Consider the following 57,033-nt stretch of genomic DNA (forward strand, 5'->3'; position numbering starts at 1 on the left):
CGGGCCGGTTTCCGGCGCATCGCCCTGTGTCTTTCGGCTCTGGTCGAACAGGACGATGGCTGGCTGCAGGACCTTGCGCAGGATTTGCTCGGTCCCGGTCAGGACGAGCAGGTCAATCTTACCGTTCTCGAGACCTTCGGGTAAAGCCGGGCAGATTACGGTTTTTGAATCAGGGCTCGACCTGTCTCTGAGGACAGGTCGTATTATCAGCAGGGGGAGCTATGAAGGAGATCAGGGTAGGACTTCTGGGGTTCGGCACCATCGGTGTCGGCGTCGTCAAGGTATTTCAGCAGAATTCGGAACTGATGGCCCAAAGGCTTGGAGCCCGATTGACTCTGGCTCGGATCGCCGACCTGGACATTACCACCGACCGCGGCATCAAGGTTTCCCCCGAACTGCTGACTACCGACGCCAACCAGGTGCTGACCGATCCGGAGATCGACATTGTGATCGAACTGATCGGCGGATATGAACCGGCCCGCTCCTTTGTGCTCAAGGCCATCGCCCAGGGCAAGCATGTCGTCACCGCCAACAAGGCTCTGCTGGCCAAACATGGCAACGAGATCTTCGCCGCCGCGGCCGAAAAAGGGGTCGAGGTGATGTTCGAAGCATCCGTGGGCGGGGGGATTCCGGTCCTCTCGGCGATCAAGGAAAATCTGTGTGTCAACCGTTTCCGGTCGATTTTCGGCATCCTCAACGGCACCTGCAATTACATCCTGACCCGGATGACCGAAGAGGGGGCCGATTTTGCCGCCGTTCTCAAGGATGCCCAGGCCAAAGGATATGCGGAGGCCAACCCCACCTTTGATATCGAGGGGGTGGATACGGCGCACAAGCTGGCCATTCTCATCTCTCTGTGCTGCGGCACCTCGATCAACTTCGACGAAATTCATATCGAGGGGATTTCGCAGGTCACCCCCCTCGACATCGAATTCGCCCGTGAATTCGGCTACAAGATCAAGCTTTTGGCCATCGGCCGGCAGGTCAACGGTCAGGTCGAGGCCCGTGTTCACCCAACCATGGTCCCCGCCGGCAATCCCTTGGCCCAGGTCAGCGGTGTGTTCAATGCCGTGCGCCTGGTGGGAGATTTCGTCGGCCCGGTCATGTTTTATGGCCAGGGCGCCGGTATGGATGCCACCGCCAGCGCCGTCATGGGCGATGTCATGGCTATCAGCCGGGATGTTTTGACCGGTGCCGTCAATCGTACTCCCGCTCTGGGGTGCAAACCGGAATTCATGACCGAACTGGGCGTGCGGAAGATGGAGGATATCGTTACCCAATACTATCTGCGCTTCACGGTCCTCGATCAGCCGGGGGTTCTGACCCGACTCTCGGGGGTGCTGGGGGAATACAAGATCAGCATCGCTTCGATGATCCAGCCGGAGCGTCAGGAAGGGGAGAAGGTGCCGATCGTCATTATGACCCACGAGGCCAGGGAGGCCGATATTCGGGCTGCTCTCGAGACAATCGACCAGTTCGACGTGATCCAGGAAAAGAGCCGCTACATCCGGATCGAAAACCGGATCGAATAGCGGAACCATTCTTGATCAACAAAAAAGGCGCCTGCAGGGGCGCCTTTTTTGTATGTCGACTTCCATCTGCGGCGGTTAAGTCAACCGCCCGGTTTGCCGTAAGGCTTCATAAAGAACGATACCGGCGGCCGTGGAGAGATTGAGGCTTCGAACCCGCTCGTTGAAGATCGGGATGCGAAGGGCCTGTTCCGGATGAGCGGCGAGAAGAGCCTCGGGAAGCCCCTGGGTCTCCTTGCCGAAGACGAGAAAATCCCCTGGTTGAAAGTCAGCTTCAATGTGGCTTTTGGCGGCTTTTTTTGAAGTGAACCAGCAGCGTGCACCCGGATTCTGCCGCAACATTTCCTCAAGAGAATCCCACCGCTGCAACACGATCTCATCCCAGTAGTCGAGCCCGGCCCGCTTGAGATAACGGTCATCCAGAGAAAAACCGAGTTTGCCGACCAGATGCAGAACCGTCCCGGTGGCCCCGCAAAGGCGGGCGATGTTGCCGGTGTTCGGCGGAATCTCCGGTTCGACGAGGACGATGTGGAAAGACGGAAAAACGGCTCCCGGCTCCTGGCTCTTGGAGTTTGGCAACATCAGAATAAAAAAACCTCAAAAGAATTGGCCACCGAATTATGCTTTGCCCACAAGCCACAAGCCACAAGCCACAAGCCACAAGCCACAAGCCACAAGCCACAAGCCACAAGCCACAAGCCACGAGCTACGAGCTACGAGCTACGAGCTACGAGCCAACGGCCGCTGCCTTCAACGCCTGATCGAAATCAGCGATAATGTCCTCGATGTCCTCGATGCCGACGGAGACCCGGATAAAATCAGGACTGACTCCGGTGGCTTTTTGCTGCTCCGGCGACAATTGCTGATGAGTGGTCGAGGCCGGATGAATGACCAGGGTTTTGGCATCGCCGATGTTGGCCAGATGACTGGCCAGCTTCACCGCATCGATAAAGCGGGTACCGGCTTCCTTGCCCCCCTTGATGCCGAAGCCGAGGATACCGCCCTGGCCCTTGGGCAGGTAACGGAGGGCCCGCTGATGGTCGGGGTGGCTGGGCAGGCCGGGATAATTCACCCAGGACACCTGAGGATGTCCTTCGAGGAACCGCGCCAGTTCCAGGGCATTGCTGCAGTGCCGGGGCATGCGCACGGGCAGGGTTTCCAGCCCCTGAAGAAGCAGAAAGCTGTTGAAGGGTGAGATGCAGGGGCCGAGGTCGCGCAGCAGGGTGACCCGCATCTTGGCGATGTAGGCCATGCTGCCCAGGGCCTCGTGATAGATCAGCCCGTGGTAACTCGGGTCCGGGGTGGTGAATTCGGGAAAACGGCCGCTCGACCAGTCGAAATGGCCGCTGTCCACAACCGCCCCTCCCAGTGAGGTTCCGTGGCCGCCGATAAACTTGGTCAGAGAGTAGCAGACGATATCGGCGCCATGGTCGATGGGGCGAAACAGCACAGGAGTCGCCACCGTGTTGTCGACGATAAAGGGAATGCGATGTTCCCGGGCGATGGCGGCCAGGGCCTCAAAGTCATCGACATTGTTTTTCGGGTTGCCGATGGTCTCGGAAAAGATCGCCTTGGTGCCGTCGTCGATGGCCGCGGCCACATTGGCGGGGTCGGAGCTGTCGACAAAGGTGACCTTGATCCCCATGCGGGGCAGGGTGTGGTTGAAAAGATTGTAGGTGCCCCCGTAAAGGAAACTGGTCGAGACGATATTGTCACCCGCCCGGGCCAGATTCAGGATGGCCAGAAGAATGGCCGATGTTCCGGAAGCCACGGCCAGAGCCCCAACGCCGCCGTCCATGGCGGCAAGTCGTTTCTCCAGCACATCCGTCGTCGGATTCATGATCCGGGTATAGATGTTGCCCGGCTCCTCCAGAGCGAAAAGCCGTGCGGCATGAGCGGAGGAGTCGAAGACATACGATGAGGTCTGATAGATGGGGACAGCGCGTGATTTGGTCGCCGGATCCGGGTCCTGGCCGCCGTGCAGGGCTTCGGTACCGATCCGGTAGGATGTTTTTTCAGACATAATGCCTCCTTGGACTCTCGGCAGAAAAGGATTAAGTTAAGCCAGGTGCCGTGAAGGTGCAATCATACCAGATCGGTCAGGGATAGGGCGATTTATTTTTCTCCGCGGCCGGCGCAAGTTTTTTCGAAGGAAGGACGTTTTCATGGACAGCCTGGATATCGAAGCGATCCTCGATGAGGTGGGCGAACTTCTCGCCGGTGCTGCAATCAGCAAAATATATCAGCCTTCGTCGGACACTCTGATCTTCAAGCTCTGGACCGGCCGCGAGTCCCACCGTCTTCTGATTTCGGTCGCTCCCGGTCGAGCGCGTATTCATCTCACCAACCAGCCGTATCCCAACCCGCCGGCACCGGCGCGTTTCTGTCAACTTCTGCGGGCGAGACTGACCAGGCTGATAAGGATGGAACAGGAGCCGGGAGGAAGGATCGTCCGCCTGGTGTTCAGCGGAGCGGCCAGAGGGACCGAAGGGCCCGCCGTATACACCCTTGTGGCAGAACTGTTCGATTCTCATGGAAATCTGGTGCTGCTGGACCAGCAGGGGCGCATTGTAGATGTCTTGAAAAGGATACGGGGAGACGGACGCAGAGAACTTCTCCCCGGCCGGGAGTATCACCAACCCCCCTCTCCACAGAATAGGATGCAAAGCGAAAGAAAATTGTCTTCCGTACCCTTAGAGGCTTCACCCTCCCAAGCGGCCGATGATGACTACATGCGGCGGGAAGGGCAGAGCGATGGCCTGGACGAAAGGCGGGTCCTGCAGACCCTCGTCCGGCGTCAATTGAAACGCCTGGCCACACGAAAGGCCCGGATTCTTATCGAGCGTGGGGCCGCGGAGGGTGCGGAGGATCTGCGGGAGAAGGGGGAATTGCTTTTGGCCAATCTGCACCGCCTGCGGCCCGGAATGGCGGCCGTCGACCTGGAAAACTATTACAGAGATCCGCCGGAACCGGTCTCCATCCCTTTGGAGGCGCGCCTGAACCCGAGGGAGAATGCGGAGAAGTATTTTAACCGTTACAAAAAATTGAAGCGAAGCCGCGACCATATCGCCCGTCGCCTGAAAGTAACGGAAGACGAGTACAACTGGCTGGACCATGTGGCGCTGGCTCTGGAAGAGGCGGAAACCGCAGATGATCTTGGCACGATCCGGCGGGAACTGACAGAGGCCCGTCTGCTGCCGCCGTTGCCCCGTCCCCCCGCTTCACAGCGCAGCGCCGATCCCGCCCGCGGGGTGAAGCAAGCCCTGTCTCCGAACGGCTATCGCCTCTACTGGGGGACCAGCAACCGGGTCAACGACCATGTCAGCCGGCATCTGGTCAAGGGGGAAGACCTGTGGTTCCACGCCCTGAACATCCCCGGCTCTCACCTGGTTCTGAAAAAAGACCGGGAAGGCCCGGTTCCGCTCGAGGATCAGCTCTACGCCGCATCCCTGGCTGCCGGATATTCCCGGGGGAAAGGGGAGGGAAAAGTAGACGTGATGGTCGCAGAGGGCAAGTGGGTGAAAAAGTCCAAGGGGGCACGGCCCGGGCTGGTCGTGGTGAAACAGTACCGGACCTTGACGGTGGCTCCGAGGAGAGGATGAAGACAGCCCATGGGCCATGGCTCATTAAGCTTACGGTTTTTCCAAATCGAAATCGCTATCGAAATCGAAATCGGGGGTTAGGCTTTTTAAACAAAAATCCAGAGCCAAAGGACGATTTCGATCCCGATTTCGATTTCGATTTGGATAAAAACTTTGAAAAACCCTTTTTGCCACGAGCCACGAGCACTGATTTATTCCCTCAAATGCCTCAGCAGAAACCACAGATTCGCGGGGCGCTCGGCGAGGCGGCGCATGAAGTAGCCGTACCAGTCCTTGCCGTAGGGCAGGTAGATACGCACACGATGTCCTTTGCTGAGCAATTCGGCCTGCAGAGTGCGGCGAATGCCGTAGAGCATCTGGAATTCAAAATCGGATTCGTCCAGCCCGAATATGAAAGCCATATCGGAGGCAAATTCGATCAATTTTTCGTCATGGGTGGCGATGGCCGGCTGCTGCCCCTCTTTGAGAAGGGTTTCCGCCAGGCGCATGAAGGACAGGAGAGTATCCTCCCTGTTCTGGAAGGCGACATTGGCGTTTTCCAGGTACGCCCCTTTGACCAGGCGAACGGGTATCCCCTCCCGGACTAGGTGGTCCAGATCTTCGCCCGAGGAACGTAGGTGGGATTGTATGACGGTTCCGATGTTTTTATACTGGGCATGCGCCCGGTGAACCAGATCCAGGGTTATTTCGGTAAGATCGGAACCTTCCATGTCCACCCGGACGAAACGGTCATATTCCCTGGCCGTATTGAGGACCTGCAGAAGGTTTTCGAAGGCGAGATCCGGGTCGACCCGAACACCCAGATGGGATAGCTTGACCGAGAGCCCGGCATCGAGATTTTCCCGGGCGAGATCACGGACAAGAGCTGTATATTCCTCAACGGCTGCGGCCGCATCCTGCGCAGCCGATACTTCCTCCCCCAGATAATCGAGAGTGACCTTGAAGCCTTCCCGGTTGAGGCGATAGGTGGTGTTCAGAGCTTCCAGGCGGGTTTCTCCAGCGACAAACCGCTTTTTGGCCCGGCTTCCAAAATGGTTTTTGCGAAAAAACTCTTCGAGGAACCGTTGTCGGGAAAGAAAAAGGAGCATTCGGCGCAAAAGCATCGTGGGGGCCCTTCGCTATAATTTCCAGAGGCGCCTTATGGAATGGATATGAGGTCTGGTGGACGGCAGCGTGACCTGAGGTGTGTCAATTTGCTGAAGAAAGGCAAGGGAAGCGGGGGGGCAATTCAGTACGCAAGATGCCCCCGTTACCCGGTTCCGAAAAGCAGACGGACAAACTGGCCCAGTCTTCCAGGGGTCAATTGTTGATTCTGTCCCTAAGCGCTTTGCCGACCTTGAAAAAAGGGAGTTTTTTGGGTTTAACCTGGATGACTTCCCCCGTTTTCGGATTCCGGCCGGTGTATGCCTTGTAATCCTTGACCACGATGCTTCCGAAACCGCGAATTTCTATACGGCCTCCATCCGCCAAAGTCTGTGTCATTGACTGCAACAGGATATTGACGATCTCTTCGGCCTTCTTGTAGGTCAAACCTTTTTCCCGGGCCAAAGCTTCTACAAGTTCAGATTTGTTCATGCATGCCTCCGGCGAGATTTGATGGCATCCGTCGGTCCGATGGGGACGGGACCGAAAAGATTGGGGTCTTGTGTCCGCAATCAGCCAGCCTCCTGAAAACAGATCGCATCTTCAAACCGGGCAATCAGTTCAACGGCCCGAGCATGGCATGGGTGGTAGCGAGTTAAACGCCTAAATTGTCTTTGTATTTAACGATATCCGGGTGTGCCCGCGCTGTCAACCGGCTACAATTTTTTCCTGGGAAGATCCGGGAATTGTCAACCGTCTTTATGTGGCTTGTTGACAATCCCCTGTCTTGCCTATATTTTGACCCGACAAGTCGACGAAAAGGGGAAGCAAATGAGACACCAGATCAATCAGTGGACGGATAAGGTCTTGAGCGGCGGGAATTTATCTGCTGAGGACGGCCTGAAAATGCTTCATCTGGAGGGGGCCGATCTGGCATACCTTTTTGCCGGAGCCCAGCTCTTGAGGGAACACTTTTTCGGCCGCAAGATCGCTCTCTGTTCCATCATCAATGCAAAATCCGGCTTGTGCCGGGAAGACTGCGCCTTCTGCGCCCAGTCCGCCCATCATCAGGCAGAGGCTCCGATCTATCCTCTGAAAGATGTCGAAGAAATTCTGGCAGGGGCTCGATTGGCAGAACAGAGGGGATGTCGCTGTTACGGCATCGTCACCAGCGGCAACCGTCTGCAACCTGGCGAGGAGATGGACCGGATTCTGACCGCCATCCGGGAGATCCGCCGAACCACCTCTATTCGGCCATCGGCATCTCTTGGGTTTCTGGATTCCGCAACTGGAGCCGCCCTGGCGGCTGCCGGGTGCATCACCTACCATCACAATCTGGAAACGGCCCGTTCTTTTTTTCATCGTATCTGCACCACTCACGACTATGAGGAGGCCGTGGAAACCGTTCGGGTGGCCAAGGCCGCCGGAATGGCAGTCTGCAGCGGGGGAATTTTCGGGCTTGGAGAAGATCTGCGGCAGCGGGTGGAGTTGGCCACCACCCTTCGCGATCTGAAGGTCGATTCGATCCCGCTGAATTTTCTGGCTCCGGTGCCCGGCACCCCCCTCGGCAACCGGCGGGAGTTGACCCCCATGGACTGCCTGAGGATCATCGCCCTGTTCCGGTATCTGCTGCCGGACAGACGGATCAGCGTCTGCGGCGGACGGGAGCTGAACCTCAGGGAATTTCAGTCCTGGATCTTTCTGGCCGGTGCCAGCGGGGTCATGGTGGGAAACTATCTGACCCGTCGCGGGCGTGAATTGTCGGACGATCTCCAACTGATCGAGGATGCGGGGTTGCAGTATGACGGTTGCCCCTGATCCGGGAACGCGGGGAATTTTCGTCACCGGAACCGATACCTCCGTCGGCAAGACAATCGTAGCAGCGGGACTGGCCCGTTTGCTGGCTGACAGCGGCATCGATGTCGGCGTCTTGAAACCGGTGGAAAGCGGCGTGCCCGACCCCGATGGGCCGGGAGAAGACGCAGCCTTGCTTGCATGTGCATCGGGCTGTCGGGAACCGATCGATCTGATCAGCCCCTATCGGCTTCGCGAACCGCTGGCTCCATCCCTTGCCGCCAGGCGGGCGGGAATCGATATCCGGCTTTCCGTCATCCTGGACGCGGCCAAATCGATGTCCTGCCGCCACGAGTTTACGCTTGCAGAGGGGGCCGGAGGATTCCTCGTACCCTTAGCTGGGAAGCTTCTGGTTGCCGATATCGCTTCCCATCTCGCATGGCCCCTGCTCATTGTCTGCCGGCCTGGCCTCGGGACCATCAACCATACCTTGCTGACGGTGGAAGCCGCTTGCCGAAGAAATCTGCCCCTGGCCGGATTGATCGTCAACGGCATGCCCTCCGAGCCCGACCCTGCCGAGGCGCATGCCCCGGAGATGCTGGCCGAACTGACCGGCCTGCCGGTGTGGGGAAGCCTGCCCAGGGTGGAGGAGGGCGATCCGCAACGGAAAGTGAAAATAATAGCGGGCTGTCTTCGTCGATTTGCGGACTGTGATCGGTTTGTAAAAGAAATAAAAAATTATCGAAAAAACAAATAGATATATCCTTAATCTGAGAATCAGAATTAGGTATGAGGGGGGTGATCACTTTACCCCCAAGAGCTTTTCATCATAGAGGGTACCACAGAGGAATTCATGACCAAGGAACAAATTCTCGAATTCGACCGCCGCCACGTCTGGCATCCCTGCACCCAGGAGAAGGACCACGAAACCTTTCCGCCCATTCCCGTTTCCCACGGGGAGGGGGTCTATCTGGTGGACATGGACGGCAAACGCTACATTGACGGGGTGTCCTCCTGGTGGGTCAATCTTTTCGGCCATAATCATCCCCGTCTCAATCGAGCCCTGGCCGAGCAGGCCGGACGGGTCGCCCATCATATTTTTGCCGGTTTTACCCATGAATCTGCCGTGGAACTGGCCCGTAGACTTTGCGAAATGACCCCCGGCCATTTGACTAAAGTTTTTTTCGCCGACAACGGATCATCCGCGGTGGAAGTGGCTCTGAAAATGAGTTTTCAGTACTGGCAGCAGACGGGTCATATCCGGAAGACCCGGTTCGTTTCTCTGAGCGAAGGCTACCACGGAGAAACCATCGGCGCTCTTTCGGTCAGCGGCTGCGATCTCTATCGGCAGGTCTATCAGCCACTGCTGCTGGATACCTGGCGGGTCCAGGGACCCGATTGCTATCGCTGCCCCTATGGACAGGAGCGAAACAGTTGTGCTGCCCAGTGCTTCGAACACCTTGAAAAACTTGTCGTCTCCCGCAGAGATGAAATTGCTGCCGTAATCGTCGAACCCCTGATCCAGGGTGCGGCGGGCATGCGCATCTACCCTCCTGTCTATCTGAAAAAACTGCGGCGCCTGTGCGACGACTGCCAGGTTCACTACATTGCCGACGAGATCGCCGTGGGTTTCGGCAGAACCGGCAGAATGTTCGCCAACGAGCATGCGGGGGTGGCGCCCGATCTGCTCTGCCTGTCCAAGGGGATTACCGGGGGGTATATGCCCCTCTCGGTGACCCTGGCCATTGAAGACATTTACCGGGCCTTTTACGACGAGTATCCGACCCTCAAGGCCTTTCTCCATTCCCACTCCTACAGCGGCAATCCTCTGGCCTGTGCCCTCGCCGTCGAAGTGCTGAAAATCTTCGAGGAGGAACGGATTCTCGAGAGCCTGATCGGAAAGATGGCGATACTCGACAAGGCGGTGGAGCGTTTCGAGAGTTTGCCCCACGTCGGTGAATTCCGTCGCTGCGGTATGGTGGCAGCGCTGGAACTGGTCCTGGACAAGACGGGCAAGGTTCCTTTTCCGTGGCAGGAAAGGCGAGGCTATCGGGTTTTTCAGGAATCATTGAAAAGAGGCGCGTTGCTGCGGCCCCTGGGAAACGTCGTTTACTTCATGCCGCCGTTGACCATATCTTCCGCCGAACTGGAGACTCTGCTCGATATCGCGTATGATTCGGTTATAACTACAGTAGCTGGTGGCTAGTTGCTGGTGGCTGGCCGCCGCCGCAGGCCTAGCCTGAGTTAAGCCGAGAAGGCGCAACGCAAACAGCGGCCAAAAGGGCCGGAATTTGAAGGCAGGATAAACCGCACGGGACACTAGCAACTAGCCACTGAATTGAAAGGAAGTGCGCCCATGCTTCAGCCCGCAAAGATGCTGCAGGAAGGTGATGGACTGCTGGTCGTGGACGTGCAGAACGATTTCTGCCCCGGTGGAACTCTGGCCATCGAGGGGGGCGACGAGGTCGTTCCTGTTCTCAATTCCTGGATCCAGGCCGCACGAGAACGAGGATTGCCGGTTTATCTGTCCCGTGATTGGCATCCAAAAGGGCATCCCAGCTTCTCGCCCCAACAGGGACCCTGGCCGGTGCATTGCCTGCAGGATACCGAAGGGGCCGCTTTCCACCCGGATCTGATGGTTCCCGAAGGCTCCGTGGTGGTGACCAAGGGTGTTCGTTTCGACCAGGATCAGCTGTCCGTTTTTGACGAAACGGGATTTTCCGCCAAGCTGCGGCGCGACGGTGTCAGACGCCTCTGGATCGGAGGACTGGCGCTCGACGTTTGTGTCATGGAGTCGGCAATGGACGCCCGTCGTGAGGGGTTCGAAGTCTGCCTGCTGTTGCCGGCCTGCCGGCCGGTCACCAGAGAGGGAGGCGAAAAGGCTCTGGACCGGTTGCGCCGGATGGGTGCGGAAGTGATTAACTGAAAAAGCATGCAAGCAAACGGCGCAAACCGCCGGGCAATGTGGTCTGATTTCCTCATAAAAATATTTGCAAAATCCTGATATTAAAACGACATTTCCAGCCATTTTAATCCTTTTTTTCAAAGAAAAAAATACCTTCACCCCATTAAAATCCTTGTAATTGCTTTTCAGATTCGCTAAAAATATTGTGTCATTCCGGGTTCTTATCGGTTGATTGGCAATCATCCTCTGTTTTGCCCCGCCGCTGGATCGATCAGACAGAATCCCTTTCGGTTTTTTCGGAAAATCCCCTGTTCCATTTCCTTGAAACGAAGGTTGGTCCATGGCTCCTGCCACCGCCGTCATAGACGCTTCTCTCGACTTTAATGGCGATCCTCGGGTCCTGCTGCGAAAGTTTACCTGGGTGGGACTTCTTTGCCTTGTCGCCATTCTGGTGACGGCGACTTACGGCATCTTCCGCGTTTTTTCCTGGCAGTTGAAAAAGAGGATCGAAGAAAATGCCCCCGGGATCTGCCAGGTTGTCATGATAAAGGACAAGAAGAGCCTGATCTCGGTCGACGCCGCAGGACGAACCACGCTGAAACTCCCCGCGGCGGATCGACCCTTGTTTGATAAGCGGCTGCGAAACTATCTCGAATCCTTTGCTGCCGATTCAATGCGGGTTTATGATCTGGATTATCGAATCATCTACGAAACCTTCAACCAAAAAGCGGGGGAGTCGGGCCAACGGATTCCGGAATTGGCGGCCGCACTTTCCGGAACAACGGCCCATCGGCTTGAAAAGAACGTCCTTGCACCCGACCTCGAGGGAAACCTTCAGGGGCCCGCCGACCAGGTGGTCAGTTACATCCCCATCTGGGGCCGCAATCGTAGGGTTCTAGGCGCTTTCGAGATTCGCAAAAGCCTTGGGCCTTACCGTCACGAGATTGCCCGCCAGGTGGCTTTTTCGGCCCTGGTGCTGGGAGGGGTGCTCATTGCTCTTTTCGGCTGTATCTATATCATGGTTAAAAAGGGAACCGAGCGACTGGCCCGGGCTCAGGAGATTCTTCATTTTCTGGCAACCACCGATCCCCTGACCGGCGTTTTCAACCGCCGGGAGGTATTGGTAAAGGCCGACGCGAGTTTTTCCCGACGGGGAAGGGACTCCAACAACAGATCCAACCATGTCTTCGGTTGCCTGATGCTCGATTTCGACGATTTCAAAAACATCAACGATCGACATGGTCATCATGTCGGTGATCGGGTTCTGCAGGAACTGGCGACCCGGCTCAAATCGACCTTGCGGCCTTATGACATCGTCGGCCGCTTCGGCGGCGAAGAGTTCCTGGTGGTGATGCCCGAGACTACCTCGGAACAGTGCCGGGACATTGCCGAGAGATTGGGCCGGGCGGTCAGGGAAAAACCTTTTGTGGTCGACAACCTGGAAATCGAGTGTTCGATCAGTATCGGCGGGGCGACCGCCCATCCTTTCGATAAGGATGTCGCGAGTATTATTCAGAGGGCTGACGAAGGGCTCTATCAGGCAAAAAGACTGGGCAAGGATTGCGCTGCCTGGTGTTGATTATTCTGACGTATTTTTTGACTCACCTCCGGTAATTTCTGTAGGTCACTACCCAAAACCTGCATTCTGGTTTTGTTCCGCATCCAAATCTATCTTTGTTTTTCCCGGCGATTTCCTGAAAACCGATGAATCCTGAATCTCATCGGGTTCGACTCCCGACGAGCCTATCGAAACTGCCTTCTTGTCGTGCCCGCAAAGCCCTGAACTGAAGGAAGACTTGCCTGCTACCGTTTTAGATAAGCTGGGAGACTCCGGCTTTGTTGGCAGGAACTTTGCTAAGGCTGGAAAGGAGGAATTGTCAGTGCAAAGTCATGAAAGATTATGACTGAAGGCCTTCAGGTTTTGCAGGAGGAAAGGATGATCGGCGGTTGGACCAAAAGATGCCATAGCAATGCTCTGATTCTGCTCGTCCTGGGGTTTTGCCTGTTTTCGGTTCCGGCGAGAGCGGATATCAAGGTTTTGCATCTGCGACACATATCGTCCAATAGGGCACTACCAATGGTAAAGGATCTCATCGGCAGCAGCGGCAAAGTGACCGAATGGGAAAATAAACTGATCGTCAACGCCTCCCCGGAGGAGATAGCTTCTGTTGAGGAGGTTTTGAGTCAGATCGATGTGCCCCCTGTCATGCTGAAAATTTCAGTCAGACGAGAAAACCGCAGTGTTCTCGCCGGCCACGATAACCTGGGCCTTCCTCCCGTGGACCGTCCCCCTGGCAACAAGTCGTCAAATTTAAATCTCGGCAATTCGCTGGAAGAGACGGAATATTTTCTGCGGGTGCAGGAAGGGCTGCAGGGGTTTCTTCTGGTCGGTCAATCGGTGCCTTTCATCCGGGAAATGGCGGTTCTTGCCCATCGCCATGCCGGATATCGTCAAAATCTTGACTTTCAGCTTATCAATTCCGGGTTCTGGGTCCGCCCGGTTCTGGTAGGAGAAATGGCCCATCTGGACATCCGTCCCCATCTGGAAGGGTTTCAAAAAAATTCCGCCGGCCTGACCGGGATGCCAAGTCCTATCGACCTGCAGAACCTTGAAACATCAGTGCGGGTACCTCTTGGCCGATGGGTTGATATAGCGGGGGTGCTCAGGGAGGCCGATGAAATCTCCCGCGCTATCGTCACCTGGAAAACAGGCAACTCCCGGAAAGAAACTACCCTGTGGCTGAAGATCGACCGCCAACAGGACGATTTTCACGACTGATTTTAAATTGCCATTAATTTTCTTTTCTGCTATAAACACACGCTCCCTTTCGGGTTGTCGCCGAAACAGGCCGGAAAGGAAGCAGCGGCGGCTTGCTGCCTTGAAAAATAAGGATAGACTATCCGCTTGATAACTGAATTGATTCAGGCTTCAAAGGATTGAAATGATTGACTGGCACTGTCATATGCTGCCCGGAATCGACGACGGTCCGGAAACCATGGTCGAGTCCCTGGCTATGGGGAGAATGCTGGCCGCCGCCGGTTTTCGAGTCGTGCATTGCACACCTCACTGTATGTCCGGGCGCTATGATACAGGTCCCGATCAGGTCAGGGAACTGACCGAGCGGATGCAGCGCAACCTGCTTGCGGCCGGAATCCCTTTGCTAGTAAAACCGGGGATGGAGTATTATCTCGACGAAAATTTTCCCGAGAAATTGATAGATCCCCTCGCTTTGGGTGAAAGCCGTTTGCTGCTTGTCGAAATTCCCGGCAAGGCCGGAGTGGAAGTCATTCTGGAAAACGTATACCTTATTCTGCAAAGGGGACTTAAACCACTTTTCGCTCACCCCGAACGGTCCCCCCTGCTGAACGAGTCCCTTCCCGCAAAAAACAACGGGGTGCTGAGAAGCCGGATCGGAAAACTGTTCGGCAGGCGACTGCCTGCAACTCGAGGGGAACAGATGTCCTGTCATGATCTTCGCCTGACTCTGCAGGAGGCGGGGTGTCTGTTCCAGGGCAACCTCGGAAGTTTTGCCGGATGGTACGGTGCTGCGGTCCGACAGGCGGCTCAGCGCTTTCTTGAAAACGATCTGTATAGCCGTCTGGGCAGCGACGGGCACGGGTGTCGCTTTCTGGAAGGAAACCTGCTACCCGGACTGTCTCTGGTACGGGAACACCCAAGGGGTAACATTCTTCTCGACAGCCCGCTGCCCAGCGGTGTCACCCTGCAGACCCAGGAACCCGTCAACTGGTGAGTGTCACGATGAATCTGAAATGCTTCAAGGCTTACGATATTCGGGGAAGGATTCCCGAAGAGCTCAATGAAAATCTCGCGTTTCGCATAGGCCGGGCCTATGCCTTGTGGCTGGGACCGGAAAGGGTCGTGGTCGGACGGGATGTGCGGACTTCGAGCAAAGCGCTGTGCGATGCCCTGGCCGATGGACTTGTGGCCGGGGGCGTGGAGGTCGACGACCTGGGACTTTGCGGGACCGAAGAAGTGTATTTCGCGACCTTTTCGGAAAAGTTGTCGGGCGGCATCATGGTCACTGCCAGTCACAACCCTCCCGAATACAACGGCATGAAACTGGTCCGGGAAGGTGCCAGGCCGATCAGTGGCGACAGCGGCCTCCATCGACTGGGCGAGCTCGTTTCGCAAGGGGTTTTCCCGACAGTGAAAAAGAGTGGCGGCGTTCGCTCCTTGTGCACCCGCTCCGCCTATATAGATCATCTGCTCGGATATGTAGACCCTGAACGGCTTCAGCCCTTCAAAGTCGTGGTCAACGCCGGCAACGGATGTGCAGGACCGGTTGTGGATGCGCTGGAAAAACGTCTGCCTTTCACTTTCGTCAAAGTTCATCATGAACCGGACGGTACCTTTCCCCACGGCATACCCAACCCTCTGCTGCCGGAGAACCGTGCCGCAACCGCGGAGGCTGTCATCCGGTCCGGGGCCCAGGTCGGGATTGCCTGGGATGGCGATTTCGATCGCTGTTTCCTGTTCGATGAAGCCGGACGGTTTATTGAAGGCTATTACGTTGTCGGTCTGCTGGCGGAGGCCATGCTGCAGCAAACTCCCGGGTCCCGGATCATCCATGACCCGCGGCTGACCTGGAACACTCTCGATATCGTTCGCTCGGCAGGCGGAGTTCCGATCCAGAGCAAGACAGGGCACGCCTTCATCAAGGAACGAATGCGCGGTGAAGATGCCGTCTATGGCGGAGAGATGAGCGCTCATCACTATTTTCGCGACTTCGCCTACTGCGACAGCGGCATGATCCCCTGGCTGCTGGTTCTGCAACTCATGAGCAGTACCGGACGGACCCTGTCCGATCTCGTCGACGAAAGAATCGCCCTGTTTCCAGCCAGCGGCGAGATCAACCGTCGTCTGAAAAATCCGGAAGCCGCAATCGCCAAGGTCATGTCCCGCTTCTCTTCAGAGGGTCCGAGACTGGATCATACCGATGGCCTTTCCATGGAATTCCGGGACTGGCGATTCAACCTCCGCTGTTCCAATACCGAGCCGGTGTTGCGGCTCAATGTCGAATCCCGCGGCAACCGCACTCTGATGGAGGAGCGAACGGCGGAAATTCTTGGTATTCTGGACGGGGTATAAATTATTCACCAGGCTGTTGAAGAAAACTTGTTTTTGGTTGCTGTCAGCAGGAGAAATTTCATTTATCGGGCCGTTCTTACCACCAGGCAACGGCCTTTTTCCATCAGGAGTGTCCCATGAATCTGACCGTCATCGGAACCGGATACGTTGGACTGGTAACTGGCACCTGTTTTGCGGAGATGGGCAATACCGTCACCTGTGTCGACACCTCTGAAGAAAAGATCGCCGTGCTCAAGGACGGGCGGGTTCCCATCTACGAACCGGGTCTGGAACCTTTGCTGCACAATAACATTCGGGAAGGGAGGCTGCATTTCACGACCTCTTTGCCCAAGGCCATGGAAGATTGCCGCATCTTTTTCATTGCCGTCGGCACACCCGGCAACCATGACGGCAGCCCGGACCTGCGCCATGTGCTCGACGTTGCCCGGGAAATTGGCCGCTTCATGACCGAATATTGTGTGATTGTGGACAAGTCGACCGTCCCCGTCGGTACCGCCGACCAGGTCCGTGCGGTCATCCGCCATGAACTCCAGGTGCGCGGGGTGGAGATAGATTACGACGTCGTCAGCAACCCTGAGTTTCTGAAGGAAGGTGCGGCGATCGACGATTTCATGCGCCCTGACCGGATCATCATCGGCACCGAGAGCGAACGGGCCCGGGAGAAAATGCGTCAGCTCTATGCACCATTCAACATGAGTCGCGACCGCACCATCTACATGGGGGTGCGGGACGCCGAAATGACCAAATACGCCGCCAATGCCATGCTGGCAACCAAGATATCCTTCATCAACGAGATTGCCAACCTTTGCGACGAACTGGGCGTGGACGTGGAAAACGTGCGCCGCGGTATCGGCAGCGATTCCCGCATCGGATACTCTTTCATCTACCCGGGCTGTGGTTTCGGCGGTTCCTGTTTCCCCAAGGACGTCAGCGCCCTGATTCACATGGCGGAAAGTTGCGATTTCGACCCCAAGGTCCTGCGTTCGGTGATGGAACGCAACCAGGGGCAGCAGCGTGTGCTGTTCGACAAGATCAGCAGGCGGTTCGGCAGCGATCTCAGCGGCGTGACCGTCGGGGTCTGGGGGCTGGCCTTCAAGCCGGGAACCGACGACTTGCGCGAGGCTCCTTCGCTGGTGCTGCTTCACAAACTGATCGAGGCCGGCGCCCGAGTCAAGGCCTATGATCCCGTGGCCATGGATGCGGCCCGCAAAGTTCTTCCCCGCGCCTGGTTGGATAACTGCGACCTGGTGCTGACCGACCATCAGTACGACGCCCTCAGAGGGGCCGATGCCCTGGCCCTGGTCACCGAATGGAAGCCGTTCCGTACCCCCGATTTTCGCGCCATGAAAAAAATCATGCTGCAACCGATCATTTTCGATGGGCGAAATCAGTACGACCCGGAACAGATGCGGGAAGAAGGTTTCGAATATATAGGCATCGGACGGCGGGCTGAATTGGCGGAACAAGGGCTCGTTGGAGTCCAGTCCAGGAGGTGATCTGTGGCAAAAATTCTGGTGACCGGCCATGCCGGTTTCATAGGCTTTCATTTGACCCGCCGGCTGCTCGAACGGGGCGACGAGGTGGTCGGGCTCGACAATGTCAACGACTACTACGATCCCAGCCTGAAACAGGCCAGGCTCGATCTGCTCGCCGGCACGGATAATTACCGTTTCGTGCGGATGGACCTGGGTGACCGCAATGGCATGGCAAAGCTTTTCGCCGAAGAGGGGTTCGACCGGGTGGTAAATCTTGCGGCCCAGGCCGGCGTGCGTTACTCTCTGGTCAATCCTCACGCTTATGTCGACAGCAACCTGGTTGGTTTCATGAACATCCTCGAGGGGTGCCGGCACGGCGGAGTCAAACATCTCGTCTATGCCTCCTCGTCCTCGGTCTATGGTGCCAATACCAGCATGCCTTTTTCGGTCCATGACAACGTCGACCATCCCGTATCCCTGTATGCCGCGTCCAAAAAGGCCAACGAGCTGATGGCCCACACCTACGCCCACCTCTACAATCTGCCGGTCACCGGGCTGAGGTTCTTTACCGTTTACGGCCCCTGGGGGCGGCCGGACATGGCCCTGTTCCTGTTCACCAGGGCGATCCTGGCCGGGGAACCGATCGACGTGTTCAACTTCGGTAAAATGAGGCGTGACTTCACCTACATCGACGACATCGTCGAAGGTGTGGTGCGCACCCTGGATAAGACGGCGGAACCGAATCCTGCCTGGAACGGCGCCGACCCCGATCCCGGCACCAGCAGCGCCCCCAGCCGTCTTTACAACATCGGCAACAATTCCCCGGTGGAACTGATGTACCTCATCGAAACCCTGGAAAAGGCTCTGGGCAAAAAGGCCGAGAAAAACATGCTGCCCATCCAGCCCGGAGACGTCCCCGAAACCTACGCCGACGTCGACGACCTGTCCCGGGATGTGGGATTCAAACCGGCCACGCCGATTGAAGTGGGCGTTCAGAGGTTCGTGGAGTGGTATCGGGGGTATTTTGAGTTGTGAAGCGTGAAGAGTGCAGGAGGCAAAAGGCCCGAGGCCCGAGGTAGGGCTTGTTGCTGGTTTTTCGGTCCTGCCGTCCTTAAGGTCCTTACTGTCGCAGGCCTTTGGCCTTTTCAATGAAATGAATGGAGAAAAAGTATGATCATCGCCTCGGACATCATTTCCCGCAAAGCAAAAATCGCCGTAGTCGGCCTCGGTTACGTCGGTCTGCCTCTGGCCGCGGCTTTCAGCCGCAAGGCCGACGTGATTGGTTTTGATATCAGTCATGAGAAAATTCGGGAACTGCGCTCAGGTGAGGATGCTACCGGCGAATTGTCGGCGGAGGAGCTGGCCGCCAGTCCCATCGACTTCACCACGGATCCTGCCCGGCTGGGGGAGGCGTCTTTTCTCATCGTCACCGTGCCCACTCCCATCGACGATTACAAGAAGCCGGATCTGACCCCTCTGCAGTCCGCTTCAAGGACTATCGGTCGTCATATCCGTCCCGGCTCCATAATTGTCTTCGAATCCACCGTCTATCCCGGCGTTACCGAGGAGGTTTGCCTGCCGATCATAGAAGCTGAATCCGGCCTGGTCTGCGGGCGGGATTTCAAGCTCGGCTATTCCCCGGAAAGGATCAACCCTGGGGACAAGGTTCATACGGTCGACAAGATCGTCAAGGTGGTTGCCGGCCAGGATGCCGAAACCCTGGAAACGGTGGCTGCGATCTACGAGATGATTGTCATGGCGGGGGTGCATCGCGCTTCCTCCATCAAGGTGGCCGAGGCCGCCAAGGTCATCGAGAATACCCAGAGGGACCTGAACATCGCCCTGATGAATGAACTGGCCATTATCTTCGGCAAGATGGGGATTAATACCCGGGAAGTGCTGGAGGCGGCCGGAACCAAGTGGAATTTCCTCAAGTTCACCCCGGGTCTGGTCGGTGGCCACTGCATCGGCGTCGACCCTTATTACCTGACCTTCAAGGCTGAGGCGATCGGCTACAATCCGCAGGTGATCCTGGCTGGCCGCCGCATCAACGACGGCATGGGCAAGCATGTGGCCGAGAACACGGTCAAAAAGCTCATCGATGCCGATAAGGCAGTGAAAGGCAGTCGGGTGCTGGTGCTCGGGCTGACCTTCAAGGAAAACGTGCCCGACATCCGCAACAGCAAGGTGATCGATATCGTCCGGGAACTGCGGGAATACGGCGTCGAGGTCCTGATCCACGATCCTATTGCCGATGCCGAGGAAGTGCGCATGGAATACGGCGAGGAACTGGTCGATCCGGCTGCCGCCGGTCCCCTGGACGGCGTGGTCTGGGCCGTGGCGCACGACGTCTTCCGGCAGGAATTCACCCCGGCGAAGCTGAAGCAGCTGTGCAATTCCGGCAACGGTTGCGGGGTGGTGGCGGATGTGAAGGCCCTGCTGGACGGGGATGAAGTGCTTCGGTACAATCTGCGGTATTGGTGTCTGTAAAAGGCGGTCAAAAACGGTCCCGAGTCCCGAGTCCCGGGTCCCTGGTCCAAGGTCAAAGGCAAAAAGCCGATTTCGATCCCGATTTCGATTTCGATTTGGATTGCCAACCCCCAAAAACCCAACCCGAACTTTCAGAACAAATCGGGGGTTAACGGCTCGCTGAATCCTAGGATTATGGGTTTTTTCGAAAACGAAATCGAAATCGAAATCGCTATCGAAATCGGGCGTTGGCCTTTTTGGCTTTTCCTGCCTGGTCCCCTGCCCCTAGCCCCTGATCCCTAGGCCCTGCCCTCCAGCCCCTAATCCAAAAACCCCAACCATCCAACATTCACCGTGACCACTCCGAACTCCTCCTCGACCCTGCCTTTGACCAGGTAGGGGCGGGGATGGGCCAGTTTGCGGCAGAAGCGTTCGTAGACGGCGGGAAACAGGGTGGCGTCGAACAGGGCGCTCTGGTCCTCAAAGGTGACGAATTCCATCGGGCGGCCCTCGCCGGTGCGGATCGGCTTGCCGGTGACCCACCAGCCGAGCAGGGTGACGGGTCGGCCGACGTGGCGATGCAGGTCGGCCGCCCGGATGGCGCCGTGGCGGGCGGCGACCTCTTCCAGACCGTCGAGGGGATGGCGGGAGATGGGCAGTCCGAGGGTTTCCAGCTCCTGGATCCGACGGTCCGCCGGGTCGATGGGCGGCAGTTCCGGCGGCGGTGCGGCCGGAGCGGCAAACAGCGATCCTCCCGCGTTCGGTTGCCGGTGCCGGTCGAGCAGCTGCCAGATCAGGGTCGGCCGCCTTCCGGCTCCTTCCAGTTCATCGAAACAGCCCGCCTTGATCAGCTGCCGGACCTGTTCCACGGCCAGCTGCGGCAGGCGCTCCAGAAAATCACCAAAACCGGCAAAAGGTCCGTTGCGTTCCCGTTCCGCCAGCAGGTCGTCGACTGTTTTCCCGGTGAGGCAGGCGATCTGCATCAGGCCGACCCGCAGTCCGCGATCCCGCCCCTGCCAGGGCCGGTCGCTGGCGTTGATGTCGGGGGGCTGGATCGCCAGACCCATCCGCCTCGCCTCGGAGAGATAGCCGAGGGTGGAATAGTAGCCGCCGCCGTTACTGATCACTGCGGCCAGGAATTCCGCCGGATGGTTGGCCTTGAGCCAGGCCGATTTGCAGCTGACCAGGGCATAGGACGCCGAGTGCGGTTTGCAGAAGGAGTAGCCGGCGAAAGACAGCACCTGCTCCCAGACCTGCCCCAGCACCCTGTCGGGCACGTCCCGCCGCCGACCGCCGGCGATGAATCGCTGCCGGTAATCCTCCAGTTTTCTCCCCTTGTCCTTTTTGCTGATGATCTTGCGCAGACGATCCCCCTCGGCCGCCGAGAATCCGGCCAGGGCCATGGCGATCTGCGTGATCTGTTCCTGGTAAACGGCCAGACCGTAGGTTTCGCCGAGGATCGGCGCCAGGGCAGGATGCAGATGCCGCCAGGGTTTGCCGCGCATGCGGGCGACAAATTCGCGGATGAAGCGGTTGGCCGCCGGGCGGATGATCGACGAGGCCATGACCAGGTGCTCGAACAGGGTCTCCTCGTCGGGCAGCGCCGCACCGCCCCACATCTTGCACAGCAGCTGCCGGGTGGCCGGCGATTCGATGTAGAAGCAGCCCATGGTTTCGCCGCGGCAGAGCAAAGTGCGGGTCCTGCGGTCGGCGAGGGGCTGCCAGCGGCGATAGTCGATCTCCCGGCCGGTGTTCTTTCGGACGGCGGCCAGGGCATCGCGGATCACCGCCAGGGAGCGGTTGCCGAGGATGTCGATCTTCACCAGACCGGCCGCCTCGGTCTGGTCCTTCTCCCACTGGATCAGGGGGCGGCCGGAGGCGGACATCTCCACCGGAACGTAGCGGCGGATCTCCTCCGGCACCACCACCAGGCCGCCGCAGTGCTGGGCCAGGTGCCGGAGCTGGCCGTCCAGCCTTCCGGCGATGGCGATGATCCTCTGCCAGTCCTCGCTCAGCTGTTCGCCGCGGAACAGGGGATGTTCGGCCAGGGCCTGCACCCCTTTGGACGGAGACCAGTAGCCGGACAGACGGGCGGTAAGATCCTTGATTTCGTCGGCGGGCAGGCCGAAGACCTTGGCCACCTCGCGCAGGGCGCCGCGGCTTTTGAAGCCGACCTGATTGGCGACCATGGCGGCGCGATCCTTTCCATAGCGGGCGAAGGCGAAATCGAGCACATCGTCCCGCTCGTCCCAGGGGAAATCGATGTCGATGTCGGGTGGATCGGTGCGCCCTTCGTTGAGAAAACGCTCGAAGAAAAGGTTGTAGCGCAGGGGATCGACGTGGGTGATGCCGAGGCAGTAGGCCACCAGGGAGGCGGCGGCGCTGCCCCGGCCGCAGGTGCGGGGCGATTGGGCGGCCAGCTCCTCCACCACCAGGAAGTAGTGGGCGAAGCCCTTGTCGCGGATCAGACTCAGCTCCTTCTGCATGCGCTCCTCGATCCGTTCGTTCAGGCGGCCATAACGCCACAGGGCGCCTTTGCGGGCGCGCCGTTCCAGCTCCATGGCGGCCTGGCGGTCTTCCAGTCCCCGGAAGCGGGGGAAGATGGTGGCGGAGAAATCCCAGTCGGTGCAGCAGGCGTCGGCGATGGCGACGGTGTTGGCCAGGCCCTCGGGGCAGTGGGGGAAGCGATCGGCCAGTTCCCGCTCCGGCAGCAGCCGGTCGCTCGGCCGGGCGCAGTCCGCTTCACACAGCCGGTCGAGGGTGGTGTTGCCGGCGATGGCGCGCAGGGTGCGGTGCAGCAGGTAGTCGCCGGGATGCAGCAGCAGGGCGCGACTGGTGGCCACGGGTGGCAGCCCCAGGCGGCGAGCCAGTTTCAGGGCGGTTTCCGGACCGTGCCCGGGAGAAAGTTCGACATGGAGCCCGTCGCGGTCCCGTTGCACCAGTTGCTCCAGCAGCACGGCGTCGTCGCTGATGACGAAAAGACCCTTCCGCCGGGCCGCCAATGCCTGGCACAGATCGAAGGGATCGTCGGTATGCAGAGCCGACAGCAGCCGGCAGAGATTGGCATAACCCTCTCGATTGCGAGCCAGCAGCAGCGCCCGCCGCCCGCCGCTGACCGCCTCGGCGCCGACCAGCGGCGCGATGCCGGCTTCACGGGCCGCCTCGACAAAGCGCGGGATGGCGTACAGCCCGTTGCGGTCGGTCAGGGCCAGCCGCTCCATGCCCATTGCCCGCGCGGCGGCGCACAGCACCTCCGGCGAGTGCAGGCCCCAGTTGGGGGAGAGGGCGGAGTGAAGGTGAAGGTGGGTGAAGGGCATGGCTACAGGCTTCGGGTTACAGGCTACAGGTTAAAATCGCAATCTTGGCGGCTGGCAGACCGATCGGTCGGATCGGAACGATCGGTCTGATCAGCCGGATTATCGCCAGCCGCCTCACTCCTCACTCCACCACCACACCGTCCCCAAACCACCGCCTTCGCGCCGAACCGGGCGCGCAGGGTGTCGAGGGCCGTCTGCAGGGCGTCGTGGTGCAGCTCCTGTTGCGGTTCGGCAAACAGGTCCAGCTGACGGATCAGCGGCACCAGCCGCTCGCAGGCGAGGCGCAGAGAACGCAGGCGCACCCGGCGGCGCCAGGCGTGGTGCAGCAGACCGTCGGCGGCATCCATCAGGTCCAGGTCGTAAAACAGGGGGACGGGGCCGCTGCGGGTCCGTTCGTCGGTGAGGCCGTCGACGTAGCGCAGGGTCAGGCGCAGCCGGGTGGTGCTCCGGGCCAGATGGCGCAGGCGCAGGCCGCAGGCTTCGGCCAGACGGCCGAGGGCGGCGCGGACCGCCGGTTCGTCGTTGGCGGCGCGTTCCAGCAGGGCCTCCTCCGCCAGCGCGGAGCTGCGTTGGGGCGGGCGCACCGGGCTGGGGTCGATGCCGAGGGCCCGCTGGTGGAACAGGGCGGCGAAAGAGCCGCAGACCGGTTCCAGCTGGGAGACGGACAGGGCGGCGATCTGTTCCACCCGGCGCAGGTTGAGATCGGCAAGCAGCCTCTCGGCGCGCAGGCTGCCGATGCCCGGCAGCACCGAAGCGGGCAGGGGGCCGATGAAGCGGCTTTCGCTGCCGCGCAGCACGTCGCAGATGCCGGGCCGGTCGAGATAGCCGGCAGCGATGCGGGCGATCAGCTTGTTGCCGGCCACGCCACAGGTCAGCGGCAGCTGCAGGCGGTCGGCGACGTCCCGTTCCAGACGGCCTGCCACATCGAGGGGCGAGCCGAGCAGGCGCCGGCTGCCGGTCAGATCGAGAAACAGCCGGCCGTCCGCGGCCGGTTCCCACAGGGGACTGCAGGATGAGGCCAGTTCGGCGAAGTTCCGCAGGGCCCTGCAAGCCAGTTCCGGCTGGGGCGGCAGCAGTTGCAGGGCCGGACAGCATCTACGGGCCAGCCAGGCATTCATGCCGGGCCGCACGCCGTCGCCCCGGGCTTCGGCGGAAACGCAGCGCAACAAAGCGCGGTCGCCACTGCCGGCCGCCACGGCCAGCGGCCGGCCAGCCAGGGACGGGTCGGCGGCCCGCGCCAGGGCGACGTGAAAATCGGGCACCGCCAGGTGCAGAATGTCACGAATCATAATTTTAGATTTTTCCAAATCGAAATCGAAATCGGGTGTGAGCTTTTTCCCTCGGTATCCCAACCAAAGTCAAAAGCCAAAATCCGATTTCGATCCCGATTTCGATTTGGATTTGGATGAAAACCTTGTCAAACCGGTATCACAGTGGGTTGCTACCGGTAATGGCGGATCACTCCGACCACTACCCCCTCGATACGAAAGTTGTCCGGATCGTCGACGACGATGGGCTGCATGGCGGGGTTGGCGGGATGCAGCTCGATGCGCGTGCCCCGGTGCTGCAGCCGTTTGACCGTCGCCTCGTTGTCGATCAGGGCGACCACAGTCTGACCATGCTCGGCGTCGGCCTGCTTGCGCACCACCACGTAGTCGCCGTCGAGAATGCCGTCCCCGATCATCGAATCGCCGGCCACCCGCAGCACGAAATGTTCGCCGCTGCCGACCATGGCCGGCGGCACCTCGATGGCGTCCCGGGTCTCGATGGCCTCGATCGGTTTGCCGGCCGCCACCGTGCCGGCCAGGGGCAGCTTCAGACCCTGCTCCGGCACCGCCGCCAGGCGCAGGCTGCGCCGGGCGTTCCAGTCCCGCTGCAGCAGCCCCTCCCGTTCGAGGCGCACCAGGTAGTTCTGCACCGTGCCGAGGGAGCGAAAGCCGAACGCCTCGGCGATCTCCTGCTGGGACGGGGCGACCCCCTGCAGGTCGATGTGGCTTGAGATATAGTCGAAAACCTGCTTCTGCTTGGGCGTCAACGGACTCATGCTGAAACTCCTTGGTCTGTCCTGAAAGAATATGCGTAAGTTTTGCGTAAGTCAAGAGAGTCGAAGTCAAAAATCAAAAGCCGATTTCGATCCCGATCCCGATTTCGATTTGGAATGCTCAAAAGGAGAACCTGGCCGCGGTAAAGGTTGTGCAACCACTCCTTAAATAAGCTTTTGGGGTTTCGAAATCGCTATCGCTATCGAAATCGGTATCGGGTTTTGGACTGTCAGACTTAGGAGGCTCCTGGAACCCACGTATTCAAGGTTTTAGCTTGATTTTACACATTCTCAAGTGTAGGCTTGTGTGTGAAAGGGGGTGGGGGGCATGGCCACGAATCTTGCTATTGACGACAAACTGATCGAAGAAGCCCGCCGTTTGGGGAAACACAAGACGAAAAAAGCCGTTGTAACCGAAGCGTTGGAGGAATATATCCTGCGGCACAAGCAGGTGCGGATTCTTGAATTGTTCCACCAGGTCGACTTCGATCCAGAGTACGACTACAAGAGTCAGCGGCGGAAAACATGAAGATCCTGGTAGATACAAGTGTCTGGTCTCTGGCTCTGCGCCGCAACCATATAGCGGAGGATTCATTCGTGCGAGAGTTGCGCGAATTAATCGCCGAGCTCAGGGTGCAGATGATCGGCCCGATTCGCCAGGAACTATTGTCGGGCATCCACTCTGTCACCCAGTTCAAGGCTCTGCGGGATCGCTTGCGGGCCTTTCCTGACTTGGTGCTGACCGACCACGATTATGAATTGGCCGCCGAATTTTTCAACGCCTGTAGAAAAAAGGGCGTTCAGGGCTCCAATACGGACTTTCTCATCTGTGCAGTTGCGCAAAACCATGAGATGCCTGTTTTAACGACGGACGACGATTTCACCCATTTTCAGGAGCACATTCCCATTCTTCTCTATCGGCCAAGGTTCTGACCGTTATCTCTATCCTTGACCTCGCGGTGCTTTCCGGCCATATTACGCGTGCCTGGCAGCTGGGATAATAATCGAAATCGCTATCGAAATCGAAACCCGGGTTTTGGCTTGCTGGGATCGTCAAAATCAAAGACCGATCCCGATCCCGATTTCGATAAAATCTGCGAAAATCTGCGTAATCTGCGGATGATTGATGTTTTTTCGCCGGTCGTAAGCCGGCTTCACACATACCGAAACAAAAAGGAAAAACCATGCCATCAAGTCGTTTCGTCATCACGGTCATCGGTCTGGACAGGGTAGGCATCGTGGCGGGCATCAGCCGGGTCATGGCCGAGCACAGGGTCAATATCGCGGATATCCGCCAGACCATCATGAACGATCTGTTCACCATGATCATGCTGGCCGAGGTCAAAGGGGACAATTTCGATCTGTCCGCTTTTCAGCAGGCCATGTCGGATATCGGCGCGGAACTGGGCGTCGAGGTCATCGTCAAGCACGAGGACGTTTTCCGCTTCATGCACAGGATCTAGGAGGCCGGCCATGCTGATCCATCCCGAAGAGATCATCGAAACCATCAGGATGGTGACCACCCAGCACCTGGACATCAGGACGGTCACCATGGGGATCAACCTGCGCGGCTGCAGCCATCCCGACCTGAAGACCTTCAACGAGAACGTCAGGACCCGAATCCTGCGCAGCGCCGAGAACCTGGTCAAGACCACCGAGGAGATCCAGAGTCTGTACGGAATCCCCATCATCAACCGGCGGATCTCCGTCACCCCCATCGCCATCGCCGCCGAGGCCTGCCAGACCGAAGATCTGAGTGCCGTGGCGGAAACCCTCGATCGGGCCGCGGAGGAGACGGGGGTCGATTTCATCGGCGGCTTCAGCGCCCTGGTGCAGAAGGGCATGACCCCCGGCGATCTGCGGCTGATCAAGTCCATTCCGAAAGCCCTGGCGTCGACGAAGAAGGTCTGCTCCTCGGTCAACCTGGCCAGCACCAAGGCGGGCATCAACATGGATGCCGTGGCCATGATGGGGCGCATCATCAAGGAAACGGCGGAACTGACCCGGGACAGCGGCGGCCTCGGCTGCGCCAAGCTGGTGGTCTTTGCCAACGCTCCCGACGACAACCCCTTCATGGCCGGCGCTTTTCACGGCATCGGCGAGGCGGATTGCGTGATCAACGTCGGCGTCAGCGGTCCCGGCGTGGTCAATGCCGCGGTGCGGGCACTGGAGAACCCCTCTCTCGGCGATATCGCCGAATGCATCAAGAAGACCGCCTTCAAGATCACCCGCATGGGCGAAATGGTCGGCCGAGAGGTCGCAAGCCGTCTCAAGGCCCAGTTCGGCGTGTTGGATCTGTCCCTGGCGCCGACGCCGGCGGTCGGCGACAGCGTGGCGGCGATTCTCGAGGCCATGGGCCTGGAAAGCTGCGGCACCCACGGCACCACCGCCGCCCTGGCGCTGCTCAACGACGCGGTCAAGAAGGGCGGGGCCATGGCCTCCTCCTCCGTGGGCGGACTGAGCGGGGCCTTTATCCCTGTCAGCGAGGACGAAGGCATGATCAAAGCGGTGCAGCGGGGCTCCCTGTCCCTGGACAAGCTCGAAGCCATGACCTGCGTCTGCTCCGTCGGTCTCGACATGATCGCCGTGCCCGGCGATACCTCGGCGGCCACTCTTTCGGCCATCATCGCCGACGAAATGGCCATCGGCATGATCAACAAGAAGACCACCGCCGTGCGCATTATTCCGGCGCCGGGAACCAGGGTCGGGGATATGGTCGAATTCGGCGGGTTGCTCGGCAGCGCCCCGGTCATGCCGGTGCACAATTTCAGTTCGGAGGTTTTTATCGGTCGCGGCGGGCGGATACCGGCTCCCATCCAGTCCTTGACCAACTGAATGAGACCAGTAGAAAAAGCCAAAAAGCGGAAACCCGATCCCGATTTCGATTTCGATTTCGAAAAACCCATAACACCTGATGTTCAGAAAGCTCCCATCCCTAACTTGCACCGGCAGGTTTGGCTCAGTTTTTTGGGGTTATTCATCCAAATCGAAATCGAAATCGGGATCGAAATCGGCTTTTGATTTTGACTGTTTTAACCAGGACTCTGGACTGTTTTTGTTATGGATTCCTTCCCCCAAATCATCCACCACGGCGCCCTGCACGGGGTGACCGGCTCCTGCCACGAACTGCGTCTTTCCGATGAGTCTGGCATACTGGTTGACTGTGGGCTGTTTCAGGGCGACGAAACCCCGCCCGGGAAGCTCGGTTCGGAGCGGGGACAAGAGATCGACTTTCCCGTCGGCCATATCAAGGCCCTGATCGTCACCCACGTTCACATCGACCATGTCGGTCGGATTCCCTATCTGCTGGCCGCCGGTTTCAAAGGACCGATCTACTGTTCAGAACCCTCGGCCGTATTGCTGCCGCTGGTGCTGGAGGACGCGGTAAAGGTCGGTTTCACCCGCGATCAGCGGCTGGTCGAAGGCTTTCTCGAGCGGGTGAAGTCCCAACTGGTCCCGCTGGCTTACGGGCAATGGACCTCGATTCTCAAGGAAGGCCAGGATATCAGGCTCCAGCCCGCCGGTCACATTCTCGGATCAGCCTACGTGCAGTGCCGGATTCGCGATAAAAATGGGAAAAATGCAGGAACTTCAGGGGATTCGGGGGAGATTCACGTGGTTTTTTCCGGTGATCTCGGTGCCCCCTATGCACCATTGCTGCCGGCGCCGCGATCCCCTTATCGCGCCGATATTCTGGTTCTGGAATCGACCTACGGCGATCGGCTTCACGAAGGGCGCCGCGAGCGGCGGAAAAAATTGCAGGGGGTCATCGAGCGGGCGCTGCAGGACAGGGGGGTCGTGCTGATCCCGGCGTTCTCCATCGGCCGTACCCAGGAACTGCTGTATGAACTGGAAGAGATCATTCACCGCTCTCGCCATCTTTTCGCTACCAAGGGGTTGCCCTGGGACGACTTGGAGATCATCGTCGATTCACCTTTGGCAAGCCGTTTTACCGAAGCCTACCGTCAACTGCTTCCTTTCTGGGACGCCGAAGCCCGAGGCAGGCTGCGATCCGGGCGTCATCCCCTGAGTTTCGAACAATTGACGACTGTCGACAGCCACGCCGACCACGAATACACCGTCAATTACCTGCGCAAAACCGGCAGGCCCTGCGTCGTCATCGCCGCCGGGGGGATGTGCGGCGGGGGACGCATCGTCAACTACCTCAAGGCCCTGATCGGCGATCCCCGCACCGATATTCTATTTGTCGGTTATCAGGCTTCAGGTACTCCCGGAAACGACATTCAGCGCTACGGCCCCGGAGGGGGTTGGGTGAGGCTTAACGGTCAAAAATACGACATTCGGGCCCGGATTCACACCATCGGCGGCTATTCGGCTCACGCTGACCGGCGCAACCTGCTGAATTTCGTCCGTCGCATGCGCCGACTGCCGAGGGAGGTACGGCTTGTGCATGGGGATTCAGAGGCCAAGGAAGCTTTGGGAAATCAACTGAAAACCCTGGGAATAAACCCGGTCATTTTTTAACGGCTTCATTTGCCGCTCACAGAAATGTCGGATAACATTCTGTAACAGAATCGCAGGTACTCACATTCAATAAAATCAAGTCAGCGAGGAATCCGATGCTCATCCCCGTTATTCTTTCCGGCGGTTCCGGCACCAGACTGTGGCCTCTGTCCCGCGAACTCTACCCCAAACAGCTGCTGCCCCTGATCGGGGCCCAGTCCATGCTCCAGGAAACCCTGCTGAGGTTGAAGGGGCTGCCGGAGCAGTGCGCTCCCCTTGTCGTCTGCAACGAACATCACCGTTTCCTGGTGGCCGAGCAGTTGCGCGCGATTGATACGCCGGCAGCGGCCATCCTGCTGGAGCCGGTGGGGAGGAATACCGCGCCGGCCGTGGCTGTGGCCGCCCTTCAGGCCATGGCGCAAGGGGACGATCCGGTACTCCTGGTGCTGCCCGCCGACCATGTGATTCGGGATGAAGGGGCGTTGCAGGCGGCCATCAGCAACGGAGTACCCCTCGCCGAGGAGGGCAAGCTGCTCACCTTCGGCATCCTCCCCGCCAAACCGGAAACGGGCTATGGCTATATCCGGGCAGGCAAGCCGCTCGGAAGCGCCGCCAGGCCCCTTGGCGTCAGTCATCCTGCAACCGGCGGTCATGCCGGTATGTCGTCCGCCGTTGCCGTGCCTGTCGAACAGGAGGCCTGTGAGGTGGCCGAATTCGTGGAAAAGCCCGACCTCGCGACCGCCAAAAAATATCTGGCTTCCGGCAACTATTACTGGAACAGCGGCATGTTTCTGTTCAAGGCCTCCCGGTACCTCGAGGAACTCGAACGCTACCAACCCGAAATGCTGGCCTGCTGTCGGCAGGCCTTGGAACGATCTGCCCGGGATCTCGATTTCATCCGGCTGGATCTGGAAACCTTCTCCTCATGTCCGAAAAACTCCATCGATTACGCGGTCATGGAAAAGACCGACGAAGCGGCGGTCATCCCCCTCGATGCCGGCTGGAACGATGTCGGGTCCTGGTCTGCTCTTTGGGAGGTGGGACAGGCTGACCCGGAGGGCAATGTAATCCACGGCGACGTGCTGACTGCCGGAGCGAAAAACTGCTACCTGTACAGTTCCGACCGGATGGTGGCCGCCGTGGGCCTGGAGGACCATATCGTGGTCGAAACCGCCGATGCCGTGCTGGTTGCTCCCCGCAACCGGGTGCAGGAGGTGAAAGCGATCGTCGAACAGCTCAAGGCCCGGGACAGGGATGAAGCTCTCCTGCACCGGCGGGTCTCCCGTCCCTGGGGGAGCTATGAGTGCATCGATCAGGCCGAACGCTACCAGGTCAAAAGGATCACCGTCAATCCCGGGGCCAGTCTGTCGCTGCAGATGCATCACCATCGCGCCGAGCACTGGATCGTCGTCAAGGGCACTGCCCGGATAACCCGGGGCGAAGAAACCTTCATGATCTCCGAAAATCAATCCACCTACATTCCCCTCGGCGTTGCCCACCGGCTGGAGAACCCGGGAAAAATTTCCCTCGAACTGATCGAGGTGCAGTCGGGCAGTTACCTGGGAGAGGACGATATCCTCCGGTTTCAGGATAATTATGGGCGGTAGGCAGGGTGCAGCTCCTTTGACAACGAAAGGAACTCCCTCCCAGCGATCCCGGCTCAATTGAGTAATGGTTATAAACAAAATCAACCGAAAGGACTTTATACAATGGCATCCAATCAATCCTCGAAACCGGAGGGAAGAGCTCCCGCCCGCATCTTCGTGACCGGAGGGGCCGGTTACATCGGTTCCCATGTCGTCAAAGCCCTGGGTGAAGCCGGCCATGAGGTACTGGTCTACGACAACCTGAGTACCGGCAACAGATGGGCCGTGCTGTACGGCGATCTGGTGATGGGAGATCTCGAGAATCTGCCGCTGCTGGAAAAGACCCTGGCCGATTTCCGGCCGGACGCCGTCATCCATTTCGCCGCATCCATCGAGGTCAATGAAAGCGTTCGCCTGCCGCTGAAGTATTACCGCAACAACACCATGAATGCGCTGGGACTGCTGGATACGGTACGCAAGGTGGACATCCCCCGGTTCATCTTCTCCTCGACGGCGGCCGTGTACGGGATTCCCGAAACGATGCCGGTCACCGAACAGACCCCGCTGATGCCGATCAACCCCTACGGGGCATCGAAGATGATGAGCGAGCGCCTGCTGGCTGATCTGTCCGCGTCGGCAAACGATTTCGATTATGTCGCCCTGCGCTACTTCAACGTGGCCGGGGCCGATGCCCAGGCACGGATCGGCCAGGCCTACGAAAACGCCACCCACCTGATCACCCGGGCTCTGAAAACCGCTAAGGGAGAATTTGCCAAACTCCAGCTCTTCGGCACCGACTATCCGACCCCTGACGGCACCTGCATCCGCGACTATATCCACGTCGACGATCTGGCGGATGCCCACCTGGTGGCCCTGAATCACCTGTTGGCGGGAGGCGGCAGCGAGATTTTCAACTGCGGCTACGGGCACGGCTATTCGGTCAGGGACGTCATCGAGGTGGCCAAACGGATCACCGGCATCGACTTCCCGGTAGAAGAATCCCCCCGCCGCGAAGGCGATCCGCCAGCCCTCGTCGCCGACAGCAGCCGCATTCGCAAGATGCTGGGCTGGCAGCCCCGCTTCGACGACCTGGAGTTCATTGTCAGCACCGCCTGGGAATGGGAGAAAAAGGTCGCTGAGATGGTGTCGAAGCAGAAGGCGCAACCGGCCGCCGGCGGCTGATGGCTGGCCAGGCTGCGGCTGTCAGCAACCGAACTTTTTTGTTGCATTCGTTTCGCCCTTTTGTTATAAGTTTCCTCGCTTCAAGCCGAAGTGGTGGAATTGGTAGACACGCTAGGTTCAGGGTCTAGTGGCCGTAGGGCCGTGGGAGTTCGAGTCTCCCCTTCGGCACCAGATAATCAGGGGTTGGCGAGCTGATCGCTGACCCTTTTTTATTTTAGGCCGTGAGGAGTGAGGTGTGAGGAGTGAGGCGTAACGGATAAAATCTAAAAGCTTCCATCCTTTATGTATTACGATTCACGGGTTTCCAAAAGCCTTTCACCCTTTACGCCATTACGCCTTACGACTTTCACCCCTCACGGATTACGTGCCTTGGATAAACGATCCGCCATCAAAAAATGCCCGCTTTTCGCCGGTGCCACTGAAAGCGATCTGGATGCCCTGGTACGGATCTGCAGGCGGGGGGAATATCCCAAGGGAACCATTCTCTTTTCCGAAGGGGACGCAGCCCGCGGATTTTACGTACCGATGAGCGGGAAGGTGAAGATCTACAAACTCTCCCCCGAAGGAAAAGAGCGGGTCTTGCGCATCGCCCACCCCGGACGGACTTTTGCCGAAGCGGCCATATTCGATCTCGGCATTTTCCCTGCCAACGCCGAAACCCTCGAAAATTGTGTCCTGCTCTTTTTCCCCAAGCAGGAATTTTTGGATCTGCTCCGCAGCAACGTCCAACTGGCGATCGACATGATCGGCGGCATCAGCCGCATTCTGCGGGAACTGATGGACCAGATGGAGGCCCTGACCTTCAAGGATGTGCCCGCCCGGCTGGCTCGCTACCTGCTCGACCAGGCCAGCGGCGGCAGGCAGGTGGTGTTACCGGTCTCCAAGACCCAGCTTGCGGCCAATCTGGGAACCGTCAGCGAAACCCTGTCGCGCACGTTCCGCAAAATGACCGAAGACGATCTACTGCGGGTCAACTCCCGCGTCATCGAGCTGCTCGATATCGAGCGGTTGGAGGAGATCGCCGAGAGGTACAAGGAATGAGGGGGAGAAATGCCAAACATTCCGGTTGACTTACCCATCTTCAATTGATATAAATCCCTCCACATCGGGCGTTTAGCTCAGCGGGAGAGCACTGCCTTCACACGGCAGGGGTCGCTGGTTCAATCCCAGCAACGCCCACCAATAAAATCAAGGGGTTAGGTCGAGAGGCCTGGCCCCTTAGCTTTTCGTAAGCCCATTGTAAGCACACCTCAGCAACAGCAGATTTGCCTAAAGGGCAGGGGGGGTATTCTCCTGCCTATCGCCCCGCCCGATCCCCTCCACCGGCCCGGATGCCCCGGAAAAATGGCAACCCGGAATCCCGCCAATTTTTGGCAACAGCCCACCCTGTGATTTTCCGCGAACCCGCTCCATATCTGGACTCCATTGCATTGCCTGAATATATGAAATTCAGAATGGCAACCCGAAAAACAGGATCCCGCTAGAAAATTATCGGGCACTGCGCCTCACCCCCGGGAAATTTCCTACCAAGGACCCGAAGGCTTGCGAGGTGTCCTCGTGCTGCCTGCTCTGCGTCTCATGAAAGGGATGATTCGGCCCTGCGGTCAGTCGTGCCGCTGTGCGGCAAATTTGGCGGTGCGGTGGTGGAGATAGGCATGATAACCTGCAGGTGGGTTGGTCATCGGTTGCCGGATCGGTCCGGCCGTGGGATGATTACCTATCCAGTATTTTCCGTGACGCGGTAACGCGGGAGAGCATGAGCCCGGGAATAGTCCCGAATTTTGTGTTTGTTGAGGTCGGCGTGTTTTCACTCAGAGGCATGGCGCGGTGTCTGGACATTTTCGTTAGGTTCTTTATAGCGGAGCATATTGGTCAGGAAAATAAAAAAGGACAAAGTTTTTCAGCCTTGTCCTTTTGGTTCGCTGTTATGGTGCGGCAGTTTCTACTTCGCCGAATCCTTAAGTGTATCTAGTCAGGGAGGGTCGTCAGGCGCCTTGTCTTCTGCTTGATTAGCTTTCTTATTGAAAAAGTGCATTGGCAACAAAACCGGCTCCCAAGGGCCACGAGAGGTCAGAGTCATAATGAGGTCTCTTAATGCACCATAAAGAATACTCATGCCGTTATAGTGGATTCTCTCTTCTACCTTTTTCCTGAGAGCTTTTTTCTCTTCTTCTGAATTGCCCTTATCTTTCTCTAAAAAACGAAGAGTGAAGTCACCAACGCCTACGATTTTAACATTATATGGAACTTCACCTTCGCCATCGCTCTCGGCCTTAACTGTAAGAACAACCCGGATGGAATCTTCTTCGTCTTCACCAAAGGAGCTTTGCATGCTAATTCTTGCGGATGGTTCGGCAGAGCTTGATCCTGGAATATACTTTGGATTCGCCTTAACTGATATTTCTGGGAAAAAATAATCATCAAGTTTATATTGAAACATTTTTTATCCTCGAATTAAAAGCCGGTACATTTTATATCTTTTTTAAAAGTTGACCAGCCTTCGCTGTCGGCACTTTCCAAACCGATTAGCTCTACTGTTGGAGGTAGTATTTCCGCGGGATACACATGGAGATAGGGAGACTTTTTCTTCTTCACCTCGATCTCGTGACCAGGTGTCCATGTTTGTCTTCTTTTGGTGCTGTACACTCCGAGCCACCGGACATTCTCTTCTTTTTCAGCGACATGAATATGAAGTCTTGCGTCCAAGGCATGGACCAGTTTCACCATGGTATCCAACGTAAAATTGGAGTTGCCGTTGAATACTTTGGAAATGTATGCGCGCGAGGTCCCGAGCACATTTGCAAGGTCAGCATTGGATACACCTTTTTAGTCCATGATGCGCTGCAATTCGGAAGTGAAGTCGAGAATAGCCACTTTGATATCATTAGAAAGCTACCGGACCTCACGGCTCGGGGGCTTTTGCGTTTCTGAAATAAAAAACGCGGAACGCCTGGTCGCCGCTCCGGGCCCCCTTTAAAATTCTGACGTTTTAAAAGTACGGCACACCCAGCCGTCACGCCGCCATCGCTATCAATTCAACTTGGGTAGCTCTGGCTAGCTCTGGCTAGCTCTGCTGGTAGCTCTGGGGTCGGACCTGGGTAACTACTTGAATTTTAATAAAAAAGTCGGAAAAAATGGCCTTATTTTCGCTTACAGGTCGATTTTCGGGTGTGAAATGGGCCTTCTAAGATTTTGGCCAAATGTAGCAGAAAACGTTTGGATGGCTAGAGATCAGGACCATAAATCGCCAATTTAATAGGTGATTACGATCTTGAGAACATGACCTGGTTCCGGGGATCGGACCAAACCAACTAGTTGAAAAAGAATAGGAAATCCTGAAAAATGCCCTCAAACCGTTTGTAGCTCGATTTCCGAGGTCAAAATCATAGTTTTCCCCAAGTCAAAACGAGAGTCTACTTGTGATGAAGAAACAGGGGAGGGGAAGGAACAGACGTCGACCTGCCTGAGCGGCGCTCTCTTCTCCAAATTCCTTCTGTTCCTCTCAGCTACCGACTCATCCGCTACCCTCTTATCGCCACTCTCTCCTACGCCCAGTTTCTGGGGGTCCCGCTAGGTGCAAATTTGGAGACAAGTCCCATCCTTGACCCGGTTTGAATTCAAGGGCATAATATGCGCACACATTGCGCATGGAGGCCGATATGGGAAATACCGCACGCAAGCAGCCTGCGAATCTGAGCATTCGGGCTGATCTTTTGCAGAAGGCCAAAACCAGAAAGATCAATTTGTCGCAGACACTCGAAAATAGCCTTGAAAAGATTCTGCAGGAGCAGGACCGGCAGGCCTGGGTGGAAGAGAACCGCGATGCTATGGAGGCCGCCAATCGTTTCGTGGCCGAACATGGTCTGTGGAGCGACGGTCTGAGGCGATTCTGATGGCCCAGTTCGATGTTTACCGGTTGAAAAGCGAGGGCATCGAGTTTGTGCTGGACCTCCAGGACGAGATGCTGGAGAACCTTTCGACTCGGGTCGTGGCCCCGCTGGCCTTGCCCGAAATGGTTGGCCTGCCTATGAGGACCCTCAATCCCCGCATCCCCGTAGGCGGTGTCGATTATATCCTGCTCACTCATCTGCTCGCTGCCATCCCTGTTGCGGCTTTGGCCAATCCGGTCGGCTCAGCCTCTTCGCAGCGCGATGTCATTATTGCCGCTTTGGATCTTATGTTTACCGGAATATAGAGGGGGGTACTGGCTCTGGGGTCGGGCCGGGCCAACCACTTGATGCGAGCGGGGAAGGTGGGTGTGGCTTGACGGAAACAAGCCTTTGTTTATATATTGACTTTGTTCTAACGAAAGCCGGAGGAGACCGCTATGATCAAAACCCTGACTAAACATGGTAGCTGTTTTGAAGCAATTGCAATCCTTTCCGGAGATTCCCGTGACTGCCCTGCCTTGCCCCACTCCCCCCGCCGGCGGTTTGGCATCGAAATGTTCGGACACCGGATTTAAATTAAACCTTTTGGTTAATGGGCCTTTCCCTTGGCTTTCTCTTTTTCTTTCTCGAATTTCTGCAGAATCTCTTCGACCTGGTCCGATTTCATGTGTTTTTTAATATCCTTGAAAATTGTGCTCTCTTCCTCTTTGATGTGATGCGACACCATCTCCTGAAGAACACTCGCCTTGGCATGGAACGTCTCATCATCCGCAGATAAATCCATTAATTCATCCAGGATAAGACGAGCCGCATGGTGCTCTTCGTAGGCTTCCAGCACGTCCTCTTTGCATTCGCTGCACTCATCCTTCAGATCCCGGTAGAGGATTTTTTCCTCGGCGGTCATATGGGGTATGATCTCGCTCTTCAACTGATCGAGAAGTTTTTCACGTTGATCCGACTTTTTGGTCTGGAGTATTTTCTCAAAAATGCCTTTGACTTCCTGATGATCTTTTTTAATGACATCGAAAAGTTTTTCGGCCATGACACACTCCTTTTCCTTTGGTGGATTGGTATGCTTTTCCGAGATGCTTATTCAGGTTATACGCAAGCTTAGCCCTGTCAAGCTCGGGCCAACCTGAGTTTTTATGTCAGGATATTTCTCATGGCGAGGAGCCATTCGCAAATCCTGTCGTTTCGATAGGGAACCCCGTAGGAACCCCGTAGGGGACGGAGTCAAGTTGTTAAATAACGTAAGCTCTTTAGGAACCCCGTAGGGGACGGAGTCAAGTTGTTAAATAACGTAAGCTCTTTAGGGAAGGGATGCGGCTCAGTTTCTGCAAACTGATATGTATGAAATGGCCGCCGCCTACCAGTTTCACCTGGTGAAAAATCACCCCTTTCTTGATGGCAACAAGCGGGTTGGCGCAGTTTCCGCTTTTATCTTCCTTGCTTTAAACGGTTATGATTTCGACGCTCCGGAGGACGAGTTTGCCGACATGGTGGTAGGTGTCTCCCGGGGCGAGTTGGACAAGGGCGAAGTGGCCGGGTTCATCCGACGCTGGGCCTAACCTAACTTTTCGCGGATTCGCCTCGAACCGATGACTCGGAGGCTGGCAACAAGATGCTCGACGCTCGAATGATCGATGACCTGAAAGCGTGGTTTACTGGCTACGTCACTTCGTTCACTTCAAACAACGATGAGCTGCAAAGAAATCTCGATCTCAAGAAAGACCATACCGAGCGGGTTTGCGTGGAAATCATGGAACTGGGACGACAGTTGGGTTTGAGCGCCGAGCAGTTGCGGTTAGCGGAAATCACGGCCCTTTTTCACGACGTCGGCCGTTTTGAACAGTACACCCGGTACGGTACCTTTGCCGATTCCCGTTCTGTAGACCATGCGCAACTCGGGGTTCAAATCCTGCGGGATAAAATGGTTCTGGCCGGACTGGAAGAGGGCACGCGCGATCTTGTGCTGCATGCGATCGCCCGGCACAACCGCGCTGCACTTCCGGTCGAAGCAGATGCCATCTGCCTGTTTTTCACGCGCCTGCTTCGGGACGCCGACAAGCTGGATATCTGGCGGGTGGTCACAGATTATTACCGGCAAGAAAACCCCACGCCCAACGCGGCCCTGGAAATGGGTCTGCCGGATTCGCCCGCAATCTCGGAGCCCGTGGCGGCAGCCCTGCTCGCAGGCCGTATCGTCGATCTCAGGCAGGTGCAAAACCTCAACGACCTCAAGTTGCTGCAGGTCGGGTGGGTGTACGATCTGAATTTTCCTCCCTCTTTCCGGCGTCTGCAGGACAAGGGATATCTTGACATCCTTCGGGCCTCCCTGCCCGAAACGGAAATCGTAGCCAAAATCTTTGCTGCCCTGAAGACCATGCAACCCGATTTCCGACATGGCGAAGGGTTACAGTTCTGGATAAATACTTGACGCTCTGGGACGTTGTTGACCAGCGTGACTCGCGGGTCGCCTTCAAAGATTACAGCACCATGGTGTGGATGTATCTTTATTCGAAAAAATTTCTTTAAAGAACAAAATTGTGATTTACCGAAAAGATCTATTTTGAAGACAACGTTTTTTCCTTCAAAGCAATGCTTCAGGCCCAGCGGGCCCGCCATTTACATCAAGCCCTGCATTGTTATCGAATCAGAAATGGAGCCATTACTGAGAGCAACAGTACCCTGTACCACGCCAAAAGCGCACATTGATTGGCTATGTCAAAATGCTGGAGTTCTGCCTGCTGCAACCGCCGGAAACCGCCGCCCAGGAGGAGGCTTGCCTCAAAGAGCTGAGAAGAATGCACCGTCTGGTCGAAAAGTTTTACCGGAGGGTTGAAAAGAACGAAGGAAAAGCGCCTTTCAGTAACCTCGACCGATTCGCCGCGGCCCACTTCCAGGATCCCTGGTCGCAAATTCTAAGTAAATTGGTATGGTAACTTTTCACACTTTGGAAAGTAGCCAAGCCTGCTCTTCTGTCGCCAGGAAGTGAACCCGCCATCCCAGCGACTTCCGGCGTAATCATTAGAACTTGCTCCAACCCATTTATAGGGTACATTTATAATCGGTTACCATATTCCCTTTGGTTAAGCTAAACTCCTGCAATTACTGTTCACAAGGAGAGCCAGTATGAAAAGAGCAGCCACCGTATTTTTCATCGCCGTACTTCTGTTTTCCTCCCCGGCCCTCGCCTTCGACGATGACTATTCGGACGCTTCAGCAGAAGCGATTATCGTAGACTTTGTCGTTGTGAGGCCCCTGAGCATAGCTGCTACCGCCATAGGCTGCGGTTTCTTCGTGGCCACCCTTCCTTTTACCGTCTGGAGCAAAGAGCGGATGGGAAAAACAGCCGACGCCCTGGTCGTCAAGCCTGCTTCATATGCTTTTGTGCGGCCTCTTGGAGAGGAAATGGAGCGACGGTAGGAGATTGAAATATCTTGCCTTTTAACCTGATCAGGTATTTTGGGAAAACAGGGTACCGGTCGGAGATCAGTCGAAAAATAGTAAAAAGCCGCTCCGAGCTGTAAGGCTCGGGCGGCTTTTTAGTTGATAACTGGAAGAGCCCCTTGTCGTCCCTCGATTTCGACGACATTATCAATTCGGGGAAAATTCTCCTGGTCAAACTGGGCAAGGGACGCTTTGAAGCGAGGACGGCATCGACTTCAGGCTTGTGGATTACCAAAATCCAAATATGCCGTTTTGCCTGAATGTTTGGTTCGATGGCCCCTCAAGGCACCTCATTGTAATCCATAGCGCCGCTCGCGCGATGCTCTCAAGCAGGGAAGGGGAAGAAATCGTATTCGCGGCCCTGGCCCATGAGATCGGCCATGTAATCGATATCCGCAAAAATGGCTTTACCGGTTTCTATGCCCTTTGCCCACTGTTGGAAAAGGTTCCGGCGTTTCTTGGCAAATGCGTCTATCGCCTGCTGCCCCATCTGCAGTTTTTCTTCGGTTACTGACCGCGGGCGGAGTGCCGTGCGGACGGATATGCCGTGGAACTGCTCAGCAGTGTCTATCCCAACCCGACGCAAATCGTGGCACAACAGGTGCGGTTCGCTCTGGAAAATTCCCTCCAAAAGGCAAGGTCATCGCGTTATACCAGGTTCCAGGCGCGGGTTTTTGCCCATTTGCGGCTTAGAAACCTCCGCCGGATTGAATGGTTGTTAACGAAAATGTAAAAATGATCCCCCTCGGCAACTGGACATTGACCCTCACTTGCCTTATCCTGACCGATCCGGAGGTCTGCATGATTGCCAATTCCTTTTTCCGGAAAAAAAACCCCTTCCAGCTCTTGCCTTTACCAAATTTTTCGTTTGACCGCAAACCCCTGCCTTTTGTGGACCAATCAGGGTGCAGGAGGACTTTTCCTCCTCGTCATAAATCGGCTTGCGATTTCTGCTCTTATGGTATATACGATAAATATATACCTAACGCCAGGAAAGGTTGCTTATGAAGACAGCGAAAATATTTCAGAACGGCCAAAGTCAGGCGGTCCGGTTGCCCAAGGAGTTCCGATTTGATGACAAAGAGGTCTATATCAAAAGGAGCGGGCACATGGTCTGCCTCATTCCCAAGGCGGAATCCTGGGATGTCCTCTTTGACAGCCTGAAAAAGTTTTCCAAGGATTTCATGGCCGCGCGTGTTCAACCCGAGCAGGACAAGCGGGAGAACTTCTGATGGTGATGCTCGACACCAACATCTGCATCTACCTCATCAAGCAAAAGCCGCCGGAAGTGCTCAAGCGGTTCCTGGAATACCAGGTCGGCGACATCGCCATCTCCTCCATCACCCTGGCCGAGTTGCGTTACGGCGTTGCCAAAAGCCACTACCGGGAAAAGAATGCCAAGGCACTTGATGAGTTCATCATTCCCCTGGAGATCCTTCCCTTCGACGAAGAGGCGACCCGGGCCTATGGCGAGATCCGGGCCGCCCTGGAGAAGGCGGGAACCCCCATCGGCTCCATGGATCTGTTGATCGCAGCCCACGCAGCTTCTCTGGATGCGACCCTGGTGACGAACAACACCAAAGAGTTCATCCGTGTGCCGGGTCTCAGGGTCGAGGATTGGACTTCTTGAGTCTTCCAATCAGATGTAAATGAGTGGTCAGCTTTTGGTTCCAGTTACTACGAGGAAAACCATCAGGCCGGCGCTCGAATTCCCTCCCGCCGACAAAGTCACCCGGGAAATAATCTGACCACAAATGCAAAGGCGCTGTGGGCGGCATGATTTGTCAGAATTTGCAGAGGCTTTTACCATGGCCGGTTTCGAAATCGAGCATTCGAAGGTCGTGTATCGGGGCTACAGCGACCTTGGTATTGGCAGCTTGAAGAACGCAGGTCATAGGGCAGAAGAACTATCGCCTTGAACGTCTTTTGCGAGGGTGGTCGGCCCGGTCAGCACCTTTCTTTTCGGGGGCATTGCGGTCTCGGGCTTCCGTCACTACGATAACCCGGTCGATCAGACGGGTTCCATCCAGGTCGATGCGCGCCCTCCTGGCTTCCGCCTCGGTGGACATCTTTACGTACCCGGCCCCGACAAACTGTCCACTTTTGGCATCCTTGACCAGATGGACATACGTCACTTTGCCCATCAGGGAAAAAAGTTTGCGCAAATCCTCTTCAGTGGCCTGAAGGGAGAGGTTTTTCACATACAGATCCTTACTCATATCGCTCCTGTTTGTTCCTTTCCTGGATGCATGCCCCTCATGGGACAACCATACTAACAGTCCCTGAATCCGGAATCCAGGCTTCTTCTCGTAAATCGGGCGTGATCATGGTATTTTCCCCAAAAGATTTCAGTACCGGTTCCGATCTCTCTCCAAGGATACCCCATGGCCCTGACTGCCACCATCTTTAAGGCAAACCTGCAGATTTCCGACCTCGATCGCTCGTATTATGGCGAACATCAACTGACGCTTGCGCGCCATCCCTCCGAGACCGACGAGCGGATGATGGTCCGATTGCTCGCCTTTGCCCTGCATGCCGACGAGGAGCTGAGTTTCACCAAGGGATTGTGTGTCGACGACGAGCCGGATCTCTGGCAGAAGAGTTTGTCCGGTGAGATCGAACTCTGGATCGATGTCGGCCTGCCCGACGAGCGGCGGATGCGCAAGGCCTGCAGTCGTGCCGCCCGGGTCTGTCTCTACGCTTACGGCGGTCGTGCCGCCGAGCAGTGGTGGCAGCGGAACGTTGACAAGCTGCAGCGCTTCGCCAACCTGCGGGTGGTCGAGGTTCCCGAAGAGCAGAGCAGGGTGCTGGCGGCTTTTGCACAGCGCAACATGCAGCTGCAGTGCACGATTCAGGATGGCGAGGTCTGGGTAAATTGCGGCGAGCAGACCCTCGTCTGCCCGCTGCTGATTCGGAAGCCGGGGATAAGGCAGGCGAGATAGGATCGGGGATCACATATGGGGGAGGGAAGACCGATGGCACTGAAAAAGAACACCGGAGGGCTGGTTTATTCCAGCGAGCACGGGAGGATGTGTCCTGGCTGCAGCCGGCCGGTCAAGGAGTGCGCCTGCGTCAAGAATCAGCAGCAGCCGCCCGCGGACGGGGTGGTGCGGGTGTCCCGTCAAACCAAGGGGCGCAAGGGAAAGGGCGTAACCCTGATCACCGGCGTTCCTCTCGACGAAGCGGGCCTCAAGGCCCTGGCCACCCGTCTCAAGCAGCGGTGCGGCTCCGGCGGCACGGTCAAGGACGGGATCATCGAGATCCAGGGGGACCACTGCGATCTGCTGGTGGAGGAGCTCAAGAAGCAGGGTTGGACGGTCAAGCGGGCCGGGGGATGAATTAAAAGGTGGTCGAGCCAAAGGCTATCAGGCGGAGTTGCTCAATTTTCTGCTCTTCAGTCTGATAAGGTGGTTGGTTTTTTGCAGCTGCCGCAGGAATCCAATCATGCGGATCATCATAGGGATTCCCGCACTGAAGATTATATTTCAAGGTCAAGGAAATTGTTGTGGACAATGGGCTTTAAGTTTAACATTCAGCCATGAAAAGTTCTGAGGCTTGCAGTTTGTGGTGCTTGTTTTGATGGGAGGGGAACGGCTGAGATGGCGGCTTCGGTTGCATTTGATTATGTGGAATATGGGTTTGTGGCGCGTTATGTGGCTGAAGGCACCTTTTACCTCGACGTGGGTAATGCGTTTTTGCCGGGGGTGATCGATCACCATCATGTACGAAATCATCCGGTATGCAAATCAGCCACCCGAATGATTTATGAACTCCTGTCCGGCTCTGAACAGAAGGAACTTTGGCCTGGGAGTCTGTTAACCCGGGCGCGCATCGAGAAGTATCGTGGTGGCGACCGCCCCGTGCGCATTTTTTTGCACCAGAATCCGGATTTCGATGCCCTGGTATCCGCATTTTTCCTCCATTCCTACCTTCTGGGGAAATCCCTTCCTGAAAATGACCGGCTGCAGGGAATTGTCGACCTTGCCGACCAGGCGGACAGCGGGAATTTCTCCGGTGAGGTTTTCGAACAGCCCAATTGGTATTTTGCACTCGAAGTGCTGCTTGCCGATGTGCAGGAGAAAGGCGTCGTATCGGTACACGGGCAGGCGGAGACCTTGCGGGAGGTGTTTTTTGCCCGTTTTGGGGAGTTCATCGATTCGGGGCAATCGGGAGACGAATTTTTTGCTGTTACCGGGCTTGGCGAGCAGATCAACGCTTTTATGGCCCGGGTGGAATCCATGGAAAAGCAGGCCGGGGAACTGCTGTCCACCTCGTTCCCGGTTTTTGAATTGGACGAGAAGGGGAAGGGCAGAATCGTCCCGCGAAGGGTTTTCTGGATTGAATGGACCGAGAATCTGGGAGCCGTGTTCAACCTGTATAAGGCCCGGTTCCGGGAAAAAGGCGGTCCGATCTGGGTGTTGCATGACCCGAACGGTTGCAGCGGACGAGGCAAGCTGACCTTTTCCCTGGAGAGCGAGGAATCCTACAGTCTTTTTGGATACGGCTGGGCACTGGAACAATTGGAAACGGAACGGCGAATGGAGGTCGACGATTCCCGTTACCCCTTGCGTCTGGGGCCCCCTCGTCCCGGGTATGCCGGGTTTGATCCCTGGTATGACGGCCGTGGCCATACCTACACGATTGTGGATTCGCCCAATTGCGGAACCGTTTTGCTTGGGCGGGAGGGCAGGGCGGGTTTGGAAAAGGACCTTGCCTTTGACAATGCCCGCTGGTCGCGCTATCGAGTGGATGCCCTGCTCGATATTCTCAGGCGCATGGGACAATCCTATTCCGCCGAGGTTGTTAAAAGTGCCGATAAAGATTTGAATGAGGAATTGAAAACCCGCTGGGAATATGAGTTGAAGGGCTTGTCCCCTGTGGTCGCGGCATTGATCGACGATGTTGCGACTGTGCCGACATTGCGCGGACGCCTCACGGAGGGACTGGTCGGCTTTTCCCTGATGATCGGGCAGGATGAGTTTGTTTCGACCTGGCTCGAACAAGCCGGCGCCGCAACCTTTTCCAACGAACTACTTTCACCTGAAGAGCGGGGTGTGGCCGGTGAAATCTTTCTGACCTGCTCCAGCTATCGGTTGCTGCAGCTTGCGGGCGACCTCACCGCAGAACCTTCCTGCCTTCCGATGGAATATCTCACCGATCCGCGCAGGGAACTGTATCAGGCCCTGACCAACCTCGCTCCTTCACTGAAACAAACTCCCCCCAGCGAACCTTCTTTCGTTCGAATTTGTGAATACGTCGAGCTCCTGCGTCAGCTCAAGGCCGATCGAGCCGATCAGGATCGGTGCCTGTGGCATCAAGGTTTGCCCGGCCTTTTCAAAATGCGGGAGTCCGAATTGATGGCGATGGTCGGGGTCGACAACCCGATGCTTCAGAGTATCCGAAGCGCCAGGCAAAAAATTTCCTTTCTTCTGGGGATCTACGACCTGGCCCTGACCGCGGGCATGGGTGATCCGGAGAGGTTGAATGCACTGCGGCAGGAAGCGCACCTGGACGCTTCGGCCAAGGAGTTTCTGGAGGTACTGATCGCCTTTTACGAGCAGGTACTCAGACTTGGCGAAACAATGGATCGGCACGAACCTCATTGCCGGGAGTGTCGAAGAGGTATACGGCCTCTGTTGAACTCAGGAGCCTTGAAATCTGGTTGGTCACACGGGTCGGTGGACTTGACGAAACGACTGAACGAGGTCCGCCTGGTCCTGCATTCAGTCCGGGAAGCCATCAAACATGAGCGGGCCGTTTCCACCGTCTTCGAAAGAGCCAGAAGTGCTCTCAGCGGGTTTGCGGAACAAGGGGCGAGCGGCACGACACCTTTTTCCTTAAGCCTGATCGCTCCGGGTATCACAGACTGTTTGAATTTTTTGCAGTCGCTTCGAAGGTTGGAGGATGAAATTTTAGAGCTCCTGGAAAATGGTGACGAGGGGCAGATCGAGTCGAAGGCCCAGGAACTGCTGTTGTCCATCTCCCTGGAAGAAGCCTACGACCGACCGAATACCGATCTGCAAGAGAAACTGCAGGTCCTGTACCCGTCAGGCAGTTCGGGCCATGCCATTAAAAATCCTATTTTGGAGTCTCTCCTCCAAGGCCGACGATCCCTGAAAAGGCAAAGGAAAAGCGCCTCTCCGGCCGATAAAAATTATACCTCCTCCACCTGTCTGCGCGCCATGCACTTGAGCGGACAGGAATTGCTGCTGGACTTGCCCTATTCCTTCAAAAAAGCGAGCCTCGGCAAGCTGATCAGAAATCTGCAGAAAAAAATGAGCTTGAAAGGCTCGTCCGACCTCATCGACGTTTCGTTCGGCAGAAGTCTGACGCGTTCATCGATATTCCGAAAATTGTTCCTGCCGGCAACCTTCCCTTTTTCTCCCGCGGGTTCTGCATCCTTCATGTTTTATTTCTGGTTGCTTTTTGCCATGGGGTTTATTGCGGCCACAGCCACGGCGGAAAAGGGCGGATTTGTCTGGTTTACGGCAGGGCTGAGTTTTTATCTCATGATGTTGACGGTCCGATTTCTCAAACCCGGCTGGGGGACAAAAGACCGTTTATTGGATGAGAAGCTCGAAAGAGAACTGCTGTTCGGACAAATCATGCCCAGGTTCCTGGTGCCCATGGCATTGTGTCTGAGTCCCTTTATCATGTCTGCGGAATTGGGGGCTTTCCTCTATGTTCAGGTCAGATCCATCGAACGCTTTCTATTCCTTATAGCCATCTTCGGCGGGCTTTCTCTCTTTGCCCTGGCCAAATGCTGCCATTCTGAAAACAAGGGGAACATCTGGCGGGGCTTTGCGACCTTGTGGGGACAGTCGCTGATATTGGCCTATCTGATTCCCATTTTTCTGCAGAATTTCCCTCTGCTCTTCGATGTCGAGACTCACAGGGAAGCCATTCAGGCCATACTGACTGCGGACATTGCAGGCATACCGAGGATGGTGGAGCTTTTCTCCTACGGGGATGTTGTTATTTACGCTTTCCCGGTGGCATCAGTTCTGTTTTCTTTTCTCTGTCTGTTTGTGGCGATATTCCTTGAGGAACTCGGGAAGTAAAGATTTTTCGTTCAAGGCATTATAGGAAAGCCTGGAGCATTTAATGGGACAGAACCGGAACATTGCAAACATCGATATAGCTGCCCTGGAAAATTCAATCCAGACACACTACCCGACGATCATTGCCCGCTCTTATGAACGCTTCCTGCTGGAACCGGACCCTTCAAAAGCGCTGATGCTTCTGGTTCAGGGAGTCTATCAAAACATCCTCAGGCACCTGGCACTGCTCTCCCTTTCAGAATATTGCGAACAAAGTTGCTCCAAACCGTCTTTGAATGAAATCATTTTGCAGTTACAGCGCCCCCAGTATGGTCATTGGGAAAAATTTCTGCGGGCGACCTGCGACCATTTCAAAGACGATAGGCCCAGGATGATTGAAGAACTTGTTGATATCTTCGATAATCGCAAGCATCCGGGATTGAAAGTGGGTCTGCTTCTGAGCAACCTCACCAATCTGAAAAACAAGAGGATAAGCCATGGGGTCGGTTTGCCTTCTTCGGAGGAATCAGCAAGACTGGTGGAAACATATCGGCCCCAGCTGGCAGCCTGGCTCGATGAACTCGAATGGCTCTGTAAATACCCCTTATTCGCCAGATCCCCCGAGGGATTGCTTTTGCGGCTTGAGGGCTGCAATCCGTCCGCGCAACCTTCCTCGGACTTTGGCAGAAACCTCGAAGCCTTCTTCTGGAACGGACAGGCCGTTCTTCCCGCTTTCCCTTTTTACCTCAATCTGTGGGAGGCCGGAGACGGATCCAGTTCAAATCTTTTTCTTTTTAACGGGGCCTCCCAGAAGCGGGTTCAATATCTGAGCCACGCGACTTGCCATGAGGAGAAGTCGGACCGCATTGTCGGAGCCTTGCGAGAGAAGTTGACCCAAAAAGCTCTGCAGCTGCGGGAGCTTTGTTCAGAGCTGACATGCGAAAACATTCTTGAAGAATCACAGGCTCATACCCGAAAAATTCTGGACGATCTCACCCAAAAAGGCCGTTTCAACCCCAAAGTCTACGTGGCCCGGGAAGCTGTTGAATCGGCTTTCCATTACTGGCTCGAAAGCAGGGACCATGAGGTGGAGGGTGCCAAGCCCGGTTTGATCTTAAGCGGAGAGGCGGGCAGCGGCAAATCCATGTCACTCTATTTTGCCGCACAACGCATGCTGGACCGTCCCCATCCGACGCTTCTGCTGCAGGCCAGGGAGTTGGGCGGTCCGGCTATCCAGGATCTGGAAACGGAAATACGCCATGCCTGCAGGCGACCTGAAGCGCTTGAAACGGTCCTGGCTGCCCTGCAGGGAGAAGGCCTGATTTTATACGTTCTCATAGATGCCATTGAGGAAGGCTGTTCTCCGGGCGAGTTGCTGCAAAGCGCTTTTTTATTGCTGGCCCGCTACGCGGACAGGGGGCTGCGGATTGCAATGACGGTGAGGGATGTCGCCTTCGATTACCTGACACGGTCTCCGCACGTTGCAAGGGTTTTGGAGAGCATTCGCAAACACCTTTCGCATTTTGAAACAGAAGAATGTGGCAAAAGAATCTCCCGCCCTTATTTTCTTCTACCAAGAGTCAACGAGGAGGAACTCAATACATTTCTGGAGTTATATTTTTCAGAATATAACATTTGCTCAGGTAAGATCAGTAAAAATTCAAAACAAATTTTGATGAATCCACTATTGCTGCGAATGGTTTGCGAATCCTATTCAGGTCAGCATATTCCTCAAAATATAACTGCTCACAAAATTTTTAATGAATATATTAAGGTAAAGCTCGTCAATCCTATTACAAATAAATTCGATAAAGAATCGATAAGGCTGTTGCAGCGTCTTGTACAGCTTTTATTTGATAAAAAGATAACCCAAATTGACGAAGACTTACTGTACGACGATAATTATTTCGGGAAATTCATACGTGATAATGACTTGAATTCACCTTTTAACCGATTGCTTGACCAGGCAATACTTGTTCGGATTGTAGAAGATAATGATTCGCCCTTCTCACCAATCTCAGTCAGGGTTAATTTCGATCGCCTCCTTGAGGTTTTGGCGCTTGATATTTTTGAGAAGAAAGGATTGCATGCCCTTTTGGCGGAGATTGGGAAAAAACCTGTGTTCGGACCTTTGGTCGGAGTCCTGACGCTTTGGTTGCTAAAGGCTGGCGAGTCACTTGATACTCTTCCCTTTTCCCTGGTTGCCGAGAATCTATTCGATGACGACGTCAGCCGGGCGACCCTTCGGGCTCTTGAAGAAATTTCCTTCACTGATTTCCCTTTCGTTGTTCGTGTGGTTGAAATTTTGGGCGATACGGCAAGTCCTGCAGCACTGGAATGCGCGCTGAAATTGACAAGGTTATGCTCCCATTCCGGTCGCTGGCAGATGAGTACGGAAATTCTGAGAGTCATACGAAAAACCAAAGGGAGCAAGAGCAGGGATTGCAAATTCATCATTCAGAAGATCGAGCTTGTCAATGCAAACGACCTCTTCAAGATGGGGAAGAACCGAGAAGCTCTGGCCGTGTTCCATGAACTGATCGATAGTCCCGATGCCTCCATCCAGGCGGAAGCTCTTCAAGGGGAAATACTGGTCTATGATTCCTACGATCAAACAGCTTATTTCGAGGCTTCGGAAAAATGTCTGGCTCTGGCCGATGAGATCGGAAACCCGGATCTGAGGGCCTTTGCTTTATGGAGTCTCGGCGGCTACTACGAATACAAAAATCAATATGAGGAAGCGCTCGCCTTCTACCAGCGGATCCTCGAAATGGAGTCTTTAGGCGAGAAGGGACAAGTTCTTGGGATGCGGCCTTACATCGACGATCTGGCTCCGGTTTATACCTGGATCGGGAGGGCGCTTCAAGGAATTCCGCGAAGGGCTGCCGAGGCGGAAACTTTTTTCCGCAAAGCGCTCGAGATGGATCAAAAGGCCGGAAGGCTGTATAGAATCTCTGTCGGTTGGAACAACCTGGCCAGCTTTTTCTTTCAGGTCGCGGGGGACACCTCTTCTGCCCTTCAGTACTCGGACAAAGAGCTGTCGCAGGAACTTCTGTTTCCCAATGATCCGGAATGGGCCTGCTCTTACTATATCCGCAGCTGCATCATGATGATGCTCGGAAACTGGGATGAGGCGGGGGCCAGTGCCGCAAAATCGGTCCATATCAGCGATGGTTTTCGGTTGGCCGGGGAGGGGCATCAGAATTATCTGGGTTATGGATATTTTTCCTGCTTTTGTGTTGCACTGGGAAAGGGCGACACGGTTGGAGCAAAAAGCATGCTGGACGATCTGTCAAGTCTCGATAGAGATGCAGAAACCGATCCGGAGCTCGATTTAATGGTAAAAACCGCTGATTTCGCACTTTCCTGCATTGAAGGCAGACTCCCAGGCAGGAAATGCCTTGATGATCTTCTAGAGCAATATCGTGCGCATAATCTTGTTATTCCTGGGTGTAACCATGTGGGCCTGGTTCTGCTGGCAATCGATCGAACCAAAAGGTCCTTGGGTCATCCCGGCTTCTTCGAAACGCTATACGGGGTTGCCATGGAAATCGGCAACCGATTCTGGATGGAGTTCACCTCTGGGAGGCGTTTCAACCTGCCCGACAAAGCATGCGTGACTGCCACAACGGCACAATCTGGAGAAAAAGAGGTTATCATGAGGTCTTCAATGAAGAGCCAGGGATTTATCAAGCCTCCCGGGTTGAGACCGGGGGATCGTATTGCCGTCATCGCCCCTTCTTCCCCGGTCGATACCGTTCAGATTCGAGCAGGTCTGGAAATAATGCGAGAGAAGGCCCTGGAACCGGTTCTGGGAAGAAACTTGAGGTTCGTTCGATCGAGAGGACTTTACGCAGCACCGTTGAAGGATCGCATACAGGAATGCATCGAAGCCTTCGCCGACCCCTCCATTTCGGCAATCATTGTCGGTACCGGAGGATTCGGCAGTTCTCAATTGTTGCCCCACCTGCCCTACGACAGGATTCGAAGAGAACCCAAAATATTGATGGGGTTCAGTGACGTGACCGCCCTCAACGCCGGACTGTTGACCAAGGCCGGTTTGATCAGCTTCAACGGGCCCTCCGCCTCGATTCGGCAGGACACGGAAGGAAATGCGCGTGCCGACGGATTGGCCCTGAGAGATGCCCTCGACCTGTTGATGTGTGGCAAACCATGGAAGGAAAGGCCTTTTTTGAGGAACAAGATGCTACCGCGTTGTGTTTTTCCCGGATGTGCAGAAGGCCCGGCGATAGGCGGTAATCTCACCACTCTGGCGTGCCTGATGGGCACCCCTTTTTTCCCGGATCCCTCCGGCGCCATTCTTTTTCTCGAAGATATTCACGAGGGCGGGTACGAAATGGCCCGCACACTCAACCATCTTCGTCTGGGAGGCATACTGGATCAAATCAGCGGAGTGGTCCTTGGGGAATTCGCCAAGGCTCCCGACCATGTAGATCCGGGTGACCCTTCCATCGAGGAGGTCATCTTCGAATTCTTTTCGGAAGGGCCCCCCTGTGTTTACGGCTATAATTTCAGCCACGGAGACACCGGCGCCGTTCTTCCGGTCGGCGGGATGGTCCGGTTGGATGCCGAGGCCTGCCAGGTTGAATTCGATTCCCCAATACTGCTTTAATTATAGAAGCGCGGCTGATAATTTTCCTGTTCTTCTTGCAGAATTCGTTCACCCTGAATCCCTTCTGTTTCAGACCTGATTCAGCGATCCGGCTTCGCATCAAGTGCGCCGATTTCGCAAAAAACATCGAGGAAACAACCTTTTTCAAATCCCATCGTCCCCCTCCAAATGCATATTGCCACCGTTCAGCAGTTGAGCTATAGTTCATCGACTTTCACCCTGTCCGGGGGAATGAAAAGCCGTTTCGACATACTCCAACAATCTAATAAGAGGACACAAATGCTGGTTGGTATCACTTACGATCTTCGCGAAGATTATCTGGCTGAGGGCTACAGCGAAGAGGAAACGGCAGAGTTCGATCGGATAGACACGATCGATGCCATCGAAGACGTGCTCAGGAATCTTGGCTGCGAGACCGTTCGTCTCGGCAACATAAGGAGCCTGACCAGGCGTTTGGCGATGGGTGAACGCTGGGATCTGGTCTTCAATATAGCCGAGGGGTTGAATGGCTTCGGCCGCGAAGCGGCTGTTCCGGCATTGCTGGAGGCCTATGGCATTCCTTATACCTTTTCGGATCCCCTGGTAAATTCCTTGACTCTGCACAAGGAGATGACCAAGCGGGTCGTCCGGCAATTGGGTTTCCCCACAGCTGATTTCGCTGTGGCTCAATCTTCGGCAGATCTGAAAATGGTCGATCTGCCTTTTCCTCTTTTTTTGAAACCTGTTGCCGAGGGGACAGGGAAGGGGATCACCGCCGCATCAAAGGTGGTGGATTCCGAAAGCTTGCAGACTGTGGGGGAGCGGCTCCTGCAGCTATTCAAGCAGCCGGTGCTGGTGGAAACCTTTTTGCCCGGACGGGAGGTCACCGTCGGTATCATAGGTAGCGGGGATCGCACCGAGGCGATCGGAGTGGTAGAGATCATTTTGCGGGATAATGCGGAAAACGAAGTCTACTCCTATGTCAACAAGGAACGATGCGAACTGCTGGTTGAATACCGTCCAGTGAACGATGAGCTGGCCAGGTCCGCGAGCACTCTTGCCGTCGAGATCTGGAAAAAGCTTGGTTGCAGAGACGCCGGCCGGATAGATTTCAGAGCCGATGCCGACGGCATACCGAATTTTCTGGAAGTCAACCCGCTTGCCGGTCTCAACCCGGAGCATTCGGACTTGCCCATTATCTGTACGGCTCAGGAAATCCCCTATGCCACCTTGATCCGCCGGATCATGGAGGAGGCCTGCCTTCGGGCCGGACTGAACGCCCCCTGGCAGGCGGTCCGGGCACTCAGGGTATGATCAGATGAAGGTCGCCGTTCTTCATGATGGTATTGCATCCGAGAGTTCCCCGGACCAGCAGGATATTCTGGCTCAGATCGAGACCGTAGGCGGTTCTCTGCAACGCCTTGGTCACCAGGTCCTTCCAGTGGAGTTTTCCTTCCGCCTGCCTCAGGTCATGAACAGCCTCAGCACCTTTTCTCCTGATGTTGTCTTCAATCTGGTCGAGTCGGTCGGGGGAAACGGACAGCTGATACACCTGGCCCCAGCGGTACTGGATCATATGAGAATTCCTTACACGGGATGTCCCCTTGGGGCAATTTTCCTCTCTACTGACAAAATCCTGGCGAAACGGCTGCTGTTCAATGCCGGGCTTCCGACCCCCAACTGGTGGACTCCCGAAGAAGGGCCGGCTGAGGCCGGCGATTCGTTTTTTATCGTGAAGTCGCTCTGGGAAGACGCATCCATTGGAATCGATGATAACTCGGTGGTCTTTGGTTTAGACTCTGCGCGAGAGAAAATCCGGGAAAAAGAAACCAGCTTTGGGGGCAAGTGGTTTGCCGAAGCTTACATAGAGGGCCGCGAATTCAATGTTTCGATCGTTGAAGAGCCCACAGGGCCCCGCGTTCTCCCCCTGGCTGAAATTCGGTTTCTCGATTTTCCGGAAGGAAAACCCAAAATGGTGGGTTACAGGGCGAAATGGGAGGAGGAATCCTTCGAGTATTTAAATACACCAAGGACCTTCAGTTTTCCTCAGGAGGACGAGCCCCTGTTAAAATCCTTGTCGAAACAGGCTTTGGCGGCGTGGAAAATTTTTGGATTCCGGGGATATGGTCGCGTCGATTTCCGGGTAGGACTCGACGGTTCTCTTTACATTCTTGAGCTCAATTGCAATCCCTGTCTCTCTCCCGATTCCGGGTTCATGGCTGCCTGCCTGCAGGATGGAATGGCCATCGAAGATACGGTTTCGTTAATTCTGGCCGCCGTAAGACGTTAAATTTTCCGATATTCCTCGAGGGCAATATGCAAACAGTGCAATCCCAGGATTTTTCCAAGGACGAACCCTCTTTCCGGCAAAACTTGAAGGTATCCGATTGCCTGGAAATAAGAAAAGTGACGGAGTCGACCGGTTTTTTCTACCAGGAGGAAGTGGATATCGCTGTTGAACTGGTCGAGGAACGGCTGGCAAAAGGCGAGAGGAGCGGTTACAACTTCTGGATAGCGGAACTGGATGGCTGCGTGGTCGGCTATACCTGTTTCGGACCGATCGCCTGCACCCGGTCAAGTTTCGACCTCTTCTGGATAGTGGTGCGTGGAAACGTTCGCGGGAAGGGTTTGGGCAGAAAGCTGCTTCGCCTCAGTGAGGAGACGGTAAGAAAAATGGGAGGAACCAGGCTCTACATAGAAACCTCTTCCCGTGAACTTTATGAACCGACGCGCCAATTCTACCTTGGAAACGATTATCAGGAAGAAGCCCGCTTGAAAAATTTCTATGCACCGGGTGACGACAAGGTCATCTACGTCAAGGATCTTTCCAAGGAAGAACGGCTATCGGAAAAATGACCGGACTCGAGCAGCATGTCATGGTATCCATTCCTCACTCGGGTCTTTTGTGCCCGAGTGAGATTTCGATTGAGGATCTTTCGGAACATCAACAGACCCTGGCAGTCAACAATGTGGACTGGCATACGGATTCACTCTATGATTTTCAGGATTTGTTAAACAACCAACAGATCAAATTTCCTCTCAGTCAAGTTTATATAAATGTCAATCGTCACCCGGACATGTTGGACGAGGCCGTTCCGCTTGCTTTGGACGATTTTCCCATCTATCGGTCCGGCCGTGAGCCGTCGGAAAGCCATCGCAGGTTCCTTCTTTCAAAATATCACTTCGGATACCATCAAAGTCTTGCGGCACAGAAGAAAATTTTCGTTTTCGACGGCCATTCGACCGTGACTGGCCATACCGATGCGTCAGGCGATCCAGTCGATGCCGATATCATCGTAAGCGATTTCCAGGCCAGCGCTTTTGACCCTCCTGGCGGAATCCGTACTGCCCCCGAAGGGTTTTTGGAAACTTATTGTGACGAGCTGGAAAAGAGGTTCCATGGAACAGGGATCAGGATAGCCCGGAACACCACCTACACTTCAACTTACGGTCACGTGATGGCGGCACACGGATGGGACGGCCAAGGCCCGCGTGGGAGAAAGGCTCCCCTTCTGCTTCAGGAAACGAATGAGCATTTGTACATTCGAAATGGTATCCCCGATATCTATCATTTAGAGGAAATCCGACGCATTTTTGCCCAATCTTTGGTCGTAATGCTCACACGCATGAAAAGCGATCTGATTTAAAGTCCTAAAAAAAATCTGCGTTTTGAAAGCCAGGGGTCGACACGAACAACTGAAATCCTGTTGATACTTAAAATTTACTTTGCTTATAGAAAATTGAAAATTTTCTGCTACTCTACTGATGCCGTTGCTATTTCAGGGCAGCAGAATGATGGACTTACAGCCTATCAGTGAGGTGAATAAATGTATTATCTCAGTCTTGACGTCACTCCCCGTTACAGGAATTCCGGATGCCAAAAAGAGAAAAAATCCCTGGCGCATGTTCTTCTTAAAGCCAAAGACTGTGTGAAGGCGGCAAGAAAAGCGATCAACTATTTAGAGCGGCGACAGTGGGAGGTTCAGGGGTTCCGTCAGTATCCGACTTTGATATGTTCTGAAGAAGATAATTGCAAAATTGCCGGAGCTTTTACTATGACCTTGGATGAAGGTATCTCGTTTTACCTCTCTGAAGGATAAATAGGGATCCAGTTGGTGTTCAACCAATTTTCGGGTGGACTCTAATCGCAGGATATTTTAAGTTGTCTTATAACCTCGTTGATGGCTCTCGAGGTTATTTTTATGGGCTTTTTGCATAAAGGGCATTGGAGGATTCCGTGCAGGGAAACCTGGACAGAGGGATAGGAGTTGGGCTGCAGGCATTCTGGGCAGAAGACGTCAACCCTGATCATAAGCACTCTCCAATAAAAGTTTCGGACCTTTTAGCAGAAACCAATTTTCCAGTCAATCAAAAATACGCTATGTTCGGCGGGTTTCCTCCCGGCCGTTACATTCCCCGATTTAGAATTCGTAAAGCCCTAACCTTTCCGTGTTAGGGCTTTTTTCGGGTTTTGTTCAAAACTGGTTAGGACCCGAGCAGGAGCCACCAAAGCAAAAACCGGAAGGCCTGGAAAAAGTGTGCCTCAAAGGAGGATTCAGTGAATTCGAGTGAACAAAATTCGATTTGTAAATGGAAAACATTCTGTCTTCCGACCCTTCTGGTTGTCGCTCTGATCCTCTGCGGCTGTACCGAGACCGACTGGCAGCAGATGAACCAGGTCTTCAGTCAGATCAATAACGGGAATCAAGGCGGCAGCACTCTATCCCTCAGTGAAATCGACGCCGGCCTCAGGGAGGCCTTGCGGATCGGGACCGAGAGGGTGGTTGGGCAACTGGGACAAAAGGATGGTTTCAACACCGATCCGGCTATCCGCATCCCGCTTCCCGACAAGCTGGCCGCTGTTCAGACCACTTTCGGCAAATTCGGCCTGGAAGGTCTTTTCGACGATCTCGAACTGCGCCTGAATCGAGCGGCGGAGGCGGCCACCCCGAAGGCCAAGGCACTTTTCTGGGAGGCTGTGCGGGAGATGACCATGCAGGATGTTCAAGCCATTTTCAAAGGTCCCGAAGATGCCGCCACACGCTATTTTGAGCGCAAAATGAGCCCCGAACTTGCGACCGCCATGCGTCCCGTCGTCGACGAGAGTCTCAACCAGGTCGGTGCGGTGCGGGTCTACAACCAGACAGTCGCTCAGGTGAAGGCCATTCCCTATGCTCCGGAGATAAAAACCGACCTGACCGGCTACGTGGTTGACAAGGGGATGGCCGGGATCTTCCATTACCTGGCGCAGGAAGAGGCCGCCATCCGCAAAAACCCCGCCAAGCGGACCACTGAACTGTTGAAGCGGGTTTTCGGGGCGACCGGTCGTTGAGGTCGTGCAGCCGACACCAAAGGAGTGTGACATGTCCGACCAGACTGAATTTCATATCCGGCACACCATGATCAGGGTTCTCGACCTGGATCGCAGCCTTGACTTCTATACCCGGGTCCTCGGCATGAAACTGCTTCGAAAGAACGATTATC

Annotated in this window: 53 protein-coding genes, 2 tRNA genes and 1 pseudogene (2 of these 56 running past the window's edge); 43 read left to right on the forward strand and 13 right to left on the reverse strand. The window is 55.9% G+C overall.

The features are described from left to right. Positions 1-144 carry the end of a M17 family peptidase N-terminal domain-containing protein gene (locus R2940_04880; protein MEZ4599107.1) on the forward strand. The gene continues 300 nt to the left of window position 1, outside the view, so only the last 144 of its 444 coding nucleotides appear in the window; its start codon lies beyond the left edge, outside the window; it ends in the stop codon at positions 142-144. Between the two features lie 77 nt (positions 145-221). Next, positions 222-1,532, forward strand: a complete 1,311-nt coding sequence (locus tag R2940_04885) for a homoserine dehydrogenase (GenBank protein ID MEZ4599108.1) — start codon at positions 222-224, stop codon at positions 1,530-1,532. Between the two features lie 75 nt (positions 1,533-1,607). On the opposite strand, the gene R2940_04890 is transcribed toward R2940_04885, so the two are convergent. Then, positions 1,608-2,111 (reverse strand): tRNA (cytidine(34)-2'-O)-methyltransferase, encoded by a 504-nt coding sequence (locus R2940_04890; GenBank protein MEZ4599109.1) that lies wholly within the window; start codon positions 2,109-2,111, stop codon positions 1,608-1,610. A gap of 145 nt (positions 2,112-2,256) precedes the next feature. Continuing rightward, positions 2,257-3,552 (reverse strand): O-acetylhomoserine aminocarboxypropyltransferase/cysteine synthase family protein, encoded by a 1,296-nt coding sequence (locus tag R2940_04895; protein ID MEZ4599110.1) that lies wholly within the window; start codon positions 3,550-3,552, stop codon positions 2,257-2,259. 142 nt (positions 3,553-3,694) lie between these two features. Here R2940_04895 and R2940_04900 point away from each other — a divergent pair, with 142 nt between their 5' ends. Further along, positions 3,695-5,131 carry an NFACT family protein gene (locus R2940_04900; protein ID MEZ4599111.1) on the forward strand — a complete coding sequence of 479 codons (1,437 nt, stop codon included), beginning with the start codon at positions 3,695-3,697 and terminating at the stop codon, positions 5,129-5,131. A gap of 191 nt (positions 5,132-5,322) precedes the next feature. On the opposite strand, the gene R2940_04905 is transcribed toward R2940_04900, so the two are convergent. Beyond that, complete coding sequence (locus R2940_04905) at positions 5,323-6,234, reverse strand: proline dehydrogenase family protein (protein ID MEZ4599112.1); 912 nt, start codon at positions 6,232-6,234, stop codon at positions 5,323-5,325. A 196-nt stretch (positions 6,235-6,430) separates the two neighbouring features. Further along, positions 6,431-6,706 (reverse strand): HU family DNA-binding protein, encoded by a 276-nt coding sequence (locus R2940_04910; GenBank protein MEZ4599113.1) that lies wholly within the window; start codon positions 6,704-6,706, stop codon positions 6,431-6,433. A 339-nt stretch (positions 6,707-7,045) separates the two neighbouring features. On the opposite strand from R2940_04910, the gene bioB reads away from it, so the two are divergent. The 11 genes from bioB (at position 7,046) to R2940_04965 (ending at position 19,988) form a co-directional block, all read left to right on the forward strand. Beyond that, complete coding sequence (bioB, locus tag R2940_04915; protein ID MEZ4599114.1) at positions 7,046-8,032, forward strand: biotin synthase BioB; 987 nt, start codon at positions 7,046-7,048, stop codon at positions 8,030-8,032. Then, positions 8,016-8,765 carry a dethiobiotin synthase gene (gene bioD, locus R2940_04920; GenBank protein MEZ4599115.1) on the forward strand — a complete coding sequence of 250 codons (750 nt, stop codon included), beginning with the start codon at positions 8,016-8,018 and terminating at the stop codon, positions 8,763-8,765. Before bioB ends, bioD begins: the two co-directional genes overlap by 17 nt. Positions 8,766-8,861: 96 nt before the next feature. Continuing rightward, positions 8,862-10,214: an adenosylmethionine--8-amino-7-oxononanoate transaminase gene (gene bioA / locus R2940_04925; GenBank protein ID MEZ4599116.1), complete on the forward strand. Its 1,353-nt coding sequence runs from the start codon at positions 8,862-8,864 to the stop codon at positions 10,212-10,214. Between the two features lie 150 nt (positions 10,215-10,364). Beyond that, positions 10,365-10,934 (forward strand): nicotinamidase, encoded by a 570-nt coding sequence (locus tag R2940_04930; GenBank protein ID MEZ4599117.1) that lies wholly within the window; start codon positions 10,365-10,367, stop codon positions 10,932-10,934. A gap of 319 nt (positions 10,935-11,253) precedes the next feature. Next, positions 11,254-12,492 carry a GGDEF domain-containing protein gene (locus R2940_04935; GenBank protein ID MEZ4599118.1) on the forward strand — a complete coding sequence of 413 codons (1,239 nt, stop codon included), beginning with the start codon at positions 11,254-11,256 and terminating at the stop codon, positions 12,490-12,492. 357 nt (positions 12,493-12,849) lie between these two features. After that, entirely contained in the window at positions 12,850-13,692 is an 843-nt protein-coding gene (locus R2940_04940; GenBank protein ID MEZ4599119.1) for a secretin N-terminal domain-containing protein, read from the forward strand. Between the two features lie 163 nt (positions 13,693-13,855). Then, positions 13,856-14,665 (forward strand): CpsB/CapC family capsule biosynthesis tyrosine phosphatase, encoded by an 810-nt coding sequence (locus R2940_04945; GenBank protein ID MEZ4599120.1) that lies wholly within the window; start codon positions 13,856-13,858, stop codon positions 14,663-14,665. Between the two features lie 8 nt (positions 14,666-14,673). Further along, a complete protein-coding gene (locus R2940_04950; protein ID MEZ4599121.1) occupies positions 14,674-16,023 on the forward strand; it encodes a phosphomannomutase in 1,350 nt (449 codons plus the stop codon). Positions 16,024-16,139: 116 nt separating this feature from the next. Further along, positions 16,140-17,519 (forward strand): UDP-glucose/GDP-mannose dehydrogenase family protein, encoded by a 1,380-nt coding sequence (locus tag R2940_04955; protein ID MEZ4599122.1) that lies wholly within the window; start codon positions 16,140-16,142, stop codon positions 17,517-17,519. Positions 17,520-17,522: 3 nt separating this feature from the next. Beyond that, a complete protein-coding gene (locus R2940_04960; GenBank protein ID MEZ4599123.1) occupies positions 17,523-18,533 on the forward strand; it encodes an NAD-dependent epimerase in 1,011 nt (336 codons plus the stop codon). Positions 18,534-18,668: 135 nt separating this feature from the next. Continuing rightward, positions 18,669-19,988, forward strand: coding sequence for a nucleotide sugar dehydrogenase (locus R2940_04965; protein MEZ4599124.1), 1,320 nt, complete (start codon positions 18,669-18,671; stop codon positions 19,986-19,988). A 299-nt stretch (positions 19,989-20,287) separates the two neighbouring features. Here R2940_04965 and R2940_04970 read toward each other — a convergent pair whose 3' ends face one another. The 3 genes from R2940_04970 to lexA all read right to left on the reverse strand — a co-directional run bounded on the left by R2940_04970 (position 20,288) and on the right by lexA (position 25,328). Further along, positions 20,288-23,284 carry a DNA polymerase III subunit alpha gene (locus R2940_04970; GenBank protein MEZ4599125.1) on the reverse strand — a complete coding sequence of 999 codons (2,997 nt, stop codon included), beginning with the start codon at positions 23,282-23,284 and terminating at the stop codon, positions 20,288-20,290. A gap of 23 nt (positions 23,285-23,307) precedes the next feature. Beyond that, complete coding sequence (locus R2940_04975) at positions 23,308-24,573, reverse strand: DNA polymerase IV (protein ID MEZ4599126.1); 1,266 nt, start codon at positions 24,571-24,573, stop codon at positions 23,308-23,310. Positions 24,574-24,725: 152 nt separating this feature from the next. Further along, a complete protein-coding gene (gene lexA / locus R2940_04980; protein MEZ4599127.1) occupies positions 24,726-25,328 on the reverse strand; it encodes a transcriptional repressor LexA in 603 nt (200 codons plus the stop codon). Positions 25,329-25,653: 325 nt separating this feature from the next. On the opposite strand from lexA, the gene R2940_04985 reads away from it, so the two are divergent. The 10 genes from R2940_04985 (at position 25,654) to R2940_05030 (ending at position 33,739) form a co-directional block, all read left to right on the forward strand. Beyond that, positions 25,654-25,854: a type II toxin-antitoxin system VapB family antitoxin gene (locus R2940_04985; protein ID MEZ4599128.1), complete on the forward strand. Its 201-nt coding sequence runs from the start codon at positions 25,654-25,656 to the stop codon at positions 25,852-25,854. Then, positions 25,851-26,258, forward strand: a complete 408-nt coding sequence (locus R2940_04990; protein ID MEZ4599129.1) for a PIN domain-containing protein — start codon at positions 25,851-25,853, stop codon at positions 26,256-26,258. The genes R2940_04985 and R2940_04990 overlap by 4 nt, the downstream gene beginning before the upstream one ends. A gap of 251 nt (positions 26,259-26,509) precedes the next feature. Beyond that, complete coding sequence (locus R2940_04995; protein ID MEZ4599130.1) at positions 26,510-26,788, forward strand: ACT domain-containing protein; 279 nt, start codon at positions 26,510-26,512, stop codon at positions 26,786-26,788. Positions 26,789-26,798: 10 nt separating this feature from the next. Then, the gene (locus tag R2940_05000; GenBank protein MEZ4599131.1) at positions 26,799-28,160 is read left to right on the forward strand and encodes a PFL family protein; all 1,362 of its coding nucleotides are present in this window, start codon (positions 26,799-26,801) and stop codon (positions 28,158-28,160) included. Positions 28,161-28,385: 225 nt separating this feature from the next. Further along, positions 28,386-29,810, forward strand: coding sequence for an MBL fold metallo-hydrolase (locus R2940_05005; GenBank protein MEZ4599132.1), 1,425 nt, complete (start codon positions 28,386-28,388; stop codon positions 29,808-29,810). A gap of 95 nt (positions 29,811-29,905) precedes the next feature. After that, positions 29,906-31,396, forward strand: coding sequence for a mannose-1-phosphate guanylyltransferase/mannose-6-phosphate isomerase (locus tag R2940_05010; protein MEZ4599133.1), 1,491 nt, complete (start codon positions 29,906-29,908; stop codon positions 31,394-31,396). A 102-nt stretch (positions 31,397-31,498) separates the two neighbouring features. After that, a complete protein-coding gene (galE, locus tag R2940_05015; protein MEZ4599134.1) occupies positions 31,499-32,557 on the forward strand; it encodes a UDP-glucose 4-epimerase GalE in 1,059 nt (352 codons plus the stop codon). 84 nt (positions 32,558-32,641) lie between these two features. Then, positions 32,642-32,728 (forward strand) — tRNA-Leu (locus R2940_05020). Positions 32,729-32,926: 198 nt separating this feature from the next. Then, on the forward strand, positions 32,927-33,598 hold the full coding sequence (locus R2940_05025) for a Crp/Fnr family transcriptional regulator (GenBank protein MEZ4599135.1): 672 nt from the start codon (positions 32,927-32,929) through the stop codon (positions 33,596-33,598). A 66-nt stretch (positions 33,599-33,664) separates the two neighbouring features. Continuing rightward, positions 33,665-33,739: transfer RNA gene (locus R2940_05030), tRNA-Val, on the forward strand. A gap of 790 nt (positions 33,740-34,529) precedes the next feature. On the opposite strand, the gene R2940_05035 is transcribed toward R2940_05030, so the two are convergent. Beyond that, on the reverse strand, positions 34,530-34,997 hold the full coding sequence (locus tag R2940_05035) for a hypothetical protein (protein ID MEZ4599136.1): 468 nt from the start codon (positions 34,995-34,997) through the stop codon (positions 34,530-34,532). A 14-nt stretch (positions 34,998-35,011) separates the two neighbouring features. Then, positions 35,012-35,371 (reverse strand): annotated as a pseudogene (locus tag R2940_05040) (helix-turn-helix domain-containing protein). 845 nt (positions 35,372-36,216) lie between these two features. Between R2940_05040 and R2940_05045 the strand changes: the two are divergent. Both R2940_05045 and R2940_05050 read left to right on the forward strand, forming a co-directional pair. Next, entirely contained in the window at positions 36,217-36,450 is a 234-nt protein-coding gene (locus R2940_05045) for a type II toxin-antitoxin system CcdA family antitoxin (GenBank protein ID MEZ4599137.1), read from the forward strand. Next, positions 36,450-36,752: a CcdB family protein gene (locus tag R2940_05050; protein MEZ4599138.1), complete on the forward strand. Its 303-nt coding sequence runs from the start codon at positions 36,450-36,452 to the stop codon at positions 36,750-36,752. Before R2940_05045 ends, R2940_05050 begins: the two co-directional genes overlap by 1 nt. Before the next feature lie 284 nt (positions 36,753-37,036). Here the strand turns inward: R2940_05050 and R2940_05055 are convergent, their stop codons facing one another. Beyond that, positions 37,037-37,489, reverse strand: coding sequence for a hemerythrin domain-containing protein (locus R2940_05055; protein ID MEZ4599139.1), 453 nt, complete (start codon positions 37,487-37,489; stop codon positions 37,037-37,039). 304 nt (positions 37,490-37,793) lie between these two features. Between R2940_05055 and R2940_05060 the strand changes: the two genes are divergently transcribed. The 6 genes from R2940_05060 (at position 37,794) to R2940_05085 (ending at position 41,527) form a co-directional block, all read left to right on the forward strand. Beyond that, positions 37,794-38,015: a type II toxin-antitoxin system death-on-curing family toxin gene (locus tag R2940_05060; GenBank protein MEZ4599140.1), complete on the forward strand. Its 222-nt coding sequence runs from the start codon at positions 37,794-37,796 to the stop codon at positions 38,013-38,015. 53 nt (positions 38,016-38,068) lie between these two features. Next, positions 38,069-38,884 carry an HD domain-containing protein gene (locus tag R2940_05065; GenBank protein MEZ4599141.1) on the forward strand — a complete coding sequence of 272 codons (816 nt, stop codon included), beginning with the start codon at positions 38,069-38,071 and terminating at the stop codon, positions 38,882-38,884. A 695-nt stretch (positions 38,885-39,579) separates the two neighbouring features. After that, positions 39,580-39,873: a hypothetical protein gene (locus R2940_05070; protein ID MEZ4599142.1), complete on the forward strand. Its 294-nt coding sequence runs from the start codon at positions 39,580-39,582 to the stop codon at positions 39,871-39,873. Between the two features lie 343 nt (positions 39,874-40,216). Beyond that, a complete protein-coding gene (locus R2940_05075) occupies positions 40,217-40,411 on the forward strand; it encodes a hypothetical protein (protein ID MEZ4599143.1) in 195 nt (64 codons plus the stop codon). A 490-nt stretch (positions 40,412-40,901) separates the two neighbouring features. Continuing rightward, a complete protein-coding gene (vapB, locus tag R2940_05080) occupies positions 40,902-41,129 on the forward strand; it encodes a type II toxin-antitoxin system VapB family antitoxin (GenBank protein MEZ4599144.1) in 228 nt (75 codons plus the stop codon). Then, a complete protein-coding gene (locus tag R2940_05085; protein MEZ4599145.1) occupies positions 41,129-41,527 on the forward strand; it encodes a type II toxin-antitoxin system VapC family toxin in 399 nt (132 codons plus the stop codon). Before vapB ends, R2940_05085 begins: the two co-directional genes overlap by 1 nt. Before the next feature lie 277 nt (positions 41,528-41,804). Here R2940_05085 and R2940_05090 read toward each other — a convergent pair whose 3' ends face one another. Further along, entirely contained in the window at positions 41,805-42,116 is a 312-nt protein-coding gene (locus R2940_05090) for an RNA-binding protein (GenBank protein ID MEZ4599146.1), read from the reverse strand. Between the two features lie 165 nt (positions 42,117-42,281). Between R2940_05090 and R2940_05095 the strand changes: the two genes are divergently transcribed. The 3 genes from R2940_05095 (at position 42,282) to R2940_05105 (ending at position 46,958) form a co-directional block, all read left to right on the forward strand. Beyond that, on the forward strand, positions 42,282-42,839 hold the full coding sequence (locus R2940_05095; protein ID MEZ4599147.1) for a YaeQ family protein: 558 nt from the start codon (positions 42,282-42,284) through the stop codon (positions 42,837-42,839). Positions 42,840-42,872: 33 nt separating this feature from the next. Continuing rightward, positions 42,873-43,235: a translation initiation factor Sui1 gene (locus tag R2940_05100; GenBank protein MEZ4599148.1), complete on the forward strand. Its 363-nt coding sequence runs from the start codon at positions 42,873-42,875 to the stop codon at positions 43,233-43,235. Between the two features lie 261 nt (positions 43,236-43,496). Further along, positions 43,497-46,958: a hypothetical protein gene (locus tag R2940_05105; GenBank protein ID MEZ4599149.1), complete on the forward strand. Its 3,462-nt coding sequence runs from the start codon at positions 43,497-43,499 to the stop codon at positions 46,956-46,958. A 292-nt stretch (positions 46,959-47,250) separates the two neighbouring features. On the opposite strand, the gene R2940_05110 is transcribed toward R2940_05105, so the two are convergent. Next, on the reverse strand, positions 47,251-47,436 hold the full coding sequence (locus R2940_05110; protein ID MEZ4599150.1) for a hypothetical protein: 186 nt from the start codon (positions 47,434-47,436) through the stop codon (positions 47,251-47,253). A 717-nt stretch (positions 47,437-48,153) separates the two neighbouring features. Here R2940_05110 and R2940_05115 point away from each other — a divergent pair. Both R2940_05115 and R2940_05120 read left to right on the forward strand, forming a co-directional pair. Then, positions 48,154-51,570, forward strand: a complete 3,417-nt coding sequence (locus tag R2940_05115; GenBank protein ID MEZ4599151.1) for an LD-carboxypeptidase — start codon at positions 48,154-48,156, stop codon at positions 51,568-51,570. 279 nt (positions 51,571-51,849) lie between these two features. Then, the gene (locus tag R2940_05120) at positions 51,850-52,863 is read left to right on the forward strand and encodes an ATP-grasp domain-containing protein (protein MEZ4599152.1); all 1,014 of its coding nucleotides are present in this window, start codon (positions 51,850-51,852) and stop codon (positions 52,861-52,863) included. On the opposite strand, the gene R2940_05125 is transcribed toward R2940_05120, so the two are convergent. Next, positions 52,853-53,125 (reverse strand): hypothetical protein, encoded by a 273-nt coding sequence (locus tag R2940_05125; protein ID MEZ4599153.1) that lies wholly within the window; start codon positions 53,123-53,125, stop codon positions 52,853-52,855. The genes R2940_05120 and R2940_05125 overlap by 11 nt on opposite strands. Between R2940_05125 and R2940_05130 the strand changes: the two genes are divergently transcribed. The 6 genes from R2940_05130 to gloA form a co-directional block, all read left to right on the forward strand. Continuing rightward, a complete protein-coding gene (locus tag R2940_05130) occupies positions 53,126-53,839 on the forward strand; it encodes a hypothetical protein (GenBank protein ID MEZ4599154.1) in 714 nt (237 codons plus the stop codon). A 26-nt stretch (positions 53,840-53,865) separates the two neighbouring features. After that, the gene (locus R2940_05135) at positions 53,866-54,405 is read left to right on the forward strand and encodes a GNAT family N-acetyltransferase (GenBank protein MEZ4599155.1); all 540 of its coding nucleotides are present in this window, start codon (positions 53,866-53,868) and stop codon (positions 54,403-54,405) included. Then, the gene (locus R2940_05140) at positions 54,402-55,196 is read left to right on the forward strand and encodes an N-formylglutamate amidohydrolase (GenBank protein MEZ4599156.1); all 795 of its coding nucleotides are present in this window, start codon (positions 54,402-54,404) and stop codon (positions 55,194-55,196) included. The genes R2940_05135 and R2940_05140 overlap by 4 nt, the downstream gene beginning before the upstream one ends. A 180-nt stretch (positions 55,197-55,376) precedes the next feature. Beyond that, positions 55,377-55,649 carry a hypothetical protein gene (locus tag R2940_05145; GenBank protein MEZ4599157.1) on the forward strand — a complete coding sequence of 91 codons (273 nt, stop codon included), beginning with the start codon at positions 55,377-55,379 and terminating at the stop codon, positions 55,647-55,649. Positions 55,650-56,107: 458 nt separating this feature from the next. Then, positions 56,108-56,881 (forward strand): DUF4197 domain-containing protein, encoded by a 774-nt coding sequence (locus tag R2940_05150; GenBank protein MEZ4599158.1) that lies wholly within the window; start codon positions 56,108-56,110, stop codon positions 56,879-56,881. 31 nt (positions 56,882-56,912) lie between these two features. Beyond that, positions 56,913-57,033 carry the 5' portion of a lactoylglutathione lyase gene (gene gloA, locus R2940_05155; protein ID MEZ4599159.1) on the forward strand. It continues 284 nt past the right edge of the window, so the window shows 121 of its 405 coding nt (coding positions 1-121); its start codon is at positions 56,913-56,915; the stop codon falls past the right edge of the window.

The organism is Syntrophotaleaceae bacterium, assembly GCA_041390365.1.
Lineage (GTDB): Bacteria > Desulfobacterota > Desulfuromonadia > Desulfuromonadales > Syntrophotaleaceae > JAWKQB01.

What these genes read in the sequence shown, in the direction of transcription:
- R2940_04885 (MEZ4599108.1), top strand. Translation starts at nt 222, where the DNA reads ATGAAGGAGATCAGGGTAGGACTTCTGGGGTTCGGCACCATCGGTGTC.
- R2940_04890 (MEZ4599109.1), bottom strand. Translation starts at nt 2,111, where the DNA reads ATGTTGCCAAACTCCAAGAGCCAGGAGCCGGGAGCCGTTTTTCCGTCT.
- R2940_04895 (MEZ4599110.1), bottom strand. Translation starts at nt 3,552, where the DNA reads ATGTCTGAAAAAACATCCTACCGGATCGGTACCGAAGCCCTGCACGGC.
- R2940_04900 (MEZ4599111.1), top strand. Translation starts at nt 3,695, where the DNA reads ATGGACAGCCTGGATATCGAAGCGATCCTCGATGAGGTGGGCGAACTT.
- R2940_04905 (MEZ4599112.1), bottom strand. Translation starts at nt 6,234, where the DNA reads ATGCTTTTGCGCCGAATGCTCCTTTTTCTTTCCCGACAACGGTTCCTC.
- R2940_04910 (MEZ4599113.1), bottom strand. Translation starts at nt 6,706, where the DNA reads ATGAACAAATCTGAACTTGTAGAAGCTTTGGCCCGGGAAAAAGGTTTG.
- bioB (MEZ4599114.1), top strand. Translation starts at nt 7,046, where the DNA reads ATGAGACACCAGATCAATCAGTGGACGGATAAGGTCTTGAGCGGCGGG.
- bioD (MEZ4599115.1), top strand. Translation starts at nt 8,016, where the DNA reads ATGACGGTTGCCCCTGATCCGGGAACGCGGGGAATTTTCGTCACCGGA.
- bioA (MEZ4599116.1), top strand. Translation starts at nt 8,862, where the DNA reads ATGACCAAGGAACAAATTCTCGAATTCGACCGCCGCCACGTCTGGCAT.
- R2940_04930 (MEZ4599117.1), top strand. Translation starts at nt 10,365, where the DNA reads ATGCTTCAGCCCGCAAAGATGCTGCAGGAAGGTGATGGACTGCTGGTC.
- R2940_04935 (MEZ4599118.1), top strand. Translation starts at nt 11,254, where the DNA reads ATGGCTCCTGCCACCGCCGTCATAGACGCTTCTCTCGACTTTAATGGC.
- R2940_04940 (MEZ4599119.1), top strand. Translation starts at nt 12,850, where the DNA reads ATGATCGGCGGTTGGACCAAAAGATGCCATAGCAATGCTCTGATTCTG.
- R2940_04945 (MEZ4599120.1), top strand. Translation starts at nt 13,856, where the DNA reads ATGATTGACTGGCACTGTCATATGCTGCCCGGAATCGACGACGGTCCG.
- R2940_04950 (MEZ4599121.1), top strand. Translation starts at nt 14,674, where the DNA reads ATGAATCTGAAATGCTTCAAGGCTTACGATATTCGGGGAAGGATTCCC.
- R2940_04955 (MEZ4599122.1), top strand. Translation starts at nt 16,140, where the DNA reads ATGAATCTGACCGTCATCGGAACCGGATACGTTGGACTGGTAACTGGC.
- R2940_04965 (MEZ4599124.1), top strand. Translation starts at nt 18,669, where the DNA reads ATGATCATCGCCTCGGACATCATTTCCCGCAAAGCAAAAATCGCCGTA.
- R2940_04970 (MEZ4599125.1), bottom strand. Translation starts at nt 23,284, where the DNA reads ATGCCCTTCACCCACCTTCACCTTCACTCCGCCCTCTCCCCCAACTGG.
- R2940_04975 (MEZ4599126.1), bottom strand. Translation starts at nt 24,573, where the DNA reads ATGATTCGTGACATTCTGCACCTGGCGGTGCCCGATTTTCACGTCGCC.
- lexA (MEZ4599127.1), bottom strand. Translation starts at nt 25,328, where the DNA reads ATGAGTCCGTTGACGCCCAAGCAGAAGCAGGTTTTCGACTATATCTCA.
- R2940_04985 (MEZ4599128.1), top strand. Translation starts at nt 25,654, where the DNA reads ATGGCCACGAATCTTGCTATTGACGACAAACTGATCGAAGAAGCCCGC.
- R2940_04990 (MEZ4599129.1), top strand. Translation starts at nt 25,851, where the DNA reads ATGAAGATCCTGGTAGATACAAGTGTCTGGTCTCTGGCTCTGCGCCGC.
- R2940_04995 (MEZ4599130.1), top strand. Translation starts at nt 26,510, where the DNA reads ATGCCATCAAGTCGTTTCGTCATCACGGTCATCGGTCTGGACAGGGTA.
- R2940_05000 (MEZ4599131.1), top strand. Translation starts at nt 26,799, where the DNA reads ATGCTGATCCATCCCGAAGAGATCATCGAAACCATCAGGATGGTGACC.
- R2940_05005 (MEZ4599132.1), top strand. Translation starts at nt 28,386, where the DNA reads ATGGATTCCTTCCCCCAAATCATCCACCACGGCGCCCTGCACGGGGTG.
- R2940_05010 (MEZ4599133.1), top strand. Translation starts at nt 29,906, where the DNA reads ATGCTCATCCCCGTTATTCTTTCCGGCGGTTCCGGCACCAGACTGTGG.
- galE (MEZ4599134.1), top strand. Translation starts at nt 31,499, where the DNA reads ATGGCATCCAATCAATCCTCGAAACCGGAGGGAAGAGCTCCCGCCCGC.
- R2940_05035 (MEZ4599136.1), bottom strand. Translation starts at nt 34,997, where the DNA reads ATGTTTCAATATAAACTTGATGATTATTTTTTCCCAGAAATATCAGTT.
- R2940_05045 (MEZ4599137.1), top strand. Translation starts at nt 36,217, where the DNA reads ATGGGAAATACCGCACGCAAGCAGCCTGCGAATCTGAGCATTCGGGCT.
- R2940_05050 (MEZ4599138.1), top strand. Translation starts at nt 36,450, where the DNA reads ATGGCCCAGTTCGATGTTTACCGGTTGAAAAGCGAGGGCATCGAGTTT.
- R2940_05055 (MEZ4599139.1), bottom strand. Translation starts at nt 37,489, where the DNA reads ATGGCCGAAAAACTTTTCGATGTCATTAAAAAAGATCATCAGGAAGTC.
- R2940_05060 (MEZ4599140.1), top strand. Translation starts at nt 37,794, where the DNA reads ATGTATGAAATGGCCGCCGCCTACCAGTTTCACCTGGTGAAAAATCAC.
- R2940_05065 (MEZ4599141.1), top strand. Translation starts at nt 38,069, where the DNA reads ATGCTCGACGCTCGAATGATCGATGACCTGAAAGCGTGGTTTACTGGC.
- R2940_05070 (MEZ4599142.1), top strand. Translation starts at nt 39,580, where the DNA reads ATGAAAAGAGCAGCCACCGTATTTTTCATCGCCGTACTTCTGTTTTCC.
- R2940_05075 (MEZ4599143.1), top strand. Translation starts at nt 40,217, where the DNA reads ATGCTCTCAAGCAGGGAAGGGGAAGAAATCGTATTCGCGGCCCTGGCC.
- vapB (MEZ4599144.1), top strand. Translation starts at nt 40,902, where the DNA reads ATGAAGACAGCGAAAATATTTCAGAACGGCCAAAGTCAGGCGGTCCGG.
- R2940_05085 (MEZ4599145.1), top strand. Translation starts at nt 41,129, where the DNA reads ATGGTGATGCTCGACACCAACATCTGCATCTACCTCATCAAGCAAAAG.
- R2940_05090 (MEZ4599146.1), bottom strand. Translation starts at nt 42,116, where the DNA reads ATGAGTAAGGATCTGTATGTGAAAAACCTCTCCCTTCAGGCCACTGAA.
- R2940_05095 (MEZ4599147.1), top strand. Translation starts at nt 42,282, where the DNA reads ATGGCCCTGACTGCCACCATCTTTAAGGCAAACCTGCAGATTTCCGAC.
- R2940_05100 (MEZ4599148.1), top strand. Translation starts at nt 42,873, where the DNA reads ATGGCACTGAAAAAGAACACCGGAGGGCTGGTTTATTCCAGCGAGCAC.
- R2940_05105 (MEZ4599149.1), top strand. Translation starts at nt 43,497, where the DNA reads ATGGCGGCTTCGGTTGCATTTGATTATGTGGAATATGGGTTTGTGGCG.
- R2940_05110 (MEZ4599150.1), bottom strand. Translation starts at nt 47,436, where the DNA reads ATGGCTTATCCTCTTGTTTTTCAGATTGGTGAGGTTGCTCAGAAGCAG.
- R2940_05120 (MEZ4599152.1), top strand. Translation starts at nt 51,850, where the DNA reads ATGCTGGTTGGTATCACTTACGATCTTCGCGAAGATTATCTGGCTGAG.
- R2940_05125 (MEZ4599153.1), bottom strand. Translation starts at nt 53,125, where the DNA reads ATGATCCAGTACCGCTGGGGCCAGGTGTATCAGCTGTCCGTTTCCCCC.
- R2940_05130 (MEZ4599154.1), top strand. Translation starts at nt 53,126, where the DNA reads ATGAGAATTCCTTACACGGGATGTCCCCTTGGGGCAATTTTCCTCTCT.
- R2940_05135 (MEZ4599155.1), top strand. Translation starts at nt 53,866, where the DNA reads ATGCAAACAGTGCAATCCCAGGATTTTTCCAAGGACGAACCCTCTTTC.
- R2940_05140 (MEZ4599156.1), top strand. Translation starts at nt 54,402, where the DNA reads ATGACCGGACTCGAGCAGCATGTCATGGTATCCATTCCTCACTCGGGT.
- R2940_05145 (MEZ4599157.1), top strand. Translation starts at nt 55,377, where the DNA reads ATGTATTATCTCAGTCTTGACGTCACTCCCCGTTACAGGAATTCCGGA.